The 45,023-nt window shown below is 62.7% G+C and carries 43 protein-coding genes and 2 pseudogenes; 24 read left to right on the top strand and 21 right to left on the bottom strand.

The window, feature by feature from the left end; all coding sequences use genetic code 11:
- Positions 1–298: 298 nt before the first annotated feature.
- Positions 299–1,792, bottom strand: a complete 1,494-nt coding sequence (locus ACF8K2_RS00800) for a CoA-acylating methylmalonate-semialdehyde dehydrogenase (RefSeq protein WP_392463049.1) — start codon at positions 1,790–1,792, stop codon at positions 299–301.
- 69 nt (positions 1,793–1,861) lie between these two features.
- Entirely contained in the window at positions 1,862–3,208 is a 1,347-nt protein-coding gene (locus tag ACF8K2_RS00805) for an aspartate aminotransferase family protein (protein WP_186555486.1), read from the bottom strand.
- Between the two features lie 118 nt (positions 3,209–3,326).
- Here ACF8K2_RS00805 and ACF8K2_RS00810 point away from each other — a divergent pair, with 118 nt between their 5' ends.
- The 6 genes from ACF8K2_RS00810 to ACF8K2_RS00835 all read left to right on the top strand — a co-directional run bounded on the left by ACF8K2_RS00810 (position 3,327) and on the right by ACF8K2_RS00835 (position 9,171).
- Positions 3,327–4,244 (top strand): LysR family transcriptional regulator, encoded by a 918-nt coding sequence (locus ACF8K2_RS00810; RefSeq protein WP_186555487.1) that lies wholly within the window; start codon positions 3,327–3,329, stop codon positions 4,242–4,244.
- Positions 4,245–4,314: 70 nt separating this feature from the next.
- Entirely contained in the window at positions 4,315–4,977 is a 663-nt protein-coding gene (locus ACF8K2_RS00815) for a TetR/AcrR family transcriptional regulator (RefSeq protein WP_186555488.1), read from the top strand.
- A gap of 9 nt (positions 4,978–4,986) precedes the next feature.
- Positions 4,987–5,571, top strand: a complete 585-nt coding sequence (locus ACF8K2_RS00820; RefSeq protein WP_186555489.1) for a YigZ family protein — start codon at positions 4,987–4,989, stop codon at positions 5,569–5,571.
- Positions 5,572–5,978: 407 nt separating this feature from the next.
- Complete coding sequence (locus tag ACF8K2_RS00825) at positions 5,979–6,665, top strand: SDR family oxidoreductase (RefSeq protein ID WP_392463051.1); 687 nt, start codon at positions 5,979–5,981, stop codon at positions 6,663–6,665.
- Positions 6,666–6,784: 119 nt separating this feature from the next.
- Positions 6,785–8,140, top strand: a complete 1,356-nt coding sequence (locus ACF8K2_RS00830) for an 8-oxoguanine deaminase (RefSeq protein ID WP_392463052.1) — start codon at positions 6,785–6,787, stop codon at positions 8,138–8,140.
- Positions 8,141–8,223: 83 nt separating this feature from the next.
- A complete protein-coding gene (locus ACF8K2_RS00835; protein WP_392463054.1) occupies positions 8,224–9,171 on the top strand; it encodes an adenosine deaminase in 948 nt (315 codons plus the stop codon).
- A 29-nt stretch (positions 9,172–9,200) separates the two neighbouring features.
- Here ACF8K2_RS00835 and ACF8K2_RS00840 read toward each other — a convergent pair whose 3' ends face one another.
- Positions 9,201–9,917, bottom strand: coding sequence for an ArsR/SmtB family transcription factor (locus ACF8K2_RS00840; RefSeq protein WP_392463055.1), 717 nt, complete (start codon positions 9,915–9,917; stop codon positions 9,201–9,203).
- A 600-nt stretch (positions 9,918–10,517) separates the two neighbouring features.
- Here ACF8K2_RS00840 and ACF8K2_RS00845 point away from each other — a divergent pair.
- Positions 10,518–10,715: a hypothetical protein gene (locus tag ACF8K2_RS00845; protein ID WP_225915757.1), complete on the top strand. Its 198-nt coding sequence runs from the start codon at positions 10,518–10,520 to the stop codon at positions 10,713–10,715.
- On the opposite strand, the gene ACF8K2_RS00850 is transcribed toward ACF8K2_RS00845, so the two are convergent.
- Together ACF8K2_RS00850 and ACF8K2_RS00855 are read right to left on the bottom strand one after the other, a co-directional pair.
- Positions 10,666–11,847 carry a multidrug effflux MFS transporter gene (locus tag ACF8K2_RS00850; protein WP_392463056.1) on the bottom strand — a complete coding sequence of 394 codons (1,182 nt, stop codon included), beginning with the start codon at positions 11,845–11,847 and terminating at the stop codon, positions 10,666–10,668. The genes ACF8K2_RS00845 and ACF8K2_RS00850 overlap by 50 nt on opposite strands.
- Positions 11,848–11,953: 106 nt before the next feature.
- Positions 11,954–12,151, bottom strand: a complete 198-nt coding sequence (locus tag ACF8K2_RS00855; protein ID WP_392463057.1) for a heavy-metal-associated domain-containing protein — start codon at positions 12,149–12,151, stop codon at positions 11,954–11,956.
- 146 nt (positions 12,152–12,297) lie between these two features.
- Here ACF8K2_RS00855 and ACF8K2_RS00860 point away from each other — a divergent pair, with 146 nt between their 5' ends.
- The 5 genes and pseudogenes from ACF8K2_RS00860 to ACF8K2_RS00880 all read left to right on the top strand — a co-directional run.
- Positions 12,298–12,684: a hypothetical protein gene (locus tag ACF8K2_RS00860; protein WP_186555495.1), complete on the top strand. Its 387-nt coding sequence runs from the start codon at positions 12,298–12,300 to the stop codon at positions 12,682–12,684.
- Between the two features lie 53 nt (positions 12,685–12,737).
- Entirely contained in the window at positions 12,738–15,137 is a 2,400-nt protein-coding gene (locus ACF8K2_RS00865; protein WP_392463058.1) for a heavy metal translocating P-type ATPase, read from the top strand.
- Entirely contained in the window at positions 15,134–15,538 is a 405-nt protein-coding gene (gene cueR, locus ACF8K2_RS00870; RefSeq protein ID WP_186555497.1) for a Cu(I)-responsive transcriptional regulator, read from the top strand. The genes ACF8K2_RS00865 and cueR overlap by 4 nt, the downstream gene beginning before the upstream one ends.
- A 353-nt stretch (positions 15,539–15,891) precedes the next feature.
- Positions 15,892–16,824: pseudogene (locus tag ACF8K2_RS00875) on the top strand (cache domain-containing protein); the annotation flags it as partial.
- Positions 16,825–17,085: 261 nt separating this feature from the next.
- Positions 17,086–17,682, top strand: a pseudogene (locus ACF8K2_RS00880) (methyl-accepting chemotaxis protein); the annotation flags it as partial.
- Between the two features lie 3 nt (positions 17,683–17,685).
- On the opposite strand, the gene ACF8K2_RS00885 reads toward ACF8K2_RS00880, so the two are convergent.
- Both ACF8K2_RS00885 and ACF8K2_RS00890 read right to left on the bottom strand, forming a co-directional pair.
- Positions 17,686–18,474: an AraC family transcriptional regulator gene (locus ACF8K2_RS00885; RefSeq protein WP_392463059.1), complete on the bottom strand. Its 789-nt coding sequence runs from the start codon at positions 18,472–18,474 to the stop codon at positions 17,686–17,688.
- An 88-nt stretch (positions 18,475–18,562) separates the two neighbouring features.
- Complete coding sequence (locus tag ACF8K2_RS00890) at positions 18,563–19,840, bottom strand: acetyl-CoA C-acetyltransferase (RefSeq protein WP_186555500.1); 1,278 nt, start codon at positions 19,838–19,840, stop codon at positions 18,563–18,565.
- A gap of 118 nt (positions 19,841–19,958) precedes the next feature.
- Between ACF8K2_RS00890 and ACF8K2_RS00895 the strand changes: the two genes are divergently transcribed.
- From ACF8K2_RS00895 to ACF8K2_RS00925, 7 genes are all read left to right on the top strand, one after another.
- A complete protein-coding gene (locus ACF8K2_RS00895; RefSeq protein WP_392463061.1) occupies positions 19,959–21,311 on the top strand; it encodes a 3-oxoacyl-ACP reductase in 1,353 nt (450 codons plus the stop codon).
- A gap of 2 nt (positions 21,312–21,313) precedes the next feature.
- Positions 21,314–22,165, top strand: a complete 852-nt coding sequence (locus ACF8K2_RS00900; protein ID WP_392463063.1) for a MaoC family dehydratase — start codon at positions 21,314–21,316, stop codon at positions 22,163–22,165.
- A 74-nt stretch (positions 22,166–22,239) separates the two neighbouring features.
- On the top strand, positions 22,240–22,545 hold the full coding sequence (locus tag ACF8K2_RS00905) for a MazG-like family protein (RefSeq protein WP_186555503.1): 306 nt from the start codon (positions 22,240–22,242) through the stop codon (positions 22,543–22,545).
- Positions 22,542–23,291 carry a methyltransferase domain-containing protein gene (locus ACF8K2_RS00910; RefSeq protein WP_186555504.1) on the top strand — a complete coding sequence of 250 codons (750 nt, stop codon included), beginning with the start codon at positions 22,542–22,544 and terminating at the stop codon, positions 23,289–23,291. Before ACF8K2_RS00905 ends, ACF8K2_RS00910 begins: the two co-directional genes overlap by 4 nt.
- A 22-nt stretch (positions 23,292–23,313) precedes the next feature.
- Positions 23,314–23,946 carry a DUF4136 domain-containing protein gene (locus ACF8K2_RS00915; protein ID WP_392463065.1) on the top strand — a complete coding sequence of 211 codons (633 nt, stop codon included), beginning with the start codon at positions 23,314–23,316 and terminating at the stop codon, positions 23,944–23,946.
- A 19-nt stretch (positions 23,947–23,965) separates the two neighbouring features.
- Positions 23,966–24,526, top strand: a complete 561-nt coding sequence (locus ACF8K2_RS00920) for a DUF4136 domain-containing protein (RefSeq protein ID WP_186555506.1) — start codon at positions 23,966–23,968, stop codon at positions 24,524–24,526.
- A gap of 88 nt (positions 24,527–24,614) precedes the next feature.
- Positions 24,615–26,345 carry a pilus assembly protein TadG-related protein gene (locus ACF8K2_RS00925; RefSeq protein WP_392463067.1) on the top strand — a complete coding sequence of 577 codons (1,731 nt, stop codon included), beginning with the start codon at positions 24,615–24,617 and terminating at the stop codon, positions 26,343–26,345.
- Here the strand turns inward: ACF8K2_RS00925 and ACF8K2_RS00930 are convergent.
- Together ACF8K2_RS00930 and ACF8K2_RS00935 are read right to left on the bottom strand one after the other, a co-directional pair.
- Positions 26,342–28,966, bottom strand: a complete 2,625-nt coding sequence (locus ACF8K2_RS00930) for an ATP-binding protein (protein WP_392463069.1) — start codon at positions 28,964–28,966, stop codon at positions 26,342–26,344. The two genes, ACF8K2_RS00925 and ACF8K2_RS00930, sit on opposite strands and share 4 nt — an antisense overlap.
- Positions 28,963–29,400 carry a TadE/TadG family type IV pilus assembly protein gene (locus ACF8K2_RS00935; RefSeq protein WP_392463071.1) on the bottom strand — a complete coding sequence of 146 codons (438 nt, stop codon included), beginning with the start codon at positions 29,398–29,400 and terminating at the stop codon, positions 28,963–28,965. Before ACF8K2_RS00935 ends, ACF8K2_RS00930 begins: the two co-directional genes overlap by 4 nt.
- Before the next feature lie 75 nt (positions 29,401–29,475).
- On the opposite strand from ACF8K2_RS00935, the gene ACF8K2_RS00940 reads away from it, so the two are divergent.
- Positions 29,476–29,946 carry a prepilin peptidase gene (locus ACF8K2_RS00940; RefSeq protein WP_186555509.1) on the top strand — a complete coding sequence of 157 codons (471 nt, stop codon included), beginning with the start codon at positions 29,476–29,478 and terminating at the stop codon, positions 29,944–29,946.
- Positions 29,947–30,058: 112 nt separating this feature from the next.
- Positions 30,059–30,841 carry a response regulator transcription factor gene (locus tag ACF8K2_RS00945; RefSeq protein WP_392463073.1) on the top strand — a complete coding sequence of 261 codons (783 nt, stop codon included), beginning with the start codon at positions 30,059–30,061 and terminating at the stop codon, positions 30,839–30,841.
- A 51-nt stretch (positions 30,842–30,892) separates the two neighbouring features.
- On the opposite strand, the gene ACF8K2_RS00950 is transcribed toward ACF8K2_RS00945, so the two are convergent.
- The 8 genes from ACF8K2_RS00950 to cpaB form a co-directional block, all read right to left on the bottom strand.
- A complete protein-coding gene (locus tag ACF8K2_RS00950; RefSeq protein WP_186555511.1) occupies positions 30,893–31,147 on the bottom strand; it encodes a DUF3613 domain-containing protein in 255 nt (84 codons plus the stop codon).
- Between the two features lie 88 nt (positions 31,148–31,235).
- Entirely contained in the window at positions 31,236–31,913 is a 678-nt protein-coding gene (locus tag ACF8K2_RS00955; RefSeq protein WP_392463075.1) for a tetratricopeptide repeat protein, read from the bottom strand.
- A gap of 13 nt (positions 31,914–31,926) precedes the next feature.
- The gene (locus ACF8K2_RS00960; protein WP_312152763.1) at positions 31,927–32,814 is read right to left on the bottom strand and encodes a type II secretion system F family protein; all 888 of its coding nucleotides are present in this window, start codon (positions 32,812–32,814) and stop codon (positions 31,927–31,929) included.
- 2 nt (positions 32,815–32,816) lie between these two features.
- Positions 32,817–33,698, bottom strand: a complete 882-nt coding sequence (locus ACF8K2_RS00965) for a type II secretion system F family protein (protein WP_392463077.1) — start codon at positions 33,696–33,698, stop codon at positions 32,817–32,819.
- Entirely contained in the window at positions 33,695–34,951 is a 1,257-nt protein-coding gene (locus ACF8K2_RS00970) for a CpaF family protein (RefSeq protein WP_186555515.1), read from the bottom strand. Before ACF8K2_RS00970 ends, ACF8K2_RS00965 begins: the two co-directional genes overlap by 4 nt.
- Positions 34,948–36,138: a pilus assembly protein gene (locus ACF8K2_RS00975; RefSeq protein ID WP_392463079.1), complete on the bottom strand. Its 1,191-nt coding sequence runs from the start codon at positions 36,136–36,138 to the stop codon at positions 34,948–34,950. The genes ACF8K2_RS00970 and ACF8K2_RS00975 overlap by 4 nt, the downstream gene beginning before the upstream one ends.
- On the bottom strand, positions 36,135–37,379 hold the full coding sequence (locus ACF8K2_RS00980; protein WP_186555517.1) for a type II and III secretion system protein family protein: 1,245 nt from the start codon (positions 37,377–37,379) through the stop codon (positions 36,135–36,137). Before ACF8K2_RS00980 ends, ACF8K2_RS00975 begins: the two co-directional genes overlap by 4 nt.
- Positions 37,380–37,397: 18 nt before the next feature.
- Positions 37,398–38,330: a Flp pilus assembly protein CpaB gene (gene cpaB, locus ACF8K2_RS00985; protein WP_392463082.1), complete on the bottom strand. Its 933-nt coding sequence runs from the start codon at positions 38,328–38,330 to the stop codon at positions 37,398–37,400.
- 286 nt (positions 38,331–38,616) lie between these two features.
- Here cpaB and ACF8K2_RS00990 point away from each other — a divergent pair, with 286 nt between their 5' ends.
- A complete protein-coding gene (locus tag ACF8K2_RS00990) occupies positions 38,617–38,799 on the top strand; it encodes a Flp family type IVb pilin (RefSeq protein WP_186555519.1) in 183 nt (60 codons plus the stop codon).
- Positions 38,800–38,850: 51 nt separating this feature from the next.
- A complete protein-coding gene (locus tag ACF8K2_RS00995; protein ID WP_186555520.1) occupies positions 38,851–39,261 on the top strand; it encodes a response regulator in 411 nt (136 codons plus the stop codon).
- 10 nt (positions 39,262–39,271) lie between these two features.
- Here the strand turns inward: ACF8K2_RS00995 and ACF8K2_RS01000 are convergent, their stop codons facing one another.
- The 4 genes from ACF8K2_RS01000 to pbpC all read right to left on the bottom strand — a co-directional run bounded on the left by ACF8K2_RS01000 (position 39,272) and on the right by pbpC (position 44,622).
- Positions 39,272–39,847, bottom strand: coding sequence for a PIN domain-containing protein (locus ACF8K2_RS01000; RefSeq protein ID WP_392463085.1), 576 nt, complete (start codon positions 39,845–39,847; stop codon positions 39,272–39,274).
- Entirely contained in the window at positions 39,847–40,320 is a 474-nt protein-coding gene (locus ACF8K2_RS01005; RefSeq protein ID WP_392463092.1) for a helix-turn-helix domain-containing protein, read from the bottom strand. The genes ACF8K2_RS01000 and ACF8K2_RS01005 overlap by 1 nt, the downstream gene beginning before the upstream one ends.
- Positions 40,321–40,483: 163 nt before the next feature.
- Positions 40,484–42,154, bottom strand: a complete 1,671-nt coding sequence (locus tag ACF8K2_RS01010; protein ID WP_392463087.1) for a ShlB/FhaC/HecB family hemolysin secretion/activation protein — start codon at positions 42,152–42,154, stop codon at positions 40,484–40,486.
- A 113-nt stretch (positions 42,155–42,267) separates the two neighbouring features.
- Entirely contained in the window at positions 42,268–44,622 is a 2,355-nt protein-coding gene (gene pbpC / locus ACF8K2_RS01015; protein ID WP_392463089.1) for a peptidoglycan glycosyltransferase PbpC, read from the bottom strand.
- A gap of 59 nt (positions 44,623–44,681) precedes the next feature.
- Here pbpC and ACF8K2_RS01020 point away from each other — a divergent pair, with 59 nt between their 5' ends.
- Complete coding sequence (locus ACF8K2_RS01020) at positions 44,682–44,975, top strand: hypothetical protein (RefSeq protein WP_186555523.1); 294 nt, start codon at positions 44,682–44,684, stop codon at positions 44,973–44,975.
- The last annotated feature ends 48 nt before the right edge of the window (positions 44,976–45,023 follow it).

Raw genomic sequence — 45,023 nt, forward strand, 5'->3', positions numbered from 1 at the left:
ACCGCTGCCGACCAGAAGATCGAAGCACCTCCAGTACTGCCTGGAACATCTAACTCGCTGATACTCAAGGAGTTTTCCGTTCCAACTACGCTGGAAGTGGGGCGCATTATAAGGGGATCTGAGAGGGCGTCAACCCTTAATTTCAATAAACCGTAATATTGTTGAAATTAGGGTCAGAATCGCGGCGCGGGCCTGCGCCTAAAGGTGCAGCAGGGTTAAACAGATAGCGGTGCTGCCGTTAGAGCTCTAAAAACAAAGCGGGGAGGCCTTTCGACCTCCCCGCTTCTACCCACCTCTATTAGAGGCTAGGGAAAGCGAACTGCGAGGCTTCATGGCTCTTGCGCTGTGGCCAGCGCTGAGTGATCGCCTTGCGACGGGTATAGAAGCGCACGCCATCCGGGCCGTAGGCATGCAGGTCGCCGAATAGCGAACGCTTCCAACCACCGAAGCTGTGATAGGCCACCGGTACCGGCAGCGGCACGTTGACGCCAACCATGCCCACTTCGATTTCGTCGCAGAACAGCCGCGCAGCCTCACCATCACGGGTAAAGATGCAGGTGCCGTTGCCATACTCGTGATCATTGATCAACTGCATGGCCTGCTCCAGGCTGTTGACGCGGACCACGCACAGCACAGGGCCGAAGATCTCTTCTTTATAGATGCGCATTTCAGGCGTGACGTTGTCGAACAGCGTCCCCCCTACAAAGTAGCCATCTTCATTCCCCGAAACCCGGTAGCCACGACCATCGACCACCAGCTTGGCACCGGCGGCAACGCCGTCATCTATATAGCCGACCACTTTGTCACGCGCAGCAGCGGTTACCAGTGGGCCCATGTCCAGGCCACAAGAGGTGCCGGCACCGATCTTCAGCGCCTTGATCTGCGGCTCAAGCTTGGCGATCAGCGCATCAGCGGCCTGATCACCCACGCACACCGCCACCGAAATGGCCATGCAACGCTCGCCACAGGAACCGTACGCAGCGCCCATCAGTGCACTGACGGCGTTGTCCAGGTCGGCGTCTGGCATCACCACGGCGTGGTTCTTGGCGCCGCCCAAGGCCTGCACGCGCTTGCCGCGCTTGGTGCCTTCGGCATAGATGTACTCGGCAATCGGGGTCGAGCCGACGAAACTCAGGGCTTTCACCTCTGGTGCCTCGATCAGCGCATCGACCGCTTCCTTGTCGCCATGCACCACATTGAGGATGCCTTTAGGCAGACCAGCCTCAAGCAACAGCTGGGCGATGTACAGGGTCGAGCTTGGATCGCGCTCCGATGGCTTGAGGATGAAGGCGTTACCGCAAGCGATCGCCAGCGGGTACATCCACAGCGGAACCATGGCCGGGAAGTTGAACGGGGTAATCCCGGCAACCACACCCAGCGGCTGGAAATCAGACCAGGCATCGATGTTCGGGCCGACGTTGCGGCTGTACTCGCCCTTGAGCACTTCAGGTGCCGCGCAGGCGAACTCAACGTTCTCAATTCCACGCTTGAGCTCACCCGCCGCGTCCTCGAGGGTCTTGCCGTGCTCTTCGCTGATCATCTGCGAGATCTTTTCCTCGTTCTGCTCAAGCAGTTGCTTGAAACGGAACATCACCTGGGCGCGCTTGGCCGGTGGCGTGTTCCGCCAGACCGGAAACGCCGCCTTGGCCGAATCGATGGCCTCTTGCACGGTAGCCCGGCTGGCCAACTCGACCTTGCGCACGGCCTGGCCGGTGGAAGGATTGAAGACATCGGCGGTGCGCTCGCCCTTGGTAACCAGCTCGCCATTGATCAGGTGCTGAACGATGCTCATGCATAACTCCAGAAACAATAAGGATGAAACAGGCGCGTCTGCGCGCGCCTGCCGTCGAAGTCGAAAAGATCAGTCGATCTGGTTCAGGGTCTCGCCCACCGCGTCGAACAAGCGATCGAGCTCTTGCGGCTGGGTGTTGAAGGTCGGCCCGAACTGCAGGGTGTCGCCGCCATAGCGGACATAGAAGCCTTTCTGCCACAGCTTCATCGCCACTTCATATGGACGGACGATGGCATCGCCATCGCGTGCGGCGATCTGGATCGCACCGGCCAGGCCGTAGTTACGGATGTCGACGATATTCTTGGTGCCCTTGACGCCATGCAACAGCTTCTCGAAGTGCGGCGCCAGCTCGGCGGCCGATTGCACCAGGTTTTCCTTCTGCAACAGGTCCAGCGCGGCAATGCCGGCAGCGCAGGCCACCGGGTGCGCGGAATAGGTGTAGCCATGGGGGAATTCCACGGCGTATTCCGGGGTCGGCTGGTTCATGAAGGTCTGGTAGATCTCGCTGGTCGCGATCACCGCGCCCATCGGAATCGCACCGTTGGTGACCTGCTTGGCGATGCACATCAAGTCCGGAGTCACACCGAACGCTTCGGCACCCGTCATGGCGCCCATGCGACCGAAACCGGTGATCACCTCGTCGAAGATCAGCAGGATGTTGTGCTGCGTGCAGATCTCGCGCAGCCGCTTCAGATAACCCTTCGGTGGCGGCAGTACGCCGGCCGAGCCTGCCAGCGGCTCGACGATCACGGCAGCGATGTTCGAGGCGTCATGCAGCTCGATCAGCTTGAGCATCTCGTCGGCCAGGGCAATACCGCCCTCCTCCGGCATGCCCTTGGAGTAGGCGTTGACCGGCAGCACGGTGTGCGGCAGGTGATCGACATCCAGCAACTGGCCGAACATCTTGCGGTTGCCATTGACGCCGCCCAGGCTGGTGCCGGCGATGTTCACCCCGTGATAGCCACGGGCACGGCCGATGATCTTGGTCTTGGTCGCCTGGCCCTTCAGGCGCCAGTAGGCACGCACCATCTTCAGCGCGGTGTCGGCACATTCGGAACCCGAGTTGGTGAAGAACACATGGTTCAGATCACCCGGGGTCAGCTCGGTGATTTTTTCTGCCAGCTGGAACGACAGCGGGTGGCCGAACTGGAACGCCGGCGAGTAGTCCAGCACGCCGACCTGGCGGGCGACTGCTTCGGTGATTTCCTTGCGGGTATGCCCGGCGCCGCAGGTCCACAGACCAGACAGGGCGTCGAAGATCTTGCGGCCCTTGTCGTCGACCAGGTAGCTGCCTTCGGCGGCCACGATCAACCGTGGGTCGCGCTGGAAGTTACGGTTGGCGGTGTACGGCATCCAGTGGGCGTCCAGCTTGAGCTGGCTGGCGATACCGGACGGCGCGGTTTCGGGCATGTTCATCGGCGGTTCCTCGGAAGACGATTAGGCAACGATGTGTGTTGTTGCAGCTAACTTGTCACGCGGATAAAGTCTAGAAAAGCCAACATTTCTAATCTTAAGTTAGCAGCGGACTAAACTAATGAGCCGACGCCCCGATCCCCTCGCCCAGGTCAGTGATTTCGACATCCGCCTGTTGAAGATCTACCGCAGCGTGGTCGAGTGCGGCGGTTTCTCGGCAGCAGAGAATGTCCTGGGCATCGGCCGTTCGGCGATCAGCCAGCAGATGAGCGACCTTGAGCAGCGCCTCGGCCTGCGCCTGTGCCAGCGCGGTCGCGCCGGCTTCTCGCTGACCGAGGAAGGCCGCGATGTCTACCATTCGGCCCTGCAACTGCTCAGCGCCATCGAAACCTTCCGCACCGAAGTCAATGGCCTGCACCAGCATCTGCGCGGTGAACTGAACATCGGCCTCACCGACAACCTGGTGACCCTGCCGCACATGCGCATCACCCATGCCTTGGCCGAACTCAAGGACCGCGGGCCGGACGTGCGTATCCAGATTCGCATGATCGCCCCAAGCCAGGTCGAACAAGGCGTGCTCGATGGCAGCCTGCATGTCGGCGTGGTGCCGCAGACCAGCCCTCTGTCGGGCCTGGAATACCAACCGCTGTATAGCGAGCGTTCGCTGCTGTACTGCGCGGTGGGCCACCCGCTGTTCTACGCCGATGACCAGAAGATCGACGACCAGCGCCTTAATAGCCAGGATGCCATCGCCCCAACCTTCCGCCTGCCGGCCGACATCCAGGCGCATTATCAGGCCCTGCACTGCACGGCGAGTGCCTCGGACCGCGAAGGCATGGCGTTTCTGATCCTGACCGGGCGCTTTATTGGCTACCTGCCCGACCACTACGCCAGTTTCTGGGTCCAGCAGGGGCGCCTGCGGGCACTCAAACCGTCCCAACGCCACTACGAGTTGAGCCTGAGTTGGGTAACGCGTAAAGGGCGCCGGCCAAATCTTGTATTGGAAAGTTTCCTGGAAAGCCTGGCGGCGACACGCTAATGCTTGTCACTTCGTCACAGGCAGGTAATCTGTCGGACATCCGTTTACTCCGACTGGCACGGAATCGTCCATGACCCTAGAAGTCCCTGCGCATCGCCTCTCCGCCTCGGGCAAGCCCGCTGGCCGCATTCGCCAGAAGAACGAACAGGCCATCATCCAGGCCGCCGAAGACGAGTTCGCCCGCCACGGCTTCAAGGGCACCAGCATGAACACCATCGCCTTGAAAGCCGGCTTGCCCAAGGCCAACCTGCATTATTACTTCACCAACAAGCTGGGCCTGTACATCGCGGTTTTGAGCAACATCATCGAATTGTGGGACAGCACCTTCAACGCCCTGAGCGTCGATGACGATCCAGGTCCGGCCTTGAGCCAGTACATCCGCACCAAGATGGAGTTCTCGCGCCGCAACCCTCAGGCCTCGCGAATCTTCGCGATGGAAGTGATCAGCGGCGGCGAATGCCTGAGCGAGTACTTCAGCGCCGACTACCGTGAGTGGTTCCGCGGCCGCGCCGCCGTGTTCCAAGCCTGGATCGACGCCGGCAAGATGGACCCAGTCGACCCGGTGCACCTGATCTTCCTGCTGTGGGGCAGTACCCAGCACTATGCCGACTTCTCCACGCAGATCTGCCAGGTTACCGGCCGAAGTCGCCTGACCAAGCAAGACATGGAAGATGCCAGCAACAACCTTATCCACATCATTCTCAAAGGCTGCGGCATTCACTCGCCTGCCTGACCCGGACTTATGCCTTCTACCCTGCTCGAGCTTTGCGAATTTCGTGAAGAGATCCGCAAGAGCCGTTTCATCACCCTCGCCGGCCCGATCAGCAGCGCCGCCGAGGCGATGAGCTTCATCGAACGCCACAGTGATCTGGCCGCGACTCATAACTGCTGGGCCTGGAAGCTGGGTGACCAGTACCGCAGCAGCGACGACGGCGAACCCGGCGGCACCGCTGGCCGGCCCATACTCGCGGCCATCGAAGCCCAGGACTGCGATCAGGTAGTGGTGTTGGTGATTCGTTGGTACGGCGGCATTCAACTGGGTACCGGCGGCCTGGCCCGAGCTTATGGCGGCGGGGCGAACAAATGCCTGCAACAGGCGCCCAAACGCTTGTTGGTGCAGCGCAGCGAGTATCGCTGCAGCTGCAGCTTCAGCGAACTTGCGCTACTCAAGTTGCGCTTGGCCGAAGTCGACGGGCTGGTACTCGATGAGCAGTTCACCGCCAATGGCGTAGATTTGCAGCTGGCGGTGGGCGCAGCGCATCTTGATGCACTGCAACGCCAGCTGGCCGACCTCAGTCGTGGACGGATCCTGCTGCAACCCTACTGAAGGGTTTGCCCACAACTACTGTGGGCCTGCCTGTGGATAAGCTTGGGGCACTCTCGTGCAAGCCACGAATCACAAGGCGTTCGAGCCATTGAGCATATTTTGATCACATTTTCATGACGGTCATGCAAATGACCATATTTCAGTTAGTTATCCCCAACCAGCAGGGCTTTCATCTCGTTAGGCCCCGCTAATTCACAGGCTTCGGCTTGCACACAAATACTGTGGAGGAGCCTGTGGATAACCCGTGAACCATCTGGCTTGGACCTGACGCCGTAAGCCTCGCGGCCAACTGTACATTTTTTAATCAGCCGTGCATCGGGAACAGCCACTGGGCAATGCACAGCAGCTACGCTGCGAATTCCGGTAACGGCCGCTAACACGCCCCCCTTTTTTGAAGGAGTATCGAAATGCCTGCAAACAAGACAGCCTTGATCATCGGCGCCTCGCGTGGCCTGGGCCTGGGTCTGGTGCAGCGCTTGCACGAAGATGGCTGGAACATCATCGCTACTGTGCGCGATGCGCAGAACCCCGGCGAGCTGGGCACTATTGCCGGGGTACAGATCGAAACCCTGGAAATGAACGACACCGAGCAGTTGGATGCGCTGCAACAGATCCTGCACGGCCAGGTGCTGGATCTGTTGTTCGTCAACGCCGGTGTGATGGGCCCGTTGCCGCAGGATCTGGAAGCGGTAAGCAGCCAGCAGATTGGCGATCTGTTCATGACCAATGCCGTGGCGCCGATCAGGGTCGCCCGGCGCCTGGCTGACCAGTTGCGCGAAGGCAGTGGCGTGCTGGCCTTCATGAGCTCGATCCTTGGCAGCGTGACCATTCCCGATGGCGGCGAGATCCCTTTGTACAAAGCCAGCAAGGCCGCGCTGAACTCGATGATCAACAGCTTCGTGGTCGAGCTGCAGCGTCCCGACCTCAGCGTGCTAGCCATGCACCCCGGTTGGGTGAAAACTGCCATGGGCGGCGAAAACGCCGAGATCGACGTGCTCACCAGCACCCGCGGCATGCTTGAGCAGATCAAGGCGCAGAGCGGTAATGGCGGACTGCACTTCATCAACTACAAAGGCGAAGCCCTCATCTGGTGAATTGAAAGCCGGCGGGGGAGGCAGTAGACTCAATGCCTCGCCCCACGGCGAACCTGGATCAGCAGACAGGGCAAAACTGAGCTGGCTTACCTGAACCCACTTTCAGAGGAGCCGGCACCATGCCTGCGACCCGTACCTGGTTGAAATCCCCCCTTGCCATCTTCACTGCCAACGACGCCGACGCGCGCGGCGGACTGGTCATCGAAGACGGCCGCATCACTCAACTTCTAGCCCTCGGCGAAAGCCCCAGCACGCCCTGCGATCAGGTTTTCGATGCCCGCGAGCACGTCATCCTGCCCGGCCTAATCAACACCCATCACCACTTCTACCAGACCCTGACCCGAGCCTGGGCGCCGGTGGTCAATCAACCCCTATTCCCCTGGCTGAAGACCCTGTACCCAGTGTGGGCGCGGCTGACCCCGGCCAAGCTGGAGCTGGCCAGCCAGGTCGCCTTGGCCGAATTGCTGCTGTCGGGCTGCACCACTGCGGCTGATCACCATTACCTGTTCCCTCAGGGCCTGGACAACGCCATCGACGTACAGGTCGAGGCAGTGCGCAAACTGGGCATGCGCGCCATGCTCACGCGCGGCTCGATGAGCCTGGGTGAGGACGACGGCGGCCTGCCACCACAACAGACGGTGCAACAGGGCGAAGTGATCCTGGCCGACAGCCAGCGACTTATCCACAGCTACCATGAGCGCGGCGATGGCGCGCAGATCCAAATCGCCCTGGCGCCCTGCTCGCCGTTCTCAGTCACTCCAGAAATCATGCGCGCCAGCGCCGTACTTGCCGAAGAACTGGACGTGCGCTTGCATACCCACCTGGCCGAAACCCTCGACGAAGAGGACTTCTGCCTGCAACGTTTTGGCCTGCGTACTGTGGATTACCTCGACAGCGTCGGCTGGCTCGGCCCGCGTACCTGGCTGGCTCATGGCATTCATTTCAACCCCGATGAAATCGCCCGCCTGGGCGCCGCCGGTACTGGTATTTGCCATTGCCCAAGTTCCAACATGCGCCTGGCATCCGGCATCTGCCCGACTGTCGACCTGGAAACCGCCGGAGCCCCAGTCGGCCTGGGGGTAGATGGCTCGGCCTCGAACGATGCCTCGAACATGATCCTTGAAGCGCGCCAGGCCCTGTACCTGCAGCGCTTGCGCTATGGCGCCGAACAGATCACCCCAGAGCGTGCACTGGGCTGGGCCACGCGCGGCTCGGCACGCCTGCTCGGACGCAGCGATATTGGCCAGCTGGCGGTAGGCAAGCAGGCCGACCTGGCCTTGTTCAAGCTTGACGAACTGCGCTTCTCCGGCAGCCACGACCCACTGTCGGCGCTGCTGCTGTGCGGCGCCGACCGCGCTGATCGGGTCATGGTTGGCGGCAATTGGCGGGTGATCGATGGGCAAATCGAAGGCTTGGATGTGCAAGGCCTGATCGCCAATCACCGACAGGCAGCGGCGCAACTGATCGCCGGTTGATGCTATAGGGCCAGGCTGGGCGCATTGCGCGGCCTGGCCCTGTAGAATGAGCGCCAACCGTTCCTGATTCGAGATTTGCATACATGTACGACTGGCTAAACGCCTTGCCCAAGGCGGAACTGCACATGCACCTGGAGGGCTCGTTGGAGCCTGAGCTGCTGTTCGCCCTGGCCGCACGCAACAAGATCGCCCTGCCGTGGGCAGATGTGGAAACCCTGCGCAGCGCATACGCGTTCAACAACCTGCAGGAATTCCTCGACCTGTACTACCAGGGCGCTGATGTCCTGCGTACCGAGCAGGATTTCTACGACCTGACCTGGGCCTACCTGCAACGCTGCAAAGCGCAGAACGTTATCCACACCGAGCCGTTCTTCGACCCGCAGACCCACACTGATCGAGGCATCCCGTTCGAAGTGGTCTTGACCGGCATTCGCCAGGCCCTCAAGGATGGTCGTGAGCAACTGGGCATCAGCAGCGGCCTGATCCTGAGTTTCTTGCGCCACCTCAGTGAAGAAGAGGCACAAAAGACCCTCGACCAGGCGCTGCCGTTTCGCGATGCCTTTATTGCCGTTGGCCTGGACAGCTCGGAAAAGGGCCATCCGCCGAGCAAGTTCCAGCGCGTCTTCGACCGCGCCCGCAGCGAAGGCTTCGTGGCGGTTGCCCACGCTGGCGAAGAAGGCCCGCCTGAGTACATCTGGGAAGCCCTGGATCTGCTGAAGATCAAGCGCATCGACCATGGCGTACGCGCCATCGAGGACGAACGCCTGATGCAGCGCATCATCGATGAGCAGATACCGCTGACCGTCTGCCCGCTGTCCAACACCAAGCTCTGCGTGTTCGACCACATGAGCCAACACAACATCCTCGATATGCTCGAGCGCGGTGTGAAAGTCACGGTCAACTCGGATGACCCGGCCTACTTTGGGGGCTATGTCACCGAAAACTTCCATGCACTTCACACCCACCTGGGCATGACCGAAGACCAAGCCCGCCGCCTGGCTCAGAACAGCCTGGATGCCCGGCTGCTCTGACGTATCCACGACAGCGCATTGCAGGCGGCCTAACCGACCTGCAATGTGGGCTGCAGTCGAGCGATACGGTTGATCTGCTGAATCCCCAATGGTGATATCTGCAGTGCCCTGGAGCCTTCCTGCTCCTGTATCCAGCCCGATTGCAGGAACAACTTCAGCAGTGCCTGCCCTAGACTGCCGCCTAAATGAGGCCCTTGGTCACTCCATTCATTGCAGTGGCACACGGTACAACTGCCCTGCTGTCGCTGCGCCAACGCTTCGATGTAGACGCCAAGGGCCGCCAGTTGCACGCGCCCTTCCTGACTCACCCGCAGTTGCTGGTCGTATCCTTCCAGCCAGCCGCAAGCGATCAACCGCTCGAGCAACTCAGCGGCCAACTCACCTCCCATATGATCTGAGCAACGTCTCGCCCGGCGCATCGACAGTGGTACCTGCAAGGGTTTGAACTGGCTGTTGCGCAACCGAAGATCATCCAGCCGCAGGCTGGCCAGGGCTTCAACCGCGGCCCCCACTTCCGGTGTGGCCAAGCGGAAGAATCGCTTGCGACCACGTGCCTCGTGCTTCAACAAGCCAGCCGAAGACAGCAAGGTAAGGTGCGCACAGGCTGATGAGGAGGTGACGCCGATCATCGATGCCAGTTCATCGGCAGGACGCGGCAAACCGTCGATCAGCGCCCACAACATGGCGCTGCGCTTGGGGTCGGCCATCAGGCCGGCTATCTGGCTGATACTACTCACTGCACTCATATCCCTGTAACTCCCTGGAAGATCACGTCTGATGGCGATGGCCAACCACGACAGCGCGGTTAACGCACCTGCCAAGGGCGCGCATCCAGAGGCTGTAGGCCAAATTTGGCGACGCTCACGCATGAGTAGCCAAGGCCCAGATGAGCCAAAGCAGTGCCGTTCCCTGGCGGGGAAGTATCTCTCGCTGCCGCTAGCGGCCGCAGCCAGTATAAGCCGCGCGTAGCCCTGCACATTTGCCTGCAATCGGCGACCAATAGCCGAAAATGCGTTGGGTATAGCGCCCCATAACAGGCGCCGATCAGGACCATGACGGCTAGCCAGTGACTGGGTTTGGCCAATACATCCATTAAATCAACGATGTACCTAGATCACCCGGTGCTGATGTCAGAAAACTCTGAAGACTGTACTGACAAGGAACTTCCCCAATTACGGCGCATAAATGAGAAGCATCCATTCGACCTCAGGGCTGCCCCAACTGGACATCCTCGATCGTAGAAGCTACGGCCACGACCGTCAGTCAGGACACCGCCTACAAGCCGTGGCGAGGCCGAGCAGCAGCGCTAAACTTGAGCCGCTCTCGATCTCTGGAGGTATGCCGCGATGAAGATTGTCGTCAGTGCGTCGAACCGTCAGCCCAATTGCCCCTGGCAAGTCCGGCTCGATCAGCATGTGGTGAGTTTTCGCAGTGAGGCTGAGGCGCGCGCGTTTGTCGCCACGCTGGAAACGCGCCTGCAGGCGCCCCACTCGTTTACACCCGATGTTTGGCCTGCAAGCGCCGAGTCAGCATCGCGACACTGACCACCAGCGCGCCGCACAGGCTGATTACCAGCGCCATCGGCACCGCGCTGCCATCGTGTAGTACGCCGACCAGCGCTGCCGCGCCTGCGGCCACGCTGAACTGCAGGCAGCCCATCAACGCCGAGGCACTGCCGGCACGCGCGCCCTGCCCACTCATGGCGCAGGCCGAAGCGTTGGGGATGATGCAGCCCAGGCTGGCGATACAAACGAACAATGGCACCAACAGCGGCCAAAGCTGAGCAGGACGCAACGCCGCAACGGCCAGCAACAGCAACCCCGCCGCCAGATACAGCCAGACCGCCCGTGCCAGCAAGAATGCCGGACCACGTTTGGCCAGCAGCCGCGCATTGACCTGTGCCATCAGGATGAAGCCGGCAGCGTTGGTGCCGAACAGCCATCCGTAATGCTCGGGCGGCACGCCATACAACTTGATGAATACGAAGGGCGAGCCGGCGATGTAGGCAAACATTCCGGCAATGGCGGTGCCACCGGTCAGTGCATGGCCGATGAAGACCCGATCCCGCAACAGACGCCAGTATTGGCGAAATGCGCCTGAGAGTGGCTGGCGTGGCATGTCCGCCGGAAAACTCTCCGGCAGCCCCAAGCTCACGGCCAACAGGCATGCGGCACTGAACAGGCTCAAAGCAAGGAAGATCGATTGCCACCCGGCCAGGTTGACCAGTACCCCACCCAGCATCGGCGCAAGAATCGGCGCCAGGCCCATGACCAACATCAGTTGCGAGAACACCTTGGCCGAAGCTACCGCATCACATTTGTCGCTGACGATCGCCCGCGACAACACCATGCCGGCGCAGCCGCCCAAGGCCTGGACGAAGCGCGCGACGATCAAGGTATCCAGATTCGGTGCATAGGCGCAGGCCAACGAGGCCAAGGTAAAGAGGGTGACGCCAAACAACAGTGGCTTGCGCCGGCCAAAGCGATCAGCCACCGGGCCATAGGCCAGCTGTCCAATGGACAAACCCAGGAAATAGGCCGCCAACGTGGTCTGGATATGTTGTTCGTCAGTCGCAAAAGCCTGCGCCATGGCCGGAAAGGCGGGCAGGTAGAAGTCAATCGCCAACGGCCCAAACGCACTGAGGGCGCCCAGGATCAGCACAAAACGCAGGTTCATCAGGAATCCATAGCAGGCTAAGCAAGTGCCTTAGTCTACCTGCACAACACCTCACCAGCATGAAAACCTTTGTAACAATAACGGCCGTCCCTGGCCCTCTCAGGCTTCAGGCAACTTCCGCCGGATAACCTTCATCGCGGATCGCCGCAAGAATCTGCTCAACCCCAACCTGGCTCTGCACACGCACCTGCTTGGCGGCCAAATCGACTTCTACCTTGGCCGCTGCATCCTGCCCCTGCACCGCCGCTGTCACTGCCTTTACGCAGTGGCCACAGGTCATGCCTTGCACATTGAATACTTGCATCGGGTCTGTCTCCTTATGGGTTTTGCGCAGTTTCAAGCTTGCCATCGGGACAAGGTCAAGTAGCCCGTGAATCAACCGGACTGGAAATCCGCGCGCAGCTCGGCCAAGCTGCGCCTTTGACGATTTTGCAAAGCAGGAGATTCACCATGATCAAGGCAGCATTGGGCCTTGTCGGACTAATGGGTGCACTGGCCGCCGTGCCCCAGGCCAGCGCCCAAGGCAACTCGGACTACAGCGTGCTGATCATTTCCCGAGAGCGCCTGGAAGTGGCCACCACCTGCGAGATCGGCGTCTACCTCAATGACCAACTGTCCGGGCGTCTGTTCCAAGAACAATCGACCTCGTTCAACCTGCCGCCAGGGCCTGTGGATATCCGCCTGCGCCTGTTGCCGGGTCAGGCACCGGGCTGCGCGCCGGGGCTGGAAAATCAGCACAGCCAGCGCCTGACCCTGCACGCCGGGCAGATCAGCAAATACCGCATTGCCATGGACCACAGTGGCCTGCATTTGAACAAGGCCAGTTTGGACTATTGACCTTGACCGTGTGGCAAGGTTGATGCTGAGGGCCTGTCCAAGGAGGAGAGCCCATGTCTGCATCCACCATCTTCGACCTGCCGATCTCCGGCATGACCTGTGCCAGCTGCGCCGGCCGAGTCGAGCGCGCCCTGCGCAAGGTCACCGGCGCCGAGCAGGTCAGCGTCAACCTCGCCACTGAACAGGCCCGGGTCCAGGCCCCGGCCGACAGCCTCCCGGTGCTGGTCGACGCCGTGCGTCAGGCTGGCTACGGCGTGCCCACCCGCAGCGTCGAACTGCAGATCGGCGGCATGACCTGCGCCAGCTGCGCCGGCCGCGTCGAACGGGCCTTGGGTAAAGTGCCTGGGGTCGAACAGATCAGCGTCAACCTGGCCAGCGAACGCGCGCATATTGAAGTGCTCAAGGCAGTCGATGACAGTGTGCTGATCGGCGCAATCGAGCAGGCCGGCTACAGCGCCGCGCTGCCCCAAGCCGCCCGGGGTGACCAGGCCGAAGCGCAGCGGCGTTTGCGCAAAGAACGCCTGGCAGTCGGCGCCGCCCTGATACTGGCGCTGCCGCTGGTGCTGCCGATGATCGTCCAGCCATTCGGCCTGCACTGGATGCTGCCGGCCTGGGCGCAGTTCCTGCTGGCCACCCCGGTGCAGTTCATCCTCGGCGCGCGCTTCTACGTGGCCGCCTGGAAAGCAGTGCGCGCCGGTGCCGGCAATATGGACCTGCTGGTCGCGCTGGGCACCAGTGCCGGTTATGGCCTGAGCCTGTATGAATGGGCCAGGGCCGAAGCGGGCGTCGAGCCACATCTGTATTTTGAAGCCTCGGCGGTGGTCATCGCCCTGGTATTGCTCGGCAAGTACCTCGAAAGCCGCGCCAAACGCCAGACCGCTAGCGCCATTCGTGCACTTGAAGCGCTACGGCCGGATCGTGCGCTGAGGGTGGTCGATGGCCTTGAGGAAGACGTGGCCATCAGCCAATTGCGCCTGGACGACCTGGTCCTGGTCAAGCCGGGTGAACGCTTCCCAGTCGATGGCGAAGTGCTCGAAGGCAGCAGCCACGCCGACGAAGCGTTGATCAGCGGCGAAAGCCTGCCCGTGCCCAAGCAGCCCGGCGACCACGTCACCGGCGGCGCCATCAACGGCGAAGGCCGGCTGTTGGTGCGGACCCTGGCCCTGGGCACGGAAACCGTACTGGCGCGCATCATTCGCCTGGTCGAAGATGCCCAGGCGGCCAAGGCGCCGATCCAGAAGCTGGTCGATCGGGTCAGCCAGGTGTTCGTCCCGGCAGTACTGGTGATCGCCCTGTTCACCCTGCTCGGCTGGTGGTGGGCGGGCGCACCGATCGAAACCGCGTTGATCAATGCCGTCGCCGTGCTGGTCATTGCCTGCCCTTGCGCACTCGGCTTGGCCACTCCGGCAGCGATCATGGCCGGCACCGGTGTCGCGGCCCGGCACGGCATCCTGATCAAGGACGCCGAGGCGCTGGAGCGCGCCCACGCCGTCAACCGGGTGGTGTTCGACAAGACTGGCACACTCACCTCCGGCAGCCCGCGGATCGTCCATAGCCAGGCTGGCGTGGGTGACAACGCCGACTTGCTGCGCCTGGCCGGCGCCCTGCAGCGCGGCAGCGAGCATCCGCTGGCCAAGGCGGTGCTGGATGCCTGCAGCGAGCAGGGCCTGATGGTGCCGCAAGTCAGCGACAGCCAGTCGCTGACCGGGCGCGGGATCGCCGGTCACGTGGAACATCGCCAACTGGCGCTGGGTAACCGCCGCCTGCTCGATGAAAGCGGGCTGCACGCGGGCGACCTGGCCAGCAAGGCGCAGGCCTGGGAGGCCGAAGGCCGCACCCTGTCGTGGCTCATCGAACAGGCCCCTAAACCCCAGGTGCTGGGGCTGTTCGCCTTCGGCGACAGCCTCAAGCCCGGCGCCGAATACGCCATTCGCGCCTTGCATGACAAAGGTATCAGCAGCCACTTGCTGACCGGCGACAACCGCGGCAGCGCCAAAGTGGTCGCCGAGGCACTGGGCATCGATGATGTGCACGCTGAAGTGCTGCCAGCCGACAAAGCCGCCACGGTCGGCCAGCTCAAGCGCGACGGCGTGGTCGCGATGGTCGGCGATGGCATCAACGACGCCCCGGCCCTGGCCGCCGCCGATATCGGCATCGCCATGGGCGGTGGCACCGATGTGGCCATGCAGGCGGCGGGCATCACCCTGATGCGCGGCGACCCTCGGCTGGTGCCAGCGGCGCTGGAAATCAGCCGCAAGACCTACGCGAAAATCCGTCAGAATCTGTTCTGGGCCTTCATCTACAACCTGATCGGCATTCCGCTGGCCGCCTTTGGTCTGCTCAATCCGGTACTGGCCGGCGCGGCCATGGCGCTGTCGAGTGTCAGCGTAGTGAGCAATGCCCTGTGGCTGAAGACCTGGAAACCTAGCGACGACCAGCAGGAGGCGCCATGAACATCGGCCAGGCAGCCCGCCGCAGTGGGCTGAGTACCAAGATGATTCGCTACTACGAGTCGATTGGCTTGCTCAAGCCGGCTCAGCGCAGCGACAGCGGCTATCGACTGTACCAGCAAGAAGATTTGCACAGCCTGGCCTTCATCAAACGCTCCCGCGACCTGGGGTTCTCGCTCGATGAGGTGGCGAAACTGCTCACCCTGTGGCAGGACCGGCAACGCGCCAGCGCCGACGTCAAGGCGCTGGCCACCGAGCATATCCAGGCCCTGAACCAGCGGATCGAAGAGTTGGTGAGCCTGCGCGATACCTTGAGCGAGCTGGTCGCCCACTGCCAGGGCGACGACCGGCCGGACTGTCCGATCCTCAAGGATCTGGCCAATGGCAAAAGCTGTTGCCACTGACGTGTATAGGGGTCGCTTCGCGGCCCCAACACCGCACAGCCTGATTTTGGTATGCCATATTAGCCCCGACACGACCGAATAGTCACCAAACCCGCCCTCGCCCAATAAATACGGGCTTTTTTCTACAACAATCCCGAATCCTGCCGATGCCCTAGTACCTGCCTCATGCATCGACAAGAAAAATTCCGGGAGCGTGGATGAACATCAAGCAAAAACTGACCTGGGCCTTTGCCGTTATCGCCGGCTTGCCCATCGTCCTCGTGGCCACCCTGGTGGTCCTCAACCTGCGCGGTGAAGCTCGCGACGATTTTCTCGACAACAGCAGCCGAGAGATTCGTCAGGTCAGCAACGCGATGAACATCTTCTTCCAGGGCATCACCCAAAACGTCGAGTATCTCGCCGCTCAGCCGTTGATCGCCGAGGCAGACGGCAACGTGAAAAAACACCTCGCCGCCGACGCCGCACAAATTGCCCCCAATGACCAGGACAAGACGCTGTTCGACTTCTTCAGCCGCCTGGCCAAGAGTCACCCCGACTACGCCTATGTCTCCTATGGCCTGGCAGACGGCGGCTACGCCTTCTGGCCTGGCGATCCGAAAATGGCCAACTACGACCCGCGCACCCGCCCGTGGTACCAGACCGCCATGGCCAACCCCGGCAAGACCCTGCGCACCGCGCCCTACTACTGGGCCGGCGATGATGCCGTGCTGGTCAGCACCGTACGCGCGGTGGCCAACCAGTTGGGTAACCCAGGCGGTGTGGTCAACATCGACGTGTCGCTCAAAGGCCTGACCGAAATCGTCAAACAGATCAAGCTAGGCGAAAGCGGCTACCTGATCCTGATGGAAAACAGCGGCAACGTGATGGTCGACCCGCGTGACGCCAGCCACAATTTCAAGCAGCTGGCGAGCTTTGGCGATGGCTATGTCGACTTGGCCAAGGCAGGCAAAGGCCTGGTGGAAGTAACGCTCAACGGTGAGCGCTACATGGCCAACGTCTACCCTGACGAGCAACTGGGCTGGACCTTCATCGGCCTGATCCAGCAAGACGAAGTGATGCAAACCACCACCCGCCTGACCTGGCTGATCGGCATCATCGCCCTGGTGCTGGCCGCGGTGTTCGCCATCGTCGGCGCTGCATTCGCCAAACTCATCGTGCGCCCGATCAACAGCGTCACCAGCGGCCTGGAAGACATCGCCCAGGGCGAAGGCGACCTGACCCGCAGCCTGGAAATCCGCGGCCGTGATGAAACCGCGCAACTGGCCAGCTGGTTCAACCAGTTCCTCGGCGCCATCCGCAGTCTGATCCAGCATATCGGCTCAGCCGCCGGCAAGATCCTCAGTACCTCGAGCCGCTCGACCCAGGTGTCGGCCGATATGTCCGAAGCCGCCGGACGTCAGCGCGAAGCCGTGGATATGGTCTCGACTGCTTTCCACGAAATGGTCGCCACCGCCAACGAAGTGGCCCGCTCGTGCAGCCAGGCCGCACAATCGGCCGACAGCGGCCAGCAGCAAGCCCGTGAAGGCCAGCAGCAGATCGACGCCGCAGTGCAAAGCGTCGACCGTCTGAGCCAGGAAATCGAGCAATCGGCGCAGTCGATCCAGCAACTGGAACGCGACAGCAATGCCATCCAGTCGATCCTCGGCACCATCCGTTCGATCGCCGAGCAGACCAACCTGCTCGCCCTCAACGCGGCCATCGAAGCCGCCCGCGCCGGCGAGCAAGGCCGTGGCTTTGCCGTGGTCGCCGATGAAGTCCGGGCCCTGGCCAAGCGCACTGCCGACTCCACCGCCGAGATCGACGGCCTGCTCGGCAACCTGGCCAGCCGCACCGCTGAAGTCGCCCAGCAGATGCACGCCAGCCTGGATGTCTCGCAGCAGTCGGTCAGCCGCATTGGCCTGGCCCGCGACAGCTTCGGCCAAATCCGCGAATCGGTGGACATCATCCGCGACATGAACACCCAGATCGCCACGGCCGCCGAAGAGCAACACCAGGTCGCCGAAGACATCAATCGCCATATCAGCCAGATCCACGGGGATGCGCAGCTGGTAGCAGAGCTTGCCCATGCGGCGCGCCAGGACTCGGAAAGCCTGGCCGGCCTGTCCAATGAGCTCGATACCCTGGTGCGGCGTTTCCGCACCTAAACGCTACAGCCGCAGCTCTCCGGGCGTGAAACCGAAGAGCTGCTTGAATGCGGCGATGTAGGCTGAGGTCGAGTCATAACCACAGCCCAGCGCCGCTTCAGTGACGTTCTCGCCCGACTGCAGCAGGGCCAGCGACGACAGCAGGCGCATGCGTTGGCGCCAGCTGCGAAAACTCAGGCCCGTTTCACGTTGGAACAGGCGCATCAGGGTCTTTTCCGAGCAACCCAGTTCGAGCGCCCATTGTTGCAGGGTCTGCGGCAGGTCGGGCGCGGCAATCAGCCCGTTGCACAGCTTCAGCAGCCCGGGATGACGCGGCAGCGGCAAGGAAAACCCCACCTCCGGCAGCGCTTGCAGCTGGTCAAGCAGCACGGCCACCAAACGCGCCTCGGCGCTGTCGCCTTCCGGGTATTCCACCGGCAACAGGCAAAACTGCTTGATCAGCTCACGCGCCAGCGGGGTTACCTCAAGCACTCGGCAATGATCTGGCGCCCATGGGCAAGCGTCGCGCCGCACGTACAGGCTGCGCATTTCGGCCTGCATCGAGCTGGCGACGTCATGCTCGGTATCAGCAGGGATCCATACGCCCCACTGCGGCGGCGCGAAATAACTGCCGTCGCTGGTGTAAATACCGAGCACGCCGCTGATCGCGTAGGAGAACTGCACCCAGTCGTGGCGATGGCGGGTCGTCCAGGAGCCTGCGCCGAGGCTTTCGGCGCGGGCATAGACTGGCCTGGGTAACTGCTCCAGATTCGGAATGGGTCGGGGCGCAGAAAGTTGTCCGGTGCTCGGCATGACCTGATCTTGTAGTTGTGATCAGACAAGCGTATCAGGTTTGCCAGGGTGTCAGTCCCGGCCTCATCGCGGGGCAAGCCGGCGCCTCTCAGCGCTCCACGATCGCCGTAACCCCCTGCCCACCCGCCGCACAAATCGAAATCAGCCCGCGCCCCTTGCCCGCGCTAGCCAACAGCTTGGCCATATTGGCCAATACCCGCCCGCCAGTAGCGGCAAACGGATGCCCGGCGGCCAACGAACTGCCCTTCACATTGAGTTTGCTGCGATCGATCGAGCCCAGCGGCGCAGCCAGACCCAACCGCGTGCGGCAGAACGCTTCATCTTCCCAAGCCTTGAGGGTACACAGCACCTGCGCGGCAAATGCCTCATGAATTTCGTAGTAGTCAAAGTCCTGCAGGCTCAGGCCATTGCGCGCCAGCAGGCGTGGCACCGCATACGCCGGGGCCATCAGCAGCCCCTCTTGGCCTTTGACGAAATCCACGGCTGCGGTCTCGCCATCGACCAGATAGGCCAGCACCGACAACCCCTGCTGCTCGGCCCACTGCTCGCTACCGAGCAACACCAGCGAAGCGCCATCGGTCAGCGGCGTCGAGTTGCCTGGCGTCAGGGTGCCCAGACCGCTGCGATCGAACGACGGCTTGAGCTTGGCCAACTGTTCCAGCGTGAGATCCGTGCGCAGATTGTTATCCCGGCTCAGGCCCGAGTACGGGGTGAGCAGGTCATCGTGCCAGCCCTCGGCGAAGGACGCGGCCAGGTTCTGATGGCTGAGCAAAGCCAACTCATCCTGCGCCGCCCGCTCGATCTGCCAAGTCTGCGCCATACGCTCGCAATGCTCGCCCATCGACAGCCCGGTACGCGGCTCGCCGTTGCGCGGCAGTTCAGGTTTCAGGTGACCGGGTCGCAACTTTAAAAACGGTTTCAGCCGCTCGCCCAGGCTCTTGCCGCGATTGGCCTGCAACAAGATACGCCGCAAGCCTTCGTTAACCCCGATTGGCGCATCGGAGGTGGTGTCGACGCCGCCTGCGATGCCGCTGTCGATCTGCCCCAAGGCGATCTTGTTAGCCACCAGCAAGGCGGCCTCCAGACCAGTGCCACACGCCTGCTGGATGTCATAGGCAGGGGTTTGCGCGGACAAGCGCGAACCCAGCACGCACTCTCGAGTCAGGTTCATGTCTCGCGAGGCTTTGAGCACAGCGCCTGCGACCACTTCGCCCAAACGCAGGCCATGCAGGCGATAGCGTTCGATCAGGCCTTCGAGGGCGGCAGTCAGCATCGCCTGGTTACTGGCGTTGGCATAGGCGCCGTTGGAACGGGCGAAGGGAATTCGGTTGCCACCCAGGATCGCGACCCGGCGAGGTGAACGCATGTGTAGGTTCCTCCTGAAACAATTTGATCCGTACAGCCTAGGTCTTTTTAAAGCATTCGAACGACCGTTACATAAACTTGGTCCACACTTGCATGCTTGCCTTCAGGGAGACCCGCACATGAGTGATCGCTATCTCGGCTTTGCCAACTCCAACCTCGGCCGCCGCCTGGTCGACGCTCTGGGCTTGCCGCACCCGGCACCGCTGGAGCGCTGGCAGGCAGGCCGGCTGCGCCCGGTAGAGGGCGCCCTGGTGCTGGGCGGCGGGCCTTTGGCGAACCAGCTCGAAGCCATTGCCCCGCGCCTGACCGATGAGCTCTACAGCTTTGCCGGCAACGACTTGCAAGCACCGGCCTGGGTCGCAGGGCTTGGACCGAAGCTCAAGGCGGTGGTGTTCGATGCCAGTCACTTGTCCGACAGCGACCAGCTCAGCCAGTTGCGAGAATTTTTCCAGCCGCTGCTGCGCAGTCTGGCCCCCTGCGCCCACGTGGTGATTCTTGGTCGCGCACCCGAGCGCATCGAAGACCCGCTGGCCAGCGTCGCCCAACGCGCGTTGGAAGGTTTCAGCCGCTCATTGGGCAAAGAGCTGCGCAACGGCGCTACCGCGCAGCTGCTGTATGTCAGCCCGCAGGCTGAGGATCAACTCGAAGGCGCCCTGCGTTTCTTCCTTTCGCCTAAAAGCGCGTTTGTTTCCGGCCAGGTGCTGCGTTTGGAAGCCTGCGCCAGCCAGGTCCAGGACTGGACCCGACCGCTGGCGGGACGGCGGGCGCTGGTGACCGGTGCCGCTCGCGGCATCGGCGCCTCTATCGCCGAAACCCTGGCCCGAGATGGCGCCGATGTGGTGCTGCTCGACGTTCCCCAGGCGCAGAAGGACCTTGATGGGCTCGCCGCCCGCTTGGGCGGCCGGGCACTGGCGCTGGATATCTGCGCCAATGATGCTGCTGCACAATTGATCAAAGCCCTGCCCGACGGCATCGACATCGTTGTGCACAACGCCGGCATCACTCGCGACAAAACCCTGGCCAACATGACGCCCGAATATTGGGACGCAGTCATGGCAGTCAATCTCAAGGCGCCGCAGGTTCTGACTCAGGCACTGTTTGACGCAGGTACTCTGGGCGAGCAGGCTCGCATCACCCTGCTGGCTTCGGTCAGCGGCATCGCCGGCAATCGTGGCCAGGCCAACTATGCGGCGAGCAAGGCCGGCCTGATCGGCTTCGCCCAGGCCTGGGCGCCAAAGCTGGCTGAGCGCGGCGCCAGCATCAACGCCGTGGCCCCAGGTTTTATCGAGACGCACATGACCGCCGCCATGCCCATGGGCTTGCGCGAGGCTGGCAGGCGTCTGAGCTCGCTGGGCCAGGGAGGTCGCCCACAGGATGTCGCCGAGGCGATCGCCTGGCTTAGCCAACCCGGCTCCGGTGCCGTCAATGGCCAGGTCCTGCGGGTGTGTGGCCAGGCCTTGATGGGAGCCTGACCATGACACGCCAATGGCACGACCTGCACAGCCCCGACTCAAGCGCCAGCCTCTACCTGCGCGCCGCCAGCAAGCGCAAGATCAGCGGCGCCAGCCTCCCCGAGCAAGGCCTGCGCTGCTTCCTGCGCGTCAATCCCGAGCATGTGGCGGCGTATCGACGGCTTTGTCATTTCGCCGACGACGGCCGCCTGCCCGGCACTTATCCCCATGTCATGGCATTCACCCTGCAACTGCAGTTGCTCACCGGCCGTGACTTCCCCTTCCCGCTCCTCGGCCTGGTTCACCTGCACAACAGCATTCAGGTCTTGCGCCCGCTGGGCGGCATCGATGGGCTGCGCTTTGCGGTATATGCCGACAACCTGCAAGCGCATGGCAAAGGCGGCACCTTCGACCTGATCACCGAAGCGGAAGACGGCCTCGGCCTGCTCTGGCGCGAGACCAGCCGCATGCTGGTGCGAGGTTTGAAGCTGGACGGCGGGGCCAGCGAAGACGTCGAGGTCGAGCCCGGCAACTTGGCCGAAGCCACCCGCTGGTATGCCGACAGCGACATTGGCCGGCGCTACGCCAAGGTCTGTGGCGACTACAACCCGATTCACCTCAGCGCACCCAGCGCACGGCTGTTTGGTTTTCCCAAGGCGATTGCCCATGGCATGTGGAGCAAGGCCATGAGCCTGGCCGCCTTGGGTGGGCATCTGCCGCGTGCAGGGTTTGAGTTCGCCGTCGACTTCCGCAAACCGGTGCGCTTACCGTCGGAAGTGATCCTCAGCGCCAGCCCTGCCGGACCTGAAGGCGAGCTGCGCCTGGACGGGCATGGCGAGTTGCTGCACATGGTCGGCCACTGGCGTTCGCTCTGAGCGTAGCCGCACATGTAGTTCACTTGCTTTACGCCGGGGCTCGTCCGAAGCTATGCGCCATGAGGAGAGCCCCGATGAACTTGCAAGAACTGACAGAACGCCTGCACCAGATCCGCGACAATAACGACTGGCGCGGTTTTCACAGCCCGAAGAACCTGGCCATGGCGGCCAGCGTGGAAATGGCCGAGCTGGTGGAAATCTTCCAATGGCTGAGCGAGGACCAGTCGCGCCAGCTGCCGCCGGAACAACTCGCCCATGCCGGCCAGGAGGTCGGCGACATCGTCCTTTACCTGTTGCTGCTGTGCAGTGAGCTGGGGCTGGACATGGAGCAGGTGGTACGCGCCAAGCTGGCCGACAGCGAAAGGCGCTTCGCCGTATGAACGACCGTCACTTCGATCAACTGGCGACCCGCTTCGCCGAGAAAATCTACGGCGGCGCCAAAGGCGCGATTCGCCTGGCGGTGCTCCAGGCAGACCTCGCTGAAGCCTTGCCGGATCGTCCGCTGCGCATTCTCGATATCGGCGCGGGCCTCGGTCACATGGCCCTGTGGCTGGCCCAGCGCGGCCATCAGCTGACCCTCGCCGAGCCGGCCGCACCCATGCTCGACGGTGCCCGAGCGCGTTTTGCCGAAGCCGGCCAGCAAGCGACCTTCATTCAAGCGCCCTGGCAGGATTTGCTCGGCCAACTGACCGAGCCCTATGACCTAGTGCTGTGCCACGCCGTACTGGAGTGGCTCGCCGAGCCCGAGAGCATCCTGCCGGTCCTGCATCAGTTGACCGCGCCAAGCGGCTGGCTGTCACTGGCGTTCTACAACCGCGATGCGCTGGTGTATCGCAATCTGCTCAAAGGCCATTTCCGCAAGTTGCGCAGCAATCACCTGGCGGGTGAGAAGCAGAGCCTGACCCCGCAAAAACCGCTTGATCCGCGTGAACTCAAGGCGCAACTTGAACCCATGTGGACGGTCGAAAGCGAAAGTGGGGTCAGGGTGTTCCACGACTACATGCCCAAGGAATTCCAGGCCAAGGCCGAGCTGCTCGACCTGTTGGAAATGGAACTGGCCCACCGCCGTCATCCAAGCTTCGCCGGGCTGGGCCGCTACCTGCACTGGATCTGCCGACCACGCTGACCCTGCCCGCCGGGAGGACTACATGCCGTATCGTCTGCTGTGCCTGGCCCTGCTTCCCCTTGCCCTGGCTGGCTGCCAGGGCAGCAACCCTTATGTCGCCAGCGGCCGCCCGATCCCGCCTGCACCGGCCCAGGCAGCCAGCACCTTCGATAGCAGCGCTTACCCAGCGCCGCCTCGCGACTACGGCCGCTATCGCAGCTGGAGCTGGCGCAACGGCCAGTTGCCCAGCGGCAGCGCCAATGCCGATCCGGCGCAGTTGGCCGACGCGATAAGCGGCGCGCTCGACCAGCACGGGCTTCGCCCTGCGCGCGATAACGGCGCAGACCTGCTGGTAAGCGCTGACCTGCGCCTGGAGCGACGCCTGCGCCAAGTGCGCGATTATGACTACGACCCCTACTATGGCCCCTACCCCTACGGCAGCGTCGGTTACGGCGGCTACCGCAATGGTTACGGCGCCTATGGCAGCGTGCCGATCGTGCGCACCTATGAAGTCGAGGTGATGGTCGTGCGTATCGACCTGTTCGATGCGCGCAACGGCCAACCGGTGTGGAGTGCCAGTGCCGAAAGCGGCAGCGACAAGGACTCACCCCGCGATCGCGAGAGCGCCCTGCGCGAGTCGGTGCACAAGGCCCTCAGCGGCTATCCTCCCAGTTAACGCTTAACGGAGAACCATCATGTTGCGCCGTCTCGTTGTGCTGTCATTCGCGCTGCTGCTTGCCGCCTGCTCAAGCAACAACGTTCAGCAGGATTTCGACGCCAGTCGCGATTTCGCCGGTTATCGCAGCTGGACCTGGCAGGAACCTGGATTGCAGTACCGCCCGGACGACCCGCGGATCAAGAGCGACCTCACCGAGCAACGCATTCGCCAAGCCGTGGCCGGCCAACTCGACCAGCGCGGCCTACGCCCGGTACAAGGCAATGCCCAGGCCGACGTCAACGTGCGCGCCTACCTGATCGTCGAGCAGCGCCAGCAGCAGATCACCACCAACTACGGCGGCGGCTGGGGAGGTTACTGGGGCGGCTACTGGGGTGGGCCGATGTACAACGAAACCCGCAGCGTCGACTACAAGGTGGCCACCATCCAGGTCGACATGTTCGATAGCCGCGACGGCAAACTGGTCTGGCGCGGCAGTGCCGAGCAGATCATGAACAACTACCCGCCCAGCCCACAGGAGCGTAATGCGGCCATCCAGAAAACCGTCGCCCAGGTGCTGAGCCAGTACCCACCGCACTGAAGCGCAATCAAGGCAACTTGCCATCATCTTGGCTACACTCCTTTGACCGCCGCCACGCTGTAGGGCCATGGCCGGCAAAGGAGTGCCCGTGGTTGTTCGTTCCGTTGTCCGCCAACGCGGCGCGATTGGCCTGATGGCCGCCATTACCCTGGGTATGGCGCTGTTGTTCATGCTGCTGGTGGTCGATAGCGGCCGGCTCTACCTGGAACAGCGCAAGCTCCAGCGCATCGCTGACATGGCCGCCCTGGAAGCGCTCAATGGCGGGGGCAGCTGTGTCGCCGGGGTCGCTGATGCCAATGCCCTGGCCCGTCGCGCGGCGCTGCGCAACGGCCATGCTGATTCTCCGGATAGAACCCTCTTGGTCGAATGCGGCAGTGTCAAAGCGGCGGCTAACGGTATCCGGGCATTCACCGTTGATCCGCAGCAGACCCAGGCCATCCGCGTCACCGCTACGCACCAGGTGGCGACCAGCATTGCCGCAGGTGTCTGGGCCCTGGCTGACGGCAACGGCCTGCAGAGCAAAACCCGCCTGCAAGCCCAAGCAACAGCGGGGCGCACAGGCCCGGCCTTGGCGCGACTGTCGATTCGCAGCAGCCTGCTGACCATCAACACGGCCAAGAGCGATCAACTGAACAAGCTGCTCGGCGCCCTGTTGGGGACACAGATCAACCTGGGCGTGGCGCAATGGCAGGGCTTGCTCGACGCTGATCTCAATCTGCTGCGTTTTCTCGACGCGCTCGCCATTGAGGCGAAAGTGGCCGCCGGCAACTACACCGATCTGCTGAACAAAACCTTGAAAGTGGGCGATGTACTCGAAGTCATGGCCGAAGTGGCCGCGCAGGACAATCCGCTGGTGAATGTCAGCGGCCTGGTGGATCTGGCCGTCGCAGGCAAGGATGCGGGCGGGATCGTCTTGGGCGAACTGCTCAACATCCAGAACGGCGGCACTAATGCAGGCCTGGATGCAACCTTGCAGGTGCTGCAACTGGTCCAGGGCACCATTCAGCTAGCCAACAGCAAGCACGCCGTAGAAACCACGCTGCCGGTCAGTGTGCTGGGGCTGGCGAACATCACCACGCGCTTGAAAATCATCGAGCCGCCGCAGTTCTCCGCCCTGGGCGATCCTTCGCTGGCGCAGGCCAACCCGATGGCAGCCGGGCAGATCTATGTGCGCACCGCGCAGACCCGGATTCTCATCCAGGTCAATCTCGGCCCGCTGCTGGGCGGACTGAACCTGGGCATCATCCAACTGGTGCCCAGCCCCAGCCTGGACGTAGGCTTGGAAGTGGCCAGCGCCAGCAGCCATGTACGCGGCTACGACTGCAGCAGCGCATCGAGCAAACGCCTGCGCGTGAAGAACGACGGCGCTGCCGCCAAGGTGATGATCGGCACCATCGACAACAGCAAGTTCTTTTCCAACCAGCCGGTAACCGCCAGCCCGTTGGTGCTGCTGCGCGTGCCGCTGCTGGGCCTCGATGTCGGCTTGGGCGCCAACTCGCCGGTGTTTTCCCAGGCGGAAACCTACGACTACCTCAAGCCGCCGAATATCGACCAGTCACCCCCGGCAAGCCGCACCATGGACACCAAGAACATCGTTGCCAGCCTGGGCGCGACGCTCGGTGGGCTGGAGCTTTCACCACAGATACCGCTGGTGAGCGCCTTGCTGAATATCATCACCGGGTTGATCGGTGGGCTGCTGGGCTCGTTGCTCGATCCGCTGGTCAACAACCTGCTGGCACTGCTGGGCATCGATCTCAACGCAGTCACCATCGACGCCCACCTCAGCTGCCAGAGCGGCCGGCCAGAGCTGCTGATCTAGGCACACGGCAAGCTGATGCAGAAACAGGCACCGCCATTGCGGTTGTCGACGCTCAAGCTGCCGCCCATGGCGGCCACGATGCCATGGCTTACCGACAAGCCAAGCCCGGTGCCGACACCGGCTGCCTTGGTGGTGAAGAACGGCTCGAAGATCCGCTCCAGTAGCAGTGGGTCGATACCACCGCCGTTGTCTTGCACCCACAGCAATACCTGCCCGGCTGTAAGGGTTTGGTGAATGCAGAGCTTGCCTTGGCCGCCGCGCTTGTCCAGCAGCGCGTCACGGGCGTTGACCATCAGGTTGATCAGCACTTGCTCCAACTGATCCGCATGGCCCATCACCTGCGGCTGATCGCTGGGCTGCTCAACCTGCAGGGTCACGCCCTTGCCTTGCAGCCCCTCCTCGAGCAGTGCCACCGCCCCCTGCACCGCCGACCAGGCGGCAAAGCGCGTGCCTTCGACCTCCGAGCGCCGGCCGAATACCCGCATGTGGTCCACCAGCCGCGCCGTACGCTCGATCTGTGCCTCGATACGCTGCAGCTTCTGCTCCAGGTAGGCCGGGTCTGCATCGCCATTTTGCAAACGCTTGAGCGCATTGGCCGTCGCCATGCGCATGACGTTGAGCGGCTGATTGATTTCGTGCAGCAAGCCTGTGGCCAACTCGCCCAAGGTGGCCATCTTGGCCCCCTGCAACAATTGCCGCTGACTACGCCGCACCTCGGTGTTGTCCCGGCCTACCGCCTGGACTTCCAGTAACCGGCCCTGTTCGTCGAACAGGCCGCGGTCGGCCCAGATCCACCAGGCATGCTCACGCCCAGGCAACTGCAAACAGATTTCCGCGCTGCTCATCGGCTGCTGCGGCGTCAGCGCTTGCAAGCGCTGGAGAAATTCATCGCGCTGACCCTGGGACATCCACTGGCCCAAGTTCATGCCGACTAGCTGCTCGGGGCTACAGTGCAGGTAATCGGCCAAGGGCCGATTGCCGAAAACCAGGCTCAAATCCGGACGGTAGCGGCAGATCATCGCCGGTGAATCTTCCACCAGCACCCGGTAGCGTTCCTCGCTCTGACGGACCCGTTCAGCCGCTTCGGTCGCCTCACTGACGTCCAGCCACAGCCCGACCACCTCCCGCGGTTGGCCAAGGTCGTCACGCAGCAGGCGCGCTTCATCGAGGATCCAGTGATAGCCACCAAGGCTGTCACGCAGACGCAAGCGACAGCGTACCTGGCCGTCGCGTAGCAGACTGCGGGTGCGCTGCAACCACAGGCCATGATCATCGGGATGCACCGCCAGCCCGGGCTGGCGCGCCTGCTCACTGTCGTTGGCCCATCCCAGCAGGGGCGTAAGGCTGGCGCTGTAGAACTCGCCCAGCAAGGCACCCTCGACGCAGCGCTGAACGTAGATCACCGCCGGAGAGCTGGCGATCAGGTTCTCCAGCCGCTCACGTGCAGCGCCGGCCTGCTGCTCTTGCTCCTTGAGCGCACTGATATCGAGTAGAAATCCGCGTAACTGGCCAGCGTGCAGTTGCCCTGCCCAATGCACCCAGCGCGGGACCTCGGCGTGCACCAAGCGCAGGCTGAGGTTCAGCTCGCGCCCTGCCCAGGCCTGTTCCAGGGCCAGCTGCGCAGGCTCGCGATCAGCGGGGTGCACAAGTGCCAGCCATTGCGCCTGGCTCAGCACGCGCGGCAAGCCAAGGCTGGCGGCTAGACTCGGGTCCAACTGCAGCGGCTCTTGTCGTGGCCATTGCCACCAACCGGCACCCAGCTGCCCTTGCAATTGATCCAGATGACACGCCAGGCGCTGCGCCTGGGCCTGATGCAAACGGCTCACCAACGGCTGGGCTAGCGCCTGCATCAACGGCTCTGCCGACTCCAGCTGCAACCTTTGCTTGACGCCAGCGCAGAGCAACCAGGCCTGCACCTGCGCGCCCTGCCGGTAAGGCAACAGGCAAAGCGTGGCACCGGCGCTACGAGTCAGCCAATCAGGGTAAGCACGCGTGTCGAGCAGCGCGTGCGGCGGTAACTGCTCCAACCAGGACTGCAGCCGCTGCTGCTCGGGCCAAGGCCAGTCATCACTGCTGGCGTAACTGCGCCATTGTCCGCCCTCATGCAGCATCAATCGCAACGACGCCGCTTGCCAGTGCTCGGCTAGCCGTTGCAACTGTTCGGTCGCTGCCTGCACCAGATGCGCCTCGCCGGCTTCGCGCAGGGCATCACCGATCTGAACCGCCAACTGATGTTCGGCATGCTCGTGACGGCCACTGTCACGCTCATGCAGCAGATCGCCGATGTCGAACAGTTGCAGCATCCAGCCCTCGCCCTGGCGTAGCAACCAGCCGCGGGTATGCAAGACATGGCCAAGCACGGTATGAAAATCCAGGTCCAAGGCCAACCCCTGCCAATCGGCAGGCTCACCTTCGAGCACCAGCCAGCTGTGTCGCTCTAGATAGTCATGGACCCGCGCACCGCTGTGGCTAGGCAAAGCCAGTGCGCTGCGCAGAGGGCCGGACAGACGTAATACCCGCGCCTGATCGTCCAGCCAGACCTGTAGCCCGATGGCCACCGGCGGCGCAGCTTCGGTGACAGGCAGTGGCGCTGTGCGCCAACGATCGAACAGGCCACTCACAGTTGCAAACTCGCTTGGGCCTTCAACTGCGCAGGCAGGCGTGGTACCTCACCGATTACCGGCAGCACCAACACCGGGACCACGGCGGTCAGGCGTTGCTTGGGGTAGGTGATCGTCACGGTCAGCAAGTCATCGACCAGGCTGACCTGGGTATCGTTGGCCTGGAAGGCCAACGACTTGGGCATCCACGCCAGTTGCTGAGCCACCACCTGGCGCGCCAGGGTCTGCGCCTGCGCCTGAAAGTTGGCCGTAGCCGGATCGAGCGCCACGCAGCGGCGCACCGCCTCACTGCTGGCCTGGTTGAACGACTGCAACATGAGCATCGGCAGCGCATAGCTGACCAGGCCATAGAACACCGCAAAAAACACCATGAATACCGCGACAAATTCGATGGCTGCTGCGCCTTTTTGCCGTCCTGCCAGGCCTACTTGCATGATCGCGTCTACCCTGACTATGAAACCTGAATGACAGCATAGAACCGTTCAACGAATAGGGATGGCAATTTGCCAATGCACAGCATTGTTCTCTTGATGTGGCTTGCCTTGTGTACTGAACAAGATGTCCGTGAACGGCAGATTTCCAACACCCTGACGCTGGGTGCTGCCGCTTGCGCCCTGGCCTGGCTATTCGCCACCGGTCACAGCTGGATCGGCGCCGAGCCCAGTGATGCGGGCTGGGCGCTGGCCATCGTCATGCTGCTCACCCTGCCTGGCTACATGCTTGGGCGCTTTGGCGCGGGCGACGTCAAGTTGTTGGGCGCGCTGGCGCTGGCGACCAGTCATCAATACGTGCTCGGCACCTTCATCGGTGCCGGCATTGCCGTGCTGCTGTGGATGCTCAGCCGACGCCGGCTATGGACCTTGCTCAACCCCAAGGTCAAGAAACGCCTACAAGTCCTGGCCGAACAGGTCGGCGACAAGCAGCCCTTCGCTCCCTATGTACTGGTGGGCTTTTTATTGACCGCGGTATGGATCCAATGAGTGACCATGCGGTCGGATAACTTGTACAGCCCTTGTACATAACCGCAAAGTGCGACTACTTTCTTAAGCGTCAGTGTGTCTGGCACGGGAGCGGGGCGAATCGAACAGGGAGTTGATCGTGAACAAGACCGTGAGTGAGGTGAAGATCCTGGTTGTCGATGACCAGGCGGTAATTGTCGAAGAATTATGTGAATTTCTCGAAAGCCAAGGCTATGTGTGCTTTGCCGCCCACTCGACTGGCGAAGCGATCGAACGCTACCAAGCCGAAGAGGCAATCGGCCTGGTGCTTTGCGATTTGCATATGCCCGGGCGCGATGGCATCGAACTGGTCCGGGCGCTGAAAGAGATTGCTGGCCGCCAGCGCATGTTCGAAGCGATCATGCTCACGGGCCGCGCCGACAAACAGGATGTGATCCGTGCCCTGCGCGAGGGGTTTGCCGATTACTATCAAAAGCCGATGGACCTCAACGAACTGCTCGAAGGCGTACGTCGTCAGGAGCAGGCGCTGCTGGAGCGGCGGCGCAATTTCCGCGAGCTGGGCAGCCTGAACCAACGCCTGCAATATCTGGCGGACTCCATCGACGACCTTTACCAGGATCTGGAAAAGGCCCGCGGCCAAGGTGTGCACCGACGCGCCACCGATGCCGAAGAGCCAGAGGGTGAACTGCCGGCAGTGTTCGAGAAACTCTCGCCACGTCAGCTGGAAGTGGCCAAGCTGGTCAGCAAGGGCAAGACCAATTACCAGATCGCCTGTGAGCTGGGCATCACCGAGAACACTGTGAAGCTGTATGTGTCGCAGGTGCTGCGCCTGACCCACATGCACAACCGCACCCAGCTGGCGCTGGCCCTGACGCCACGCTCATCACCCCTGCACCAGCGTTTTACCACCCACTAGGCTCTGTACGAACTGCTTCCTCACTCGCCCATACTGCGTTGAAACGGGGCTCTAGTTGTTCTCAGTGCTGATCTTCACCCAGCGGAAATGGTCGGGGATCGGGTACTTGTAGGTTTCCAGCCAGCGGTACATCGATTGGTCGCGCTCGCTGGCGGTTTGCCGCTGGAGCTTGGTCGAGGCTTGCTGGTTGCTCGATTGCACGCGCAACAGGGCTTCGGTAGCGGTTTGCGCTGGCGGCTGGCGTGGCGGTTCTTCGGCCACTGCTGCCAGGGGAATGCAGGCCAGGAGAATTAAGGATCTGAGCATCGGAAAGTGCCTCCTGTTGCGTGGATTGGGGCCGCTTTGCGGCCCATCGCAGCCAAGCCAGCGCCTACAGGGTTCGCTGGCCGTTCCTTCAACTGACCGGCAGAGCACCCCGCCCGGTCGACTTCAACTGCTTGGCGCGCGCCTGGGCCTCGGCAAACTGCGCAGGCTTGAGCCGCAGGCGGGCCACCAGATCTGCCGCCTGCTGCCAGTTGTCCTGCAGCAACGACAAGGCCACCAGGTTGACCGCCGGCAGTGGGTTGTCATCCTTGAGCTCGATCGCCGTCAGAAACTCAAAGCGCGCCTGCTCATGATCGCCAAGGTTCATCAGCACCACGCCCAAGTCGTTACGCACCTTTTCGTCGGTCGGCGCCAGGCGCACAGCCCGCTGCAAATTGCGCAGGGCCTGGGCGTCGTCTCCGCGGGCCGATGCCAGCTGGCCAAGGCCGTGCTCGCCTTCAGAGGCCAGGCAGCCGCCGAGCAGGCTGCGGTACAGCGGCTCGGCCTCGCTACGCCCGAGCAGGCGCAGGACCTTGGCTTTGCGCAGGCGCACCTGGTCGAGTTCATCTGGCAACTGCTGCAAATGCGCAAGGCTGGCATGCGGGCGGCCGTCGTTGAGCATTTCATCCGCCAGGTTCAGGGCCAACTGCTGGTCAGCGTCGGGCTTACCGCATGTGTTGCCAGCGAACACCTGCGCCAGGCCCTGCGGCGAGTGCCCGGCGCAACCGCTAAGCAGCAACAGCCCCAGGGCTATCAATATTGATCTCATCCCCACCCTCCCCTCACGATCCCAAGGCTCGCGCCAACGCGGTCAAGCCAGGCCCGGCCAAGACAATCAGCAGGGCCGGAAACAGAAATATCATCATCACCGCCGACATCTTCGCCGACATCTTCGACACCCGCTCCTGCAAACGCGTCATCCGCCGGTCATCGAGCAAGGTCTTCAGGGCTTGCAGCGACTTCATCGCCCCACTGCCCTGCACCAGTAGCTGGCGCAGGATCACGCAGGTGTCGATCAGCTCATCGACCGCCAGCAGTTTCGCAGTCTTTTCCAGCTCAGGCGCCAGCGCCAGGCCGGAGTCCACCCGTTGCAGGACCAGGCGCAGCTCTTCGCTGATCTCCGGCACCAAGGTACGCCCTTCGTGACTGAGCACCCGCAGGGCTTGCTCGACGGCCAGGCCGGTTTCAAAGAGGATGCGCAACAAGGGAATCAGCAAGCTCACTTCCAAGGCGATGCGCTGTTGACGACGCGCAGCCGCCAGCGCCAGCAGGCGCTTGGGCAGTAGATAGCCGACCCCCAAAGCACACAACGGCAGCACCAACCAATGGCCAGTCCAGGCGCCCATCAATCCGTGTTGCAACAGCAGCGTCAGGCCCACTGCCAGTAGCGGCAGCCCCAACTGGACAGCGGCAAACAGCGCTCGCTGGCGACTGCGCCGCCAACCCACACGATCGAGCAGTGCCTGGGTTTCGCCATCGAGCCGCTGCAAGCGCCGCCCCAGGTTGCTGCTGCCTAGCCAGTGCAGCCAGTCGCCCAACCGCTCCTCGCGTGCCAGCTGACCTTGCAAGCGCCGCGCGATCAGCAAACGTCCGCGCAACTGCTTCAAGGCCTGCATGCCGAGCAAGGCGAATCCAGCCAGCAGGAACACCGCGCAGATCAGCCAGGCCATGTTCACAGGCTCCTCATCATGCGCCATAGCACCAGGCAACCAAGCGCCTGGAAGGCAAAGGCCAGTAACAGCAGCATCTGCCCCTGGCTGTCGCGCCACATACCCAGCAAGTAGCCGGGGTTACCGAGCAGGAAGTAGCCGACCATGCTCAACGGCAGCGCCCCGAGAATCCATGCCGTGACCCTGGTTTCACCGGTCAAGGCCTTGAGCTGGCGCGTGCCTTGTTCGCGCTCGCGGATCAGCTTGATCAGGTTCTCCATCAACTCGCTGGCATTGCCGCCATACTGCTGGTTGATCCGCAGACCAAGGGCGAACAGGCGCATTTCGTCCTGGTCATAGAGTTCGGCCAGCTCGCTGACCGCTACCTCCAGCGCTACGCCCAGGCGGACATTGCGCCGCACCCGCTCCATGGCCGAGCGCAGTGGTTCGCGAGTGCCATCGATTCCGCCCAGCACCGAATCGTTCAACGTCCGCCCAGCCTTCAAGCTACGCACGCTGTAGTCCAACAGGCCCGGCAGTTGCTGGATGATCTGGCGCACGCGCAGCCGATATCGCCAGCTCAGGTACAGATAGCCCAGCGCAGGCACACACAACAGCACCATCAAGCCGAACGCCCAGCCAGAGGCCAGCAGGCCAGCCATGACCAATCCGCCCCACGCCAGCAGCCATGGCCTGGAATTGAACGCCCCAGTATCCAGGCCCGCCCGTTGCAGCAGCGGGTCGAACCATTCACGCCGCGCCTTGCCGCTACGCACCGAGCGATAGGCGCGGCCCAGGCGCTGCAGAATGCGCTCCTCGCCGCGCTTGTACAGGGCCAGGCGAAACAGCAGCAGGGCGACGCCGAGCAACAGCGGCGACAGCGCCAGCAGCAGGGCGCCAGTCACAGCACACCGTCGTTGCGCAACTTGGCGCCAGCCGGGTTCGGTGCTTCGCGCAAAAAGCTGGTGCCGCCGCGGCGGTCGAGACGAAACAGCGTGTTGGTCACGTACACATCGTCGCGCACCCCCACCACTTCCAGCACTTCGCTGACGCAGCGACGGCCATCGGCCAGCCGCGTCAGCTGAATCACCACATCGAGCGCGGCGCAGATCATCTGGCGCAAGGTCTTCTCGGCGATCTGCCGGCCGCTCAGACCGACCAGGGTTTCCAGGCGCAGCAAGGCGTCCTGGGCGGTGTTGGCATGCACGGTGCTCATCGAGCCATCATGACCGGTGTTCATCGCCGTGAGCACATCGAGCACTTCGGCGCCGCGGATCTCACCCAGCAGGATGCGATCCGGGCGCATCCGCAAGGCGTTGCGAATCAGCTCGCTGGCCTTGATCTCACCATGCCCCTCGACGTTCGGCGGGCGCGTCTCCAGGCGTACCACATGAGGGTGATTGAGCTGCAGTTCAGCGACGTCTTCGATGGTCACCAGGCGCTCCTGCGGGGCAATCATCAGACTGAGGATATTGAGCAAGGTGGTCTTGCCGGTCCCGGTGCCGCCACTGACCAGAATATTGCAGCGCCGCCCCACCGCGCGTTCAAGAAAGTCGAAGATGGCCTGATCGATCGCCCGGGTCGCGAGCAGGTCGGCACTCTTGAGCATGTCGCGGCGAAATTTTCGGATCGACAGGCACGGCCCGTCCAAGGCCACCGGCGGGATGATGGCATTGACCCGGCTGCCATCGGGCAGGCGCGCATCGACCATCGGCGAAGACTCATCCAGGCGCCGCCCCAAGGGCGCCAGGATGCGTTGCATGACCCGCTCGACATGGTGCGCGTCGATAAAACGCAGGTCCGTCAGCTGCAACAAACCGGCGCGTTCGACGAACACCCGGTGCGGGCCGTTGACCAGAATTTCGGTGACGCTGGGATCGCGTAGCAGTACCTCAAGTGGGCCATAGCCGGTCAGTTCGTCGACCAGCTCCTCGGCCATGCGCTCCATTTCGTAACGCGACAGGGCCAGGCGCATACGCGCCACATAGTCGCCAACCTGCTCGAAGACGAACTGCGTCAGGGCTGGCCGGGCACCTTCGAGCAAGTTGCGCCCGCTGTCCTCGATGCTGTCGATGACGTGCCGGTGCAAGGCGCGCTTGAGCGCTTGCGGCTCAGCCGCAGCATGGCGTTGACCGCCAAAAGGTTCGTCGCCGCTCATTTGCTCCCCCACAGGCGTCGCAGCCAGGTCAGCGTGGGCGTTTCAAGGCTTTGCGAACGCTGCGCCAGGCGCTCGCCCAGGCCCTGCAAGGCTTGTGTCAGACTTTCGCGCGGGGCCAGTTCGAACAGGCTCAGGCCTTGGTTCTTGGCATTCAGACGCACCTCAGGGCTGTACGGCATGACTTTGAGCAACGGCAACCCATAACGTTTGGCCAAGGCCTCGGCGTCTGGCGCGACATGCTTGAGGTAGCGGTCAACCAGCAAGCTGGCGTGTTCCAGCTTGATCCCGCGGTCGCGCCATTGATCGAGCACTTGCAGGTTGCGCCGGCAATCGAGGATGTTCTGATCGGTGTAGAGAATCAGCTTGTCGCAATGGCTGACGATAGTGCGCAACGCTTCACTGTCGGTCTGCCCGGTGAGGTTGAGGACAATGTGCTGGAAGTGCTGGCGCAGCGCGCTGAGCAACATGTACAGCTCGGCGGCACTGGTCTTGCGCAGCGGGTCGTCGGCCTCGGCATAGGCCAGAATGCGCAGGCCGCTCTTGTCGCGGGTGAACGCGCTGTCGATCAACGTGGCGTCCAGCCGACGCAAATGGCGCAAGGCATCGCCGAAGAAGAACGACGCTTCCAAGCCCAGCAAGGCCAGACTGTCGCCACGCGGCAAACCGAGGTCGAGCAGCAGGGTCTGTTGGCCGCTGTCCTGCACCACCCGCGCCAGATGAGTGGTCAGCAGCGCACCGTCGGCACCGCGCTGGGCGCCGTAAAGCACGGTCAGGCCACCCAGGCTGGGGTTGCTGGTCACCGCTGGCAAGCGCTTGCCCAAACGCCGGACCAGGCCAGCCACCTCGCTGGCCCGCGAGCCGTAAGCAACGAAGTCGCGAGCGCCAGCACGCATGGCATGCAGCACCAACTGGTTGTCCATGCCATCGCCGAGGGCGACGATCGCCAACATCGGCTTGGCCTCCAAAACGCCTTCGATCAAGGCGCACTGAGTGACCAACTGCTCGCGGTCCAAGCCAATGAACACCAGGTTGCTGAAGGTCACGTCGACCAGCGCCAGCAACTCGTCGAGGCTGCCGCCACTGGCGCCGATCACCTGGCCCTGCTGGGCCAAAGCGCCCTGCAACCAGTTGAGGTCTTGCTCGTTGCGGGTGATCGCCAGGTACGTCTGGTTGAGGCTCTCGTTCATCGTGATAACCCACTGCGGCCATCGAAATTGCCGTTTTCCAGGAAGAACAGCTGGCCCCAGCTGGGGTCGTAGGTGCGCAGGTGCTCACCCGGCAGTTCGGGCAGGCGGGCGTTGGCAGCCAGTGGCTGGACCAAGTGCGGGGTAACAATCATCAGCAGCTCGGTCTCATCGCGGACCAAGGCCGACTGGCGAAAGAACGCGCCCAATATCGGCAAGCTGCCCAGCCCGGGCAGACGGTCTACCGAAGAGCGGGTGTTGCTGCTGATCAAACCGCTGATGATGAAGCTCTCGCCGTCGGCCAGGGAGATGCTGGTATCCGTGCGGCGCACGCTCAAGCCAGGCACCTGGGTACCGGCGATGGTCACCGCATTGTTGTAGTCCAGCTCGCTGACTTCCGGTGCCACCTTGAGGGTAATGCGGTCGCGACTGATCACCGTCGGGGTCAGGGCCAGGCGTACGCCGAACTCCTTGTACTCGATCGAGACGTTGTCACTGCCAGCACTGGGCACCGGGATAGGAATCTCGCCACCGGCCAGGAAGCTCGCGGTAAGGCCGCTGAGCACGGTCAGGCTCGGGCGCGCCAGGGTGTAGGCAAAGCCGCTGTTTTCCAGCGCGTTGATCGCAGCCAGGAAGCGGCTGCTGCCGCCGCCCCAGACGATATTGAACACACTGTCATCAAGCGGTATGGCAGGACGCGCGATAGGCACGTTGCCCGGGGTGACAGCGGTATTGGGCACGGTATTGGGCGAGCCGATCAGGCTGTTGTTCGAGCCCTTGAAGAACAACCGCGCGCCGGCTTCCTTGTATTTGCTCCGGCGCACCTCGACGAAACGGATATCGGCCTGCACCTGGGTCGGCAGTTGCTCATCCTGCGAAGGCAGCAGCGCGTCTTCGGCCATGTCGGCACTGGCCCTGCCCTTGACGAACAGCATCGCCCGATGCGGCGAAGGGGCGCAGGCGGTCCACAGCATCAAGGTGGTGCTCCCCGGCCCCACTGCAGTGAGCAGCACCGCACGCTCGCCACTCGCCTGGACATCGGCGACCTTTGGCTCGCCCACCGCCACCCGGCTGATAGTCACCGGCAGGCGCAGCTCTTGTTGCAGGCCCTGGTCCATCTCGATCACCGAGGGCAAGTCGGCAAACGCCGCACAGCCCTTTTCCGCCGCCTGTGCCATGGGCAGGCTCGTTATCAGCGACAGGGCGAGGCACAACGGGGTGAATATCCGCGCGGAACTACGCATGGCTGCATCCTTGCTGGGTCAGGGTGTCTTGGCTGAATCGTTACTCTGGGCGCCGCGAATGATCTGCATACCTGGGTTGCCAGCCGCAGGTGCGACGTTAGCGATAGGCACCTGGGACAATTGGCTAAAGCGAAACAGATCGCGACTGGCAGTTTCGACCTGGGGCTTGGCCTGTGGATTGGCCCAATAGCCCGCCAGCAGCTGCTCATCGGCGCTACGCACGGCCAAGCGCAGGGTGCCGGCCTGGGCTGCCAGCATCAGGCGGCTGGCGAAGGCTTCAGGCACGGCCAAGGCCACGGTGCGATTGCCAGTGCCGATCGGGTCACGCCGCCCCTGCTGCTCTTCGGCGGTTTGCGCCGGGCGGCCGTCATTGGCCAAGCCCGTCTGCTCACCGACGCTCAATACCCGCAGCGCAGGCAAGATGACCTGGGCGGAGGACTGCGGGTTGTGGTTTTCTTCACGCAAGAACAGCAGCACATCCACATAGTCGCCGGGGCGCACCTGCCCTGCCGCGCCAACGACATCATCGACTGCCACAGCCACCGCCCGCTCGTGGCTGCGGATCATCCGCGCCAGCGGGCCACCTGATTGGAAGCTGTGTTCGTCGAGCCAAGCCCCTTGAGCCAAGGCGCGCTCACTGCGCCGGCCAAGCACTTGCTCGATGTGCTGGAAAGCGCCCTGAGGCACCACCTGCAAGCGCTCGATTAGCAGATCGTCTTCGCTCAGAGGGGTATTGGCGGCCACGTCGCGGCGCAACACGACGATGGGCGAGCGGCGCGGTTCCTCCACCTGAATCGGTGCCGGAGCGGTTACTGGCTGAGCCGTCACCTCGACACTCGGCGGCGCAACGACGGGTGCGGGCGGTCGACTCAGCACCAACCCCCAATACCCTGCAAGCAATGCCGCAACCAGAAACAGCCCGGCAAGGATCATGGTCAAGCGACTGCTCATTACCGCTCTCCCGCACCTGAAACCCATGATGGCAAAAAGTAACTATTTCGCTATTACACGGTAGTTCAGAGCGGCTAAATCGCCATGAGCGATACTAAGTTTTTCCAGCCATGAATTTGACGCTGAGACAAAACAGGCGCTTAGCGTCGCTGAACCAACCTAATACTTTGTAATTAATGCCTTCTTACATTTGCACTCCGGCGTAGCTTGACGATTCTGTGATAGCAAAGGGGCATCACCGCATTACGCCCCACAAACCGGCGCCGCCCGCGCAAGGAGATGTGCCATGTTGCTGCTCAAGATCCTCATCCACTGCCAGAACTTCCTGCAACGCAAGGACGGAGCCTCCGGTATCGAATACGCAGTCATTGCGGCAATGGTTGCCGTAGCACTGGCGGCCTTCGTCGATCCGATCTCCGCACAGATCAAAACCATGATGGGCACCATCCAGACCGCCATCACGCCTTGATCGAAAGCCGCACACGCATGCCCTGCGCTACCTACCCGTCAGGAGCCGACGATGCCAACCTCTTCCTTGCGTCAACAGATCCTTCTAGTCGACGACGAGGAAGAGGCACTGCTCGAACTTGCCGAATTATTGGAAAACGAAGGTTTCAAGTGCCACACCGCCACCTCAGTCAAAGCCGCACTGCAGCAACTCACGCGCTACCCTGACGTCGCCTTGGTCATCACCGACCTGCGCATGCCCGAAGAAAGCGGCATCGGCCTGATCAAGCGCCTGCGCGACCACACCTCCCGCCAACACCTGCCGGTGATCGTCATGTCCGGGCATGCCGATCTGGAAGATGTCAGCGACCTGCTGCGCTTGCAGGTACTGGATCTGTTTCGCAAGCCGATCTTCCACGCCCGCCTGCTGGAGACGCTGGAGAACCTGTTTCCCACACCGAGGATGCAGGTGGTTCGCCAGTAACGTACATCGCTCAGATGAGCATGGCGTAGCCACGCAACATGCCCGCCGTTTGGGGCAACCCCTGCTTGAGTAAACACTCGATCAGGGCGTAAGCGGTATAGGGCGAGCGCACCAGGGCTTGGCGCATTTCAGCTACCGCAGCGAGTACCGCAGCTTGATCCAGGTCCCAAAGATCCATGATGAACTCATCAGGATGCTGCGCTTGCACATCGAACGCATCGAGCTTCGAGGACGGAAAATCCTTCAAATTAAACGTGACGATGATTTCCGCGCTGCTTCTGATGGCGGCAGCCAGAACATGAGCATCATCCGGATCTGGCAGCTCGATCGAGTCGAGGAGTTGTTCATGGCCTTTAACTAAAGCATCGGGAATCGCGGCCTCCATTAGCCTAGATACCCGATCGAGTTGTTCCCTGCTCAGGTCCTCCCTGTTGCGTAGAAGGTTACGCTTCCACTCTTCGTCGATTTGCTGCGACCATCGCGCTCTGAAAAGCTCTTTTCCAGCCAGCCTCAGCAGCAGATCGCGAAGCGGGGCTGGGTAAAGCACACAAGCATCGTAAATAACTGTGAAAGGCGATGTGCCCATCAATAGCCCAACCCAAGCTCTTCAGACAGGCTCGTCAACTCATTCAAGGCCTTGTGTCTGGCGTCATCACGCTGTTGCTTGTAGGCCATAAGGTCGGAAAAAAACACTCTTCGATGGCGGCCAGCCTTGTGGTGAGGCAGTGCCCCCTCCTCCAGCAGCTTGACCAGATGAGGCCGTGAAACACTCAGTAAGTCTGCGGCTTCCTGAGTAGTCAGTTCGGCATGAACCGGCACCACACGTACGGAATTTCCTAGCGCCAGTTCACCCAATACATCCATCAGCAAGCGCAAAGCGCTCGTCGGCAATTCAACTGCATGTGCCTTGTTTTTCTCATCGTAGATTTCGATTCGCTGCATATCTTCTTTGGTGCAGAGAAATGCGGCGAGCGCTCGCTGCCCCTGTACCGCTGCAGCGATCTCTCGAGCCTGTGGAAAGTCAGATTTGCGGGATATGCTCATGACTGTATTTCCCATTGCCATGCCAATATCACCTGACTCTAATCGAAATAAACGAAAACTCAACTCCAATCTCCTCGGCAAGGGCAACCCGCTGGCAACGCTTCCAAGGGTAAGAACAAACATCTGTTGGGGCTATCAGACGACGTTCGACAGAGTGCGTCAGGCGTTTCTCTGAAACTCACAACTGCCAACTGAAACTCAAGGTCATCCGCGGCCGCCGATCGAGGCTGTCCAGGGCGATGTCCGATAGCGGCTTGGCGACTTCCAGGGCAACGTTGTAGTAGCGCGCATCACCCAGCCTCACGCCGAGCGCTGCCGATGACAGGCGTGCCTCGCGGATATCAACCTCGTTGAACCAGGTGCGGGCGGCGTCCACCACGACGTAGGGTTGCAGCACCTTCACCCAATGGCCTTCTCGCTTGAAGCTGTAGTTCAGCTCATAGGCCACACCCCAGCCCTTGTCGCCCCAGGCTTGATCACTGGGGTAACCACGGCCGAAGCCCTGCCCACCAAACACCACGCGCTCGCTGTCTGGCAGGCTGTCACCGCTCCAGGACAACGCCGCCGAAGCCACGCCTTGCCAGTTGTCGAACCACTGATCACTCTGCAACGCAGACAGGCGCAGACGGAGAAAGTCCAAGTCATAGTCGGCATTGGTCCGCGCCCCGAAATAGTCCAACCCCTGGTACACGCCGGCGCTGACAATCCGCAGGCGGCCAGGGTCGGCCTGGCGCCAGTCGCCCTCGAAGGACAGCGCACGCAGGTGGGTCTGGCTATCTGACTTCAGCCCAGAGCCAACCCGCTGGTAGTCGATCCGGTCCTTGACCACATAGAAGCGTCCAACCACGTCCAGCCATTGCCTGGGCGAGGCGACCAGGGTTTGGCTGATACCGACCGAATAGCGATCAGTCTCGCGCTGCTGGGTTAGATCGATGCCATTGTCCAGGCGTACCCGCGTATTGGACTCGCTGCGGTAGCGCGCAGCCGAAAGCAGCAGGCGGCTGCCCTCGCCATCCAGGTACTGGCCATAATCCAGCCGGCCATAACGACTCTCATCCTCTCCAGGTGGCACCCGTACGCTGGCCGAGAGCTGTTCGGCGAAGCGGGTTTGCCCATTGCTGGTCAGCGCAATCAGCGCTTGTGGATCATCGCGACTGCCCTCGACGACCTGCACGGAAGTGCTGAGCGGTTTGCGCGAGGCCTGGGCGACCAGCCGCGCAGCGCCATCAGCGCTCGCTGGCGCAGCCAAGTGCGCGGCAAAGCTCACTCCCGGGATGCGATTGATCAGGCTGGTATAGCGCTCGAAGGTGGTCCGGGTCAGCGGGCGCTCGGCCTTGAGCTTGCCCATCAGGGTGTCCAGGTAGGTGGCAGCCGGACCGATATCGCCCTCTATCTGGTAATCACGGATATAACCTTCCACCAGCACCACGCGCACCCGGCCATCGGCAAAGTCCTGGGGTGGCAGGTAGGCGTATGAGAGCAGGTAGCCATCCTGCTGATAGCGCTGGGTCAAGCGCTGGGTGAACTCGACCAGTTCGCCCAACGTGACCCTGCGACCGATCAATGGCCGGTAATGCTCGCGCAGATCACTCAAGGGGAACACCGTACCGCCCTCGAAGCGGACCTTGCGCAGCTCGAACCGGCTGCTCAGGGGCAGTGCATGTGGCTGACCGACAGCTATCGGCGCAACGTGCATTACCGGCACGTTAGGACGATAGGCGTCGACCGGCACATTCGCGCTGGGTAGGCGTCGCTCGATGTCGTTGCTGTTGAGAAAGCTGGGCAAAGGCTGGGCCCCGGCCAGCCCCGCCCAGGACAGCATCAGCAGGGACACGACCAGAGGGCGCATTCGGACACTCCATGATCCCGTGGATAAGGGCCGCAAGTGCCGCCCCGTCACGTGCAAAGCCTAGGCGCTGGCCCAGTAAACGTCGAACCTTGTACGCGCCTGGCGCCGGTGAATCATTCGCTGACCTGGAACTCTACCCGCGCCGTCTCGCCGCTCTCGTCCAAGGCACTGAGTTCGATGCGCCCGGCCTGTTCGAAACGCAGCAGCATGCTGTCCTGCCCGCGGGTTTCACCCAGCGGCTGGCCATTGACGAACCACCAGCGCAGGCCAGCGCCACCTAACGCCGAAACATGCAGCTGCAAAGGCTCGCTGCTGGTCGCCGGGCGACGCAGGTTATCACCGGGGCGAACGCCGACGATCGACAGCGGTGGCGCGCTGGCCGGAACCTGCGGCGGGCAGGCTGGATCGACTAGCGGCAGACGCGCTGCACGCCGCTCGACCCGGGCCAGCCAAGGTTCCAATGGGGCCGGCCAGAGGGCGATGTCCTGCGCCTTGGCACCGGCGCAGCTGGCATCGACACGCAAGCCTTGGTCATTGACCCAGACGGTTTCGCGCAGGCTCAAGCCCAACGGCTGGTCAGCCGCCTGCAAGGTCGGCGGGGTGGTGTTGTCGAGGGTCCAGGCAAAGCGTTGGCGCCGGCAATTGGGGTCTTGCCGATTCATCGGCTGGCCCAACGGCCAGCAGATCGCGGCAACGCCCACCGACGCTGGCACCTGCTCGACTGGCGCACTGATACCTCGCTGGGCGTCGCGATTGCTCAACAGGTCATGCACTTGCAGCATCAAGGGCGCCGCCGAGGCCAGGCCGAACTGGCCAGGCACCGGAGTGCCATCGGGGCGGCCAATCCACACCCCGATCAAATATCGTGGTCCTACCCCTACCGCCCAGGCATCACGAAAGCCGTAGCTGGTGCCGGTCTTCCAGGCCAGCTGCGGGCGCTGTACCAGTTCTGCGTGCGGGTCGCGGTCCGGGCGCGCCTGGCCACTGAGAATACGCCGGATAATCCACGCCGCCCCAGGTGAGAGCAATCGGCGCTCCAGCAGAGGATCCTGCGGTTGCAGCCGAATACGCGCACTGTTCCCGGCGCGGGCCAGGGCCGCATAGCCGCCGACCAGGTCTTCCAGACGGCTGCCAGCACCGCCCAGAATCAGCGACAGGTTCGGTTCGGCCAATGGCGGCAGTATCTGCGGCATGCCGCCCATGCGCAGTTGCGCAGCGAACCGCTTAGGACCGTAGGCCTCCAGCAATTGCACCGCCGGCAGGTTGAGCGACAGGGCCAAGGCTGAGCTGGCCGAGACCGGCCCGCTGAAGCCCATGGAGAAGTTGCCCGGGCGGTAGTCGCCATAGCGCCGCGGTACGTCCTGCAACAGCGATTCGGAATGGATCAGACCGTCATCCAAGGCCATGCCGTAAAGGAACGGCTTGAGCGTCGAGCCGGGCGAGCGCAGCGCGTGAACCATATCGACATGGCCGAAGCGGCGCTCGTCGGCGAGGTCGATTGAACCCAGGTAGGCGCGCACCGCCATGGTCTGCGAATCGACCACCAGGATCGCCGCCGAGGTGCGTTCGGGCAGCCGGGCGCGCCAGCCCAGCAGCAAATCTTCCAGACGCCGCTGCAACGAGGCATCGACGGTGGTGCGAATCAGCGGTGGGCTGTTGGCGCTATTGAGCCTTCGCGCCAGCAGCGGAGCCAGCGCCGGTTCCTGGCGCGGCGCCAGCAGCAAGGGCTCCTCGCGCGCCTCATCGACCTGTTGCGCGGGCCACACCTGATACTCGGCCAAGCGCTGCAGGACTTTGTCGCGAGCCGCCTGGGCCCGTTGCGGATGGCGGTCTGGGCGTAACCGGCTGGGCGCCTGCGGCAACACCGCAAGCATGGCCGCCTCCGCTGGCGTGAGGTGTTTGGGGGATTTGCCCAGATACGCCCAACTGGCCGCCGCCACGCCTTGCAGGGTGCCGCCAAACGGTGCTCGATTGAGATACAGCTGGAGGATCTCGCGCTTGGACAGGTGCCACTCCAGCTGCAATGTTCGCCACAGCTGGCGCGACTTGCCCAGCAAGGTGCGCTCGTGCGGGTCGAGCAAGCGCGCCACCTGCATCGACAAGGTGCTGCCCCCGGATACCACCCGGCCACCGCTGAGGTTAAGCCAGGCCGCGCGCACCAGCGCCAGCGGATTGACCCCGGGGTGGCGGTAGAACCAGCGGTCTTCGTAGGTCAGCAGCGCCTGCAAATACAGCGGCGACACCTCATCGGGGCTGATGGGATAACGCCAGACGCCATCGGCATCGGCAAAACGCCAAAGCGGCGTGCCATCCTCGGCCAGGACCACCCGCGCCAGGTCATCGGCGGGCATCGGCAATGGCCAGATACGATCGGCCAACCACAGCAGGCCCATCGCCAGCAGGCAGCCCACCACAATGCCGCGCAGTAGCCGTCCCGCACGGCTATGTGGGCGTACTAAGCTTGGCATCGGGAACCGACCTGGCCAGGTGATGGCCAAAGCCTTGGATTGATCATCAGGAAGCGATTATGCATGTAGAAGGTTTTTTCGATTGGCTGGGCCAGGCATTGGGCGCGTTGATCCGCTTTATCGTCGACGCATTGAGCGGGCTGTTCAACCTGCTGGCCAATGCCGGCGGCAACTTTATCGATGGTCTGGCGCGCACATTGGGCATGGACACCTCGTTGGTCAGCATCCTGGCCCTGATCGTCGGCCTGTTGCTGCTGTACTCGGCGATCCGCGCTTTCATGCGCGCTTCGATCATCCTTGGGATCATCTGGTTGGTGTTGGGGTTGTGGGTGCTGAGCTGGATCATTCATTGATCCAGGATCGGTCCTCATCGCGGGGCAAGCCCGCTCCTACATGGGCCT

The sequence above is a fragment of the Pseudomonas sp. xss_2 genome, from assembly GCF_043104195.1.
Classification (GTDB): Bacteria; Pseudomonadota; Gammaproteobacteria; order Pseudomonadales; family Pseudomonadaceae; genus Aquipseudomonas; species Aquipseudomonas urmiensis.

Excerpts from the sequence above, each read along its gene's own strand:
- ACF8K2_RS00800 (WP_392463049.1), bottom strand. The coding sequence starts at position 1,792 with ATGAGCATCGTTCAGCACCTGATCAATGGCGAGCTGGTTACCAAGGGC.
- ACF8K2_RS00805 (WP_186555486.1), bottom strand. The coding sequence starts at position 3,208 with ATGAACATGCCCGAAACCGCGCCGTCCGGTATCGCCAGCCAGCTCAAG.
- ACF8K2_RS00810 (WP_186555487.1), top strand. The coding sequence starts at position 3,327 with ATGAGCCGACGCCCCGATCCCCTCGCCCAGGTCAGTGATTTCGACATC.
- ACF8K2_RS00815 (WP_186555488.1), top strand. The coding sequence starts at position 4,315 with ATGACCCTAGAAGTCCCTGCGCATCGCCTCTCCGCCTCGGGCAAGCCC.
- ACF8K2_RS00820 (WP_186555489.1), top strand. The coding sequence starts at position 4,987 with ATGCCTTCTACCCTGCTCGAGCTTTGCGAATTTCGTGAAGAGATCCGC.
- ACF8K2_RS00825 (WP_392463051.1), top strand. The coding sequence starts at position 5,979 with ATGCCTGCAAACAAGACAGCCTTGATCATCGGCGCCTCGCGTGGCCTG.
- ACF8K2_RS00830 (WP_392463052.1), top strand. The coding sequence starts at position 6,785 with ATGCCTGCGACCCGTACCTGGTTGAAATCCCCCCTTGCCATCTTCACT.
- ACF8K2_RS00835 (WP_392463054.1), top strand. The coding sequence starts at position 8,224 with ATGTACGACTGGCTAAACGCCTTGCCCAAGGCGGAACTGCACATGCAC.
- ACF8K2_RS00840 (WP_392463055.1), bottom strand. The coding sequence starts at position 9,917 with ATGAGTGCAGTGAGTAGTATCAGCCAGATAGCCGGCCTGATGGCCGAC.
- ACF8K2_RS00845 (WP_225915757.1), top strand. The coding sequence starts at position 10,518 with ATGAAGATTGTCGTCAGTGCGTCGAACCGTCAGCCCAATTGCCCCTGG.
- ACF8K2_RS00850 (WP_392463056.1), bottom strand. The coding sequence starts at position 11,847 with ATGAACCTGCGTTTTGTGCTGATCCTGGGCGCCCTCAGTGCGTTTGGG.
- ACF8K2_RS00855 (WP_392463057.1), bottom strand. The coding sequence starts at position 12,151 with ATGCAAGTATTCAATGTGCAAGGCATGACCTGTGGCCACTGCGTAAAG.
- ACF8K2_RS00860 (WP_186555495.1), top strand. The coding sequence starts at position 12,298 with ATGATCAAGGCAGCATTGGGCCTTGTCGGACTAATGGGTGCACTGGCC.
- ACF8K2_RS00865 (WP_392463058.1), top strand. The coding sequence starts at position 12,738 with ATGTCTGCATCCACCATCTTCGACCTGCCGATCTCCGGCATGACCTGT.
- cueR (WP_186555497.1), top strand. The coding sequence starts at position 15,134 with ATGAACATCGGCCAGGCAGCCCGCCGCAGTGGGCTGAGTACCAAGATG.
- ACF8K2_RS00885 (WP_392463059.1), bottom strand. The coding sequence starts at position 18,474 with ATGCCGAGCACCGGACAACTTTCTGCGCCCCGACCCATTCCGAATCTG.
- ACF8K2_RS00890 (WP_186555500.1), bottom strand. The coding sequence starts at position 19,840 with ATGCGTTCACCTCGCCGGGTCGCGATCCTGGGTGGCAACCGAATTCCC.
- ACF8K2_RS00895 (WP_392463061.1), top strand. The coding sequence starts at position 19,959 with ATGAGTGATCGCTATCTCGGCTTTGCCAACTCCAACCTCGGCCGCCGC.
- ACF8K2_RS00900 (WP_392463063.1), top strand. The coding sequence starts at position 21,314 with ATGACACGCCAATGGCACGACCTGCACAGCCCCGACTCAAGCGCCAGC.
- ACF8K2_RS00905 (WP_186555503.1), top strand. The coding sequence starts at position 22,240 with ATGAACTTGCAAGAACTGACAGAACGCCTGCACCAGATCCGCGACAAT.
- ACF8K2_RS00910 (WP_186555504.1), top strand. The coding sequence starts at position 22,542 with ATGAACGACCGTCACTTCGATCAACTGGCGACCCGCTTCGCCGAGAAA.
- ACF8K2_RS00915 (WP_392463065.1), top strand. The coding sequence starts at position 23,314 with ATGCCGTATCGTCTGCTGTGCCTGGCCCTGCTTCCCCTTGCCCTGGCT.
- ACF8K2_RS00920 (WP_186555506.1), top strand. The coding sequence starts at position 23,966 with ATGTTGCGCCGTCTCGTTGTGCTGTCATTCGCGCTGCTGCTTGCCGCC.
- ACF8K2_RS00935 (WP_392463071.1), bottom strand. The coding sequence starts at position 29,400 with ATGCAAGTAGGCCTGGCAGGACGGCAAAAAGGCGCAGCAGCCATCGAA.
- ACF8K2_RS00940 (WP_186555509.1), top strand. The coding sequence starts at position 29,476 with ATGCACAGCATTGTTCTCTTGATGTGGCTTGCCTTGTGTACTGAACAA.
- ACF8K2_RS00950 (WP_186555511.1), bottom strand. The coding sequence starts at position 31,147 with ATGCTCAGATCCTTAATTCTCCTGGCCTGCATTCCCCTGGCAGCAGTG.
- ACF8K2_RS00955 (WP_392463075.1), bottom strand. The coding sequence starts at position 31,913 with ATGAGATCAATATTGATAGCCCTGGGGCTGTTGCTGCTTAGCGGTTGC.
- ACF8K2_RS00960 (WP_312152763.1), bottom strand. The coding sequence starts at position 32,814 with ATGGCCTGGCTGATCTGCGCGGTGTTCCTGCTGGCTGGATTCGCCTTG.
- ACF8K2_RS00970 (WP_186555515.1), bottom strand. The coding sequence starts at position 34,951 with ATGAGCGGCGACGAACCTTTTGGCGGTCAACGCCATGCTGCGGCTGAG.
- ACF8K2_RS00975 (WP_392463079.1), bottom strand. The coding sequence starts at position 36,138 with ATGAACGAGAGCCTCAACCAGACGTACCTGGCGATCACCCGCAACGAG.
- ACF8K2_RS00980 (WP_186555517.1), bottom strand. The coding sequence starts at position 37,379 with ATGCGTAGTTCCGCGCGGATATTCACCCCGTTGTGCCTCGCCCTGTCG.
- cpaB (WP_392463082.1), bottom strand. The coding sequence starts at position 38,330 with ATGAGCAGTCGCTTGACCATGATCCTTGCCGGGCTGTTTCTGGTTGCG.
- ACF8K2_RS00990 (WP_186555519.1), top strand. The coding sequence starts at position 38,617 with ATGTTGCTGCTCAAGATCCTCATCCACTGCCAGAACTTCCTGCAACGC.
- ACF8K2_RS00995 (WP_186555520.1), top strand. The coding sequence starts at position 38,851 with ATGCCAACCTCTTCCTTGCGTCAACAGATCCTTCTAGTCGACGACGAG.
- ACF8K2_RS01000 (WP_392463085.1), bottom strand. The coding sequence starts at position 39,847 with ATGGGCACATCGCCTTTCACAGTTATTTACGATGCTTGTGTGCTTTAC.
- ACF8K2_RS01005 (WP_392463092.1), bottom strand. The coding sequence starts at position 40,320 with ATGGGAAATACAGTCATGAGCATATCCCGCAAATCTGACTTTCCACAG.
- ACF8K2_RS01010 (WP_392463087.1), bottom strand. The coding sequence starts at position 42,154 with ATGCGCCCTCTGGTCGTGTCCCTGCTGATGCTGTCCTGGGCGGGGCTG.
- pbpC (WP_392463089.1), bottom strand. The coding sequence starts at position 44,622 with ATGCCAAGCTTAGTACGCCCACATAGCCGTGCGGGACGGCTACTGCGC.
- ACF8K2_RS01020 (WP_186555523.1), top strand. The coding sequence starts at position 44,682 with ATGCATGTAGAAGGTTTTTTCGATTGGCTGGGCCAGGCATTGGGCGCG.